The sequence below is a fragment of the Halomonas elongata genome, assembly GCF_029081005.1.
In the GTDB taxonomy this organism is placed as follows: Bacteria; Pseudomonadota; Gammaproteobacteria; order Pseudomonadales; family Halomonadaceae; genus Halomonas; species Halomonas elongata_B.
On record NZ_JAJQTQ010000007.1, the window covers coordinates 1 to 55,560 of the forward strand.

58 protein-coding genes and 1 other RNA gene (1 of these 59 only partly in view) are annotated in these 55,560 nt (G+C 64.7%); 19 read left to right on the plus strand and 40 right to left on the minus strand.

Features of this window, described 5'->3' with window-relative positions; genetic code table 11:
• Positions 1–166: 166 nt before the first annotated feature.
• Complete coding sequence (gene secA, locus LU493_RS06835; protein WP_275287043.1) at positions 167–2,890, minus strand: preprotein translocase subunit SecA; 2,724 nt, start codon at positions 2,888–2,890, stop codon at positions 167–169.
• Positions 2,891–2,950: 60 nt separating this feature from the next.
• Positions 2,951–3,313 carry a hypothetical protein gene (locus tag LU493_RS06840; protein ID WP_275287044.1) on the minus strand — a complete coding sequence of 121 codons (363 nt, stop codon included), beginning with the start codon at positions 3,311–3,313 and terminating at the stop codon, positions 2,951–2,953.
• Between the two features lie 151 nt (positions 3,314–3,464).
• Here LU493_RS06840 and LU493_RS06845 point away from each other — a divergent pair, with 151 nt between their 5' ends.
• Entirely contained in the window at positions 3,465–3,884 is a 420-nt protein-coding gene (locus tag LU493_RS06845) for a DUF721 domain-containing protein (RefSeq protein WP_275287045.1), read from the plus strand.
• Between the two features lie 86 nt (positions 3,885–3,970).
• On the opposite strand, the gene lpxC is transcribed toward LU493_RS06845, so the two are convergent.
• From lpxC to rsmI, 17 genes are all read right to left on the minus strand, one after another.
• Positions 3,971–4,882, minus strand: coding sequence for a UDP-3-O-acyl-N-acetylglucosamine deacetylase (lpxC, locus tag LU493_RS06850; RefSeq protein WP_275287046.1), 912 nt, complete (start codon positions 4,880–4,882; stop codon positions 3,971–3,973).
• Positions 4,883–4,994: 112 nt separating this feature from the next.
• The gene (gene ftsZ / locus LU493_RS06855) at positions 4,995–6,179 is read right to left on the minus strand and encodes a cell division protein FtsZ (RefSeq protein ID WP_275287047.1); all 1,185 of its coding nucleotides are present in this window, start codon (positions 6,177–6,179) and stop codon (positions 4,995–4,997) included.
• Positions 6,180–6,214: 35 nt separating this feature from the next.
• Positions 6,215–7,504, minus strand: coding sequence for a cell division protein FtsA (ftsA, locus tag LU493_RS06860; RefSeq protein ID WP_275287048.1), 1,290 nt, complete (start codon positions 7,502–7,504; stop codon positions 6,215–6,217).
• A gap of 198 nt (positions 7,505–7,702) precedes the next feature.
• Entirely contained in the window at positions 7,703–8,428 is a 726-nt protein-coding gene (locus LU493_RS06865) for a cell division protein FtsQ/DivIB (RefSeq protein WP_275287049.1), read from the minus strand.
• Position 8,429: 1 nt separating this feature from the next.
• The gene (locus LU493_RS06870) at positions 8,430–9,347 is read right to left on the minus strand and encodes a D-alanine--D-alanine ligase (protein WP_275287050.1); all 918 of its coding nucleotides are present in this window, start codon (positions 9,345–9,347) and stop codon (positions 8,430–8,432) included.
• Complete coding sequence (murC, locus tag LU493_RS06875) at positions 9,344–10,756, minus strand: UDP-N-acetylmuramate--L-alanine ligase (protein WP_275287051.1); 1,413 nt, start codon at positions 10,754–10,756, stop codon at positions 9,344–9,346. Before murC ends, LU493_RS06870 begins: the two co-directional genes overlap by 4 nt.
• A 61-nt stretch (positions 10,757–10,817) precedes the next feature.
• Complete coding sequence (murG, locus tag LU493_RS06880; RefSeq protein ID WP_275287052.1) at positions 10,818–11,903, minus strand: undecaprenyldiphospho-muramoylpentapeptide beta-N-acetylglucosaminyltransferase; 1,086 nt, start codon at positions 11,901–11,903, stop codon at positions 10,818–10,820.
• Entirely contained in the window at positions 11,900–13,090 is a 1,191-nt protein-coding gene (gene ftsW, locus LU493_RS06885; RefSeq protein ID WP_275287053.1) for a putative lipid II flippase FtsW, read from the minus strand. The genes murG and ftsW overlap by 4 nt, the downstream gene beginning before the upstream one ends.
• Positions 13,087–14,475: a UDP-N-acetylmuramoyl-L-alanine--D-glutamate ligase gene (murD, locus tag LU493_RS06890; protein WP_275287054.1), complete on the minus strand. Its 1,389-nt coding sequence runs from the start codon at positions 14,473–14,475 to the stop codon at positions 13,087–13,089. Before murD ends, ftsW begins: the two co-directional genes overlap by 4 nt.
• Before the next feature lie 43 nt (positions 14,476–14,518).
• Complete coding sequence (gene mraY, locus LU493_RS06895) at positions 14,519–15,601, minus strand: phospho-N-acetylmuramoyl-pentapeptide-transferase (RefSeq protein WP_275287055.1); 1,083 nt, start codon at positions 15,599–15,601, stop codon at positions 14,519–14,521.
• Positions 15,602–15,609: 8 nt separating this feature from the next.
• A complete protein-coding gene (locus LU493_RS06900) occupies positions 15,610–16,977 on the minus strand; it encodes a UDP-N-acetylmuramoyl-tripeptide--D-alanyl-D-alanine ligase (RefSeq protein ID WP_275287056.1) in 1,368 nt (455 codons plus the stop codon).
• A complete protein-coding gene (locus LU493_RS06905; RefSeq protein WP_275287057.1) occupies positions 16,974–18,497 on the minus strand; it encodes a UDP-N-acetylmuramoyl-L-alanyl-D-glutamate--2,6-diaminopimelate ligase in 1,524 nt (507 codons plus the stop codon). The genes LU493_RS06900 and LU493_RS06905 overlap by 4 nt, the downstream gene beginning before the upstream one ends.
• A 30-nt stretch (positions 18,498–18,527) precedes the next feature.
• Positions 18,528–20,249, minus strand: coding sequence for a peptidoglycan D,D-transpeptidase FtsI family protein (locus tag LU493_RS06910; RefSeq protein ID WP_275287058.1), 1,722 nt, complete (start codon positions 20,247–20,249; stop codon positions 18,528–18,530).
• Positions 20,246–20,584, minus strand: a complete 339-nt coding sequence (gene ftsL / locus LU493_RS06915) for a cell division protein FtsL (protein WP_275287059.1) — start codon at positions 20,582–20,584, stop codon at positions 20,246–20,248. The genes LU493_RS06910 and ftsL overlap by 4 nt, the downstream gene beginning before the upstream one ends.
• Before the next feature lie 10 nt (positions 20,585–20,594).
• Entirely contained in the window at positions 20,595–21,551 is a 957-nt protein-coding gene (gene rsmH, locus LU493_RS06920) for a 16S rRNA (cytosine(1402)-N(4))-methyltransferase RsmH (protein WP_275287060.1), read from the minus strand.
• A gap of 63 nt (positions 21,552–21,614) precedes the next feature.
• Positions 21,615–21,976, minus strand: an RNA gene (gene rnpB, locus LU493_RS06925) — RNase P RNA component class A.
• 33 nt (positions 21,977–22,009) lie between these two features.
• Positions 22,010–22,867, minus strand: coding sequence for a 16S rRNA (cytidine(1402)-2'-O)-methyltransferase (gene rsmI / locus LU493_RS06930; protein ID WP_275287061.1), 858 nt, complete (start codon positions 22,865–22,867; stop codon positions 22,010–22,012).
• Positions 22,868–22,915: 48 nt separating this feature from the next.
• On the opposite strand from rsmI, the gene LU493_RS06935 reads away from it, so the two are divergent.
• The 4 genes from LU493_RS06935 to LU493_RS06950 are packed head-to-tail and all read left to right on the plus strand — an operon-like array spanning position 22,916 to position 26,211.
• The gene (locus LU493_RS06935; protein ID WP_275287062.1) at positions 22,916–24,673 is read left to right on the plus strand and encodes a penicillin-binding protein activator; all 1,758 of its coding nucleotides are present in this window, start codon (positions 22,916–22,918) and stop codon (positions 24,671–24,673) included.
• Positions 24,660–25,025, plus strand: a complete 366-nt coding sequence (locus tag LU493_RS06940) for a YraN family protein (RefSeq protein WP_275287063.1) — start codon at positions 24,660–24,662, stop codon at positions 25,023–25,025. The genes LU493_RS06935 and LU493_RS06940 overlap by 14 nt, the downstream gene beginning before the upstream one ends.
• A 21-nt stretch (positions 25,026–25,046) precedes the next feature.
• Positions 25,047–25,640, plus strand: coding sequence for a phosphoheptose isomerase (locus LU493_RS06945; RefSeq protein ID WP_149322881.1), 594 nt, complete (start codon positions 25,047–25,049; stop codon positions 25,638–25,640).
• 4 nt (positions 25,641–25,644) lie between these two features.
• Positions 25,645–26,211 (plus strand): BON domain-containing protein, encoded by a 567-nt coding sequence (locus tag LU493_RS06950; protein ID WP_275287064.1) that lies wholly within the window; start codon positions 25,645–25,647, stop codon positions 26,209–26,211.
• A 102-nt stretch (positions 26,212–26,313) separates the two neighbouring features.
• On the opposite strand, the gene LU493_RS06955 is transcribed toward LU493_RS06950, so the two are convergent.
• The 8 genes from LU493_RS06955 to zapE form a co-directional block, all read right to left on the minus strand.
• Positions 26,314–26,796 carry a ClpXP protease specificity-enhancing factor gene (locus LU493_RS06955; protein WP_275287065.1) on the minus strand — a complete coding sequence of 161 codons (483 nt, stop codon included), beginning with the start codon at positions 26,794–26,796 and terminating at the stop codon, positions 26,314–26,316.
• A 43-nt stretch (positions 26,797–26,839) separates the two neighbouring features.
• Positions 26,840–27,466 carry a stringent starvation protein SspA gene (gene sspA, locus LU493_RS06960; RefSeq protein ID WP_275287066.1) on the minus strand — a complete coding sequence of 209 codons (627 nt, stop codon included), beginning with the start codon at positions 27,464–27,466 and terminating at the stop codon, positions 26,840–26,842.
• A gap of 94 nt (positions 27,467–27,560) precedes the next feature.
• On the minus strand, positions 27,561–28,298 hold the full coding sequence (locus tag LU493_RS06965) for a cytochrome c1 (RefSeq protein WP_275287067.1): 738 nt from the start codon (positions 28,296–28,298) through the stop codon (positions 27,561–27,563).
• The gene (locus tag LU493_RS06970) at positions 28,298–29,557 is read right to left on the minus strand and encodes a cytochrome b (protein WP_275287068.1); all 1,260 of its coding nucleotides are present in this window, start codon (positions 29,555–29,557) and stop codon (positions 28,298–28,300) included. The genes LU493_RS06965 and LU493_RS06970 overlap by 1 nt, the downstream gene beginning before the upstream one ends.
• Entirely contained in the window at positions 29,557–30,162 is a 606-nt protein-coding gene (gene petA / locus LU493_RS06975; protein ID WP_275287069.1) for a ubiquinol-cytochrome c reductase iron-sulfur subunit, read from the minus strand. Before petA ends, LU493_RS06970 begins: the two co-directional genes overlap by 1 nt.
• A 303-nt stretch (positions 30,163–30,465) precedes the next feature.
• Complete coding sequence (gene rpsI / locus LU493_RS06980; protein WP_275287070.1) at positions 30,466–30,855, minus strand: 30S ribosomal protein S9; 390 nt, start codon at positions 30,853–30,855, stop codon at positions 30,466–30,468.
• 13 nt (positions 30,856–30,868) lie between these two features.
• Positions 30,869–31,297: a 50S ribosomal protein L13 gene (rplM, locus tag LU493_RS06985; protein ID WP_275287071.1), complete on the minus strand. Its 429-nt coding sequence runs from the start codon at positions 31,295–31,297 to the stop codon at positions 30,869–30,871.
• A gap of 339 nt (positions 31,298–31,636) precedes the next feature.
• Positions 31,637–32,815: a cell division protein ZapE gene (gene zapE, locus LU493_RS06990; RefSeq protein WP_428994534.1), complete on the minus strand. Its 1,179-nt coding sequence runs from the start codon at positions 32,813–32,815 to the stop codon at positions 31,637–31,639.
• A gap of 186 nt (positions 32,816–33,001) precedes the next feature.
• On the opposite strand from zapE, the gene LU493_RS06995 reads away from it, so the two are divergent.
• Positions 33,002–33,430, plus strand: coding sequence for a YhcB family protein (locus tag LU493_RS06995; RefSeq protein ID WP_275287073.1), 429 nt, complete (start codon positions 33,002–33,004; stop codon positions 33,428–33,430).
• Between the two features lie 100 nt (positions 33,431–33,530).
• On the opposite strand, the gene LU493_RS07000 is transcribed toward LU493_RS06995, so the two are convergent.
• A complete protein-coding gene (locus LU493_RS07000; protein WP_275287074.1) occupies positions 33,531–34,292 on the minus strand; it encodes a Nif3-like dinuclear metal center hexameric protein in 762 nt (253 codons plus the stop codon).
• 96 nt (positions 34,293–34,388) lie between these two features.
• Here LU493_RS07000 and LU493_RS07005 point away from each other — a divergent pair, with 96 nt between their 5' ends.
• Complete coding sequence (locus LU493_RS07005) at positions 34,389–35,645, plus strand: Do family serine endopeptidase (protein ID WP_275287075.1); 1,257 nt, start codon at positions 34,389–34,391, stop codon at positions 35,643–35,645.
• A gap of 66 nt (positions 35,646–35,711) precedes the next feature.
• Here LU493_RS07005 and hisD read toward each other — a convergent pair whose 3' ends face one another.
• The 9 genes from hisD to LU493_RS07050 form a co-directional block, all read right to left on the minus strand.
• On the minus strand, positions 35,712–37,034 hold the full coding sequence (gene hisD / locus LU493_RS07010; RefSeq protein WP_275287076.1) for a histidinol dehydrogenase: 1,323 nt from the start codon (positions 37,032–37,034) through the stop codon (positions 35,712–35,714).
• Positions 37,035–37,075: 41 nt separating this feature from the next.
• Positions 37,076–37,729, minus strand: a complete 654-nt coding sequence (hisG, locus tag LU493_RS07015; protein ID WP_275287077.1) for an ATP phosphoribosyltransferase — start codon at positions 37,727–37,729, stop codon at positions 37,076–37,078.
• Between the two features lie 20 nt (positions 37,730–37,749).
• On the minus strand, positions 37,750–39,012 hold the full coding sequence (gene murA, locus LU493_RS07020; protein WP_275287078.1) for a UDP-N-acetylglucosamine 1-carboxyvinyltransferase: 1,263 nt from the start codon (positions 39,010–39,012) through the stop codon (positions 37,750–37,752).
• 36 nt (positions 39,013–39,048) lie between these two features.
• Positions 39,049–39,294, minus strand: coding sequence for a BolA family protein (locus tag LU493_RS07025; RefSeq protein ID WP_275287079.1), 246 nt, complete (start codon positions 39,292–39,294; stop codon positions 39,049–39,051).
• A gap of 127 nt (positions 39,295–39,421) precedes the next feature.
• Complete coding sequence (locus tag LU493_RS07030) at positions 39,422–39,766, minus strand: STAS domain-containing protein (RefSeq protein WP_275287080.1); 345 nt, start codon at positions 39,764–39,766, stop codon at positions 39,422–39,424.
• Positions 39,763–40,419 carry an MlaC/ttg2D family ABC transporter substrate-binding protein gene (locus tag LU493_RS07035; protein WP_275287081.1) on the minus strand — a complete coding sequence of 219 codons (657 nt, stop codon included), beginning with the start codon at positions 40,417–40,419 and terminating at the stop codon, positions 39,763–39,765. Before LU493_RS07035 ends, LU493_RS07030 begins: the two co-directional genes overlap by 4 nt.
• A gap of 2 nt (positions 40,420–40,421) precedes the next feature.
• On the minus strand, positions 40,422–40,886 hold the full coding sequence (gene mlaD, locus LU493_RS07040) for an outer membrane lipid asymmetry maintenance protein MlaD (RefSeq protein ID WP_275287082.1): 465 nt from the start codon (positions 40,884–40,886) through the stop codon (positions 40,422–40,424).
• Between the two features lie 16 nt (positions 40,887–40,902).
• Positions 40,903–41,685 (minus strand): lipid asymmetry maintenance ABC transporter permease subunit MlaE, encoded by a 783-nt coding sequence (gene mlaE, locus LU493_RS07045; protein WP_275287083.1) that lies wholly within the window; start codon positions 41,683–41,685, stop codon positions 40,903–40,905.
• Entirely contained in the window at positions 41,682–42,494 is an 813-nt protein-coding gene (locus LU493_RS07050; protein WP_275287084.1) for an ATP-binding cassette domain-containing protein, read from the minus strand. Before LU493_RS07050 ends, mlaE begins: the two co-directional genes overlap by 4 nt.
• A gap of 142 nt (positions 42,495–42,636) precedes the next feature.
• Here LU493_RS07050 and LU493_RS07055 point away from each other — a divergent pair, with 142 nt between their 5' ends.
• The 11 genes from LU493_RS07055 (at position 42,637) to LU493_RS07105 (ending at position 50,782) form a co-directional block, all read left to right on the plus strand.
• Positions 42,637–43,584 carry a calcium/sodium antiporter gene (locus LU493_RS07055; RefSeq protein ID WP_275287085.1) on the plus strand — a complete coding sequence of 316 codons (948 nt, stop codon included), beginning with the start codon at positions 42,637–42,639 and terminating at the stop codon, positions 43,582–43,584.
• Between the two features lie 39 nt (positions 43,585–43,623).
• Entirely contained in the window at positions 43,624–44,610 is a 987-nt protein-coding gene (locus tag LU493_RS07060) for a KpsF/GutQ family sugar-phosphate isomerase (RefSeq protein WP_275287086.1), read from the plus strand.
• 15 nt (positions 44,611–44,625) lie between these two features.
• A complete protein-coding gene (locus LU493_RS07065) occupies positions 44,626–45,186 on the plus strand; it encodes a KdsC family phosphatase (protein WP_275287087.1) in 561 nt (186 codons plus the stop codon).
• Positions 45,187–45,190: 4 nt separating this feature from the next.
• Positions 45,191–45,775, plus strand: coding sequence for an LPS export ABC transporter periplasmic protein LptC (lptC, locus tag LU493_RS07070; RefSeq protein WP_275287088.1), 585 nt, complete (start codon positions 45,191–45,193; stop codon positions 45,773–45,775).
• On the plus strand, positions 45,772–46,302 hold the full coding sequence (gene lptA / locus LU493_RS07075) for a lipopolysaccharide transport periplasmic protein LptA (RefSeq protein WP_275287089.1): 531 nt from the start codon (positions 45,772–45,774) through the stop codon (positions 46,300–46,302). Before lptC ends, lptA begins: the two co-directional genes overlap by 4 nt.
• On the plus strand, positions 46,299–47,024 hold the full coding sequence (lptB, locus tag LU493_RS07080; protein ID WP_275287090.1) for an LPS export ABC transporter ATP-binding protein: 726 nt from the start codon (positions 46,299–46,301) through the stop codon (positions 47,022–47,024). The genes lptA and lptB overlap by 4 nt, the downstream gene beginning before the upstream one ends.
• Positions 47,025–47,206: 182 nt before the next feature.
• Complete coding sequence (locus tag LU493_RS07085; protein ID WP_275287091.1) at positions 47,207–48,628, plus strand: RNA polymerase factor sigma-54; 1,422 nt, start codon at positions 47,207–47,209, stop codon at positions 48,626–48,628.
• A gap of 100 nt (positions 48,629–48,728) precedes the next feature.
• The gene (hpf, locus tag LU493_RS07090) at positions 48,729–49,040 is read left to right on the plus strand and encodes a ribosome hibernation-promoting factor, HPF/YfiA family (protein ID WP_013331678.1); all 312 of its coding nucleotides are present in this window, start codon (positions 48,729–48,731) and stop codon (positions 49,038–49,040) included.
• Between the two features lie 6 nt (positions 49,041–49,046).
• Positions 49,047–49,526 carry a PTS sugar transporter subunit IIA gene (locus LU493_RS07095; RefSeq protein WP_275287092.1) on the plus strand — a complete coding sequence of 160 codons (480 nt, stop codon included), beginning with the start codon at positions 49,047–49,049 and terminating at the stop codon, positions 49,524–49,526.
• 52 nt (positions 49,527–49,578) lie between these two features.
• Positions 49,579–50,508 (plus strand): RNase adapter RapZ, encoded by a 930-nt coding sequence (gene rapZ / locus LU493_RS07100; RefSeq protein WP_275287093.1) that lies wholly within the window; start codon positions 49,579–49,581, stop codon positions 50,506–50,508.
• 4 nt (positions 50,509–50,512) lie between these two features.
• Positions 50,513–50,782: an HPr family phosphocarrier protein gene (locus LU493_RS07105; protein WP_275287094.1), complete on the plus strand. Its 270-nt coding sequence runs from the start codon at positions 50,513–50,515 to the stop codon at positions 50,780–50,782.
• A 162-nt stretch (positions 50,783–50,944) separates the two neighbouring features.
• On the opposite strand, the gene pmbA is transcribed toward LU493_RS07105, so the two are convergent.
• Complete coding sequence (gene pmbA / locus LU493_RS07110; protein WP_275287095.1) at positions 50,945–52,285, minus strand: metalloprotease PmbA; 1,341 nt, start codon at positions 52,283–52,285, stop codon at positions 50,945–50,947.
• 123 nt (positions 52,286–52,408) lie between these two features.
• On the opposite strand from pmbA, the gene yjgA reads away from it, so the two are divergent.
• Entirely contained in the window at positions 52,409–52,915 is a 507-nt protein-coding gene (gene yjgA / locus LU493_RS07115; RefSeq protein WP_275287096.1) for a ribosome biogenesis factor YjgA, read from the plus strand.
• A 101-nt stretch (positions 52,916–53,016) separates the two neighbouring features.
• Here yjgA and tldD read toward each other — a convergent pair whose 3' ends face one another.
• On the minus strand, positions 53,017–54,471 hold the full coding sequence (gene tldD / locus LU493_RS07120; RefSeq protein ID WP_275287097.1) for a metalloprotease TldD: 1,455 nt from the start codon (positions 54,469–54,471) through the stop codon (positions 53,017–53,019).
• Positions 54,468–55,560: the final stretch of a YhdP family protein gene (locus LU493_RS07125; RefSeq protein WP_275287098.1), read on the minus strand. Its footprint extends 2,783 nt past the window's final position; only the last 1,093 of its 3,876 coding nucleotides appear in the window; its start codon lies off the right edge, out of view — the gene reads right to left on this strand; it ends in the stop codon at positions 54,468–54,470. Before LU493_RS07125 ends, tldD begins: the two co-directional genes overlap by 4 nt.

A 55,560-nucleotide genomic window follows, 5' to 3' on the forward strand; every position in this document is an offset into this window, starting at 1 on the left:
AGCTTCGAGCTTCGAGCTTCGAGCTTCGAGCTTCGAGCTTCGAGCTTCGAGCTTCGAGCTTCGAGCTTCGAGCTTCGGCAGGAGTATCAAAATCCCCCGAACCCAAAGCAAGGCTGTCGTGGCTCGGATCTCGTCGCTCGGGCCTCGTGACTCGTGGCCATTACCATTAACTAAGCTTGCCGCAGCACTGCTTGAATTTCTTCCCGGAACCGCAGGGGCAAGGATCGTTGCGTCCGACCTTGGGCCCTTCACGGCGTGCCGGACGGCCATCGCTACCAGGTGCCGGTTCCGACGATGCCTGCTCCTCGCCCTCGGCATCGTCACGACGATTGGCGGACGCCGCCTGCTCTCGCTCGAGAGATTCGCGACGCTGACGCTCCAGCTCTTCCACTTCCTCGGGACGACGCACCTTGACGTGGCTGAGAATGCGCGTGACATCGGCCTTGATGTTGGTGAGCAACAGCTGGAAAAGCTCGAAGGACTCGCGCTTGTATTCCTGCTTGGGATTCTTCTGTGCATAACCGCGCAGATGGATGCCCCGACGCAGGTGGTCCATGGACTGCAGGTGCTCCTTCCAGCGAGTATCCAGCACCTGCAGCATGACCTGCTTCTCGAAACGCCGCATCAATTCGGGGCCGGCGACCTCGACCTTCTCTGCGTAGGCTTCGCGGTGCATGGTCTGGAGACGTTCGCGCAATTGCTCTTCATGGAAGCGTTCGTCGTTCTCGGACCACTCCACCACTGGCGCATCGAGGTTGAACTCGCTCTTGAGATGCGCCTCGAGGCCCGCCAGGTCCCACTGCTCCGGCAGGCTCTGGGGCGGCACGAAACTGCTGACAGCCTCGTTCAGCACTTCTTCGCGGATACCCAGCACGTTCTCGGAGACGTCCTCGGCCCCGAGAATGTCATTGCGCTGCTCATAGATCACGCGACGCTGATCGTTGGCCACGTCGTCATATTCGAGCAGTTGTTTGCGGATATCGAAGTTGCGCCCCTCGACCTTTTTCTGAGCCCGCTCGACGGCATTGGATACCATCTTGTGTTCGATGGCCTCGCCCTTTTCCAGCCCCATCGCCTGCATCAATCGTTGCACGCGATCGGAACCGAACAGACGCATCAGGTTGTCTTCCAGGGACAGGAAGAAACGGGTCGAGCCCGGGTCGCCCTGACGACCGGAGCGGCCGCGCAGCTGATTGTCGATGCGTCGCGATTCATGTCGCTCGGAACCGATCACATGCAGGCCCCCGGCGGCCAGCACCGCCTCGTGGCGCGCCTGCCACTCACGCTTGAGGCGCTCGATCTGCACCTCGTCGGGCGACTCCAGCTTGGCGGCCTCGGCCTCCCAGTTGCCGCCCAGCACGATGTCGGTACCACGACCGGCCATGTTGGTGGCGATCGTGATCGCTCCCGGGCGACCGGCCTGAGCGATGATCTCGGCCTCGCTCTGGTGCTGCTTGGCATTGAGCACGTTGAAATCGAGCTGGGCCTTGCGCATCAGCTCGGCCAGATATTCGGAGGTCTCGATGGAGGCGGTACCCACCAGGACCGGCCGACCGTTCTCGGTCTGTTCCTTGACGTCCTCGATGATGGCGTCGAACTTTTCCTCGGCGCTCAGATAGACCAGATCGTTCTCGTCCTTGCGGATCAACGGACGATTGGTCGGGATCACCACCACATCGAGTCCATAGATCTGGCGGAATTCGAAGGCCTCGGTGTCGGCAGTACCGGTCATCCCGGACAGCTTGTCGTAGAGGCGGAAATAATTCTGGAAGGTCGTCGAGGCCAGCGTCTGGCTCTCGCGTTGAACGGTCACGCCTTCCTTGGCCTCTACGGCCTGGTGCAACCCTTCCGACCAGCGACGTCCCGGCATGCTGCGCCCGGTGTGCTCGTCGACGATCACCACCTGGCCTTCGTTGACGATGTAATCGACGTCGCGATGGTACAGGTGGCGGGCACGCAGGGCCGAATGCATATGCTGGAGCAGATTGAGGTTCTGGGCCGCGTAGAGCGAGTCCTCGGCACCGAGCAGGCCCTCGGTTCGCATCAATTCCTCGACCCGGTGGTGTCCGCCCTCGGTGAGTTCTACCTGCTTCTGCTTCTCGTCCAGCGTGAAATCACCGCTTTCCGGATCCTCTTCGTCGCTGCACGGGGTCAGGCCAGTGGCCAGTCGATCGACGACCCGATAGAGCTCGGTGTTCTCGTCCACGGCCCCGGAGATGATCAAGGGGGTCCGCGCCTCGTCGATCAGGATCGAGTCCACCTCGTCGACGATGGCGAAGTGCAGATCGCGCTGGACCTTGTCTTCCAGCGAGAAGGCCATGTTGTCGCGCAGGTAGTCGAAACCGAACTCGTTGTTGGTCCCGTAGGTGATGTCGCAGCCGTAAGCGCGACGCTTTTCCTCCGGGCTCTGGCCGGCATAGATGGTCCCCACCGTCAGGCCGAGACATTCATACAGGGGACGCATCCAGTCCGCATCCCGGCATGCCAGATAGTCGTTCACCGTCACCACGTGCACGCCCCTGGCGGGCAGCGCATTGAGATAGACCGCCAGGGTCGCCACCAGGGTCTTGCCTTCGCCGGTCTTCATCTCGGCGATGCGACCATTGTGCAGGGTGATGCCGCCAACCATCTGCACATCGAAATGACGCATGCCCATGACACGTTTGCTGGCCTCGCGAACCGTGGCGAAGGCCTCGGGCAGCAGGGCATCCAGTGTCTCGCCGTTGTTCAGGCGTTCGCGAAACACTCCGGTCCGCGACTTGAGGGTCTCGTCATCGAGGCCCTCGTACTCCGTCTCCAGCGCATTGACACGCGTCACCATACGGTTCATGCGCTTGACTTCGCGGTCGTTCTTGGAACCGACGACCTTGCGTAGCAGGTTGTTGATCATGAAGAGTCCTGTCACTACATATGGCATCCGGCCGGCACGCTGGCTCAGCCGCTTCGTCGCTCATCTCGATACGATGGATGGCGGGCCACGGCGGGTCAGGACATCATGGGCAGCGACGGCCTGCAGCGGCGCACGGCGGACCAGCGGGCGAGGCTGCCCGGCCGGACGATACGGCGCCACGCGAGTCGGCCAGTGGCGACGCGACCGGCGTTTCGCCTGGAGCTGTGAGCTGGCACGAATCAGGGCCGGTGCCAGGATGCACATCTGCACGACACGTTCGACGGGGCGCCACTCGGTCTGAGAGAGTCCCGCCGGCAACAGGCAGCTCACCAGCAATCCGGCCAGCCACCAACGCGCCGGCGCACCCCGAGGGCGTCGCGACGGCGCCGAAGGGGCGCGAATGTCCGCGGAGAGAGTGGCCATGCTGTCGAGAAACTCCCGTGCGTGCTAGGCTCTGGCTGTCGAACGGTCGCCGGCATCCGCATCCGGCACGACGACCAAGAATCACGTCAGGGGGATGACCCCGAGAATCAAGCTGATGAGTATAAAGGTTAAGCGGTTCCGAGCACAGCCCATGTCGAGGCTCCTCGAGGGGCAAGGCGAGCTGGGCTCATTGATGCGCACGGCACGGTTGATCGAGCGTGCCCAGGCGCACCTGCGCGCCCAGCTTCCCGCCGAGCTCGGCGAGCACCTTTACGTCGGCGGTTTCCGACAAGGTCGCCTGACCCTGATCACCGATCGCGCTACCTGGTTGACGAGACTCCGCTATGAGCAGCCGCGATTGCTGAAGCGCCTCCACGAACTTGCCGGCTTCGAGGCAGTAAGCGGCTTCGACCTCAAGGTCCGGCCGGTGCGCCCGCCGAAGGCACCGGTACGCCAGACACGCCACCTTCCCGCCCGTGCAGCCGACGAACTGTCCAGTTGCGCCGCCGACGTCGACGATCCGCGCCTGAAGCGTGCCCTGGAGCGCCTCGCCTCGCACGCGGAAAGCTGATCCCTGCGCCCATACGAAACCGCCGCCCTGCGAGGGCGGCGGTCAAGGACTGCACTGCAACGACGTACCCGGGGGGGGGGGCGGCGTCAGGCCATGGCGGGCGCCGCATAGGAGATCGGGGCCTTCTGGGCATCGTCCTCGAACGTGACGATTTCCCAGGCCTGGGGATTGGCAATCAGGGCGCGACACAACTGGTTGTTGAGCGCATGACCGGACTTCACGCCACGGAACTCGCCAATCAGGCTATGGCCCAGCTGGTAGAGATCACCGATGGCATCCAGCACCTTGTGCTTGACGAACTCGTCGTCATAGCGCAACCCACCCTCGTTCACGATCCGATAATCATCGACCACGATAGCGTTGTCGAGACTGCCGCCCAGCGCCAGATTGTTCGAACGCAGGTGCTCGAGGTCACGCATGAAACCGAAAGTACGGGCTCGGGACACTTCCTTGACGAAGGACGTCGTGGAGAAATCGACCGCGGCGGTCTGCTTCTGCTCCTCGAACACCGGGTGGTCGAAATCGATGGCGAAGGAAACCTTGAAGCCCTGATGGGGCAGGAAGATCGCTTCCTTGTCATCCTCGCGAACCACGACTTCACGCTTGATGCGGATGAACTGCTTCGGCGCGTCCTGTTCGGCGATACCCGCCGACTGGATGAGGAACACGAAGGGGCCGGCACTGCCATCCATGATCGGCACCTCGGGCGCGCTGACATCGACATAGGCATTGTCGATGCCCAGGCCAGCCAGGGCGGACATCAGGTGCTCGACGGTCGCCACCTTGACACCGTCCTGCGACAGGGCCGTGCACAGGGTCGTGTCGGTGACGTTCTCGGCACGGGCCGGAATCTGTACTTCAGGCTCCAGGTCGGTGCGCACGAAGACGATGCCAGTGTCGACGGGTGCAGGGCGCAAGGTCAGGTAGACCTTCTTGCCCGAATGCAGGCCGACGCCAGTGGCGCGAATGACATTCTTGAGCGTGCGTTGTCTAATCATGGGCGTTCGCCAGGCAGTCGTTGATTATCAAACACCGTTCACTATAACACCGAACGAACGTTTCAACAAAAATATCATCATCGACCACTGCCTATGCGAACAATGAACCGCGTCAATCGGCCTGGCGACGCAGGAAGGCCGGAATGTCCAGGTAGTCATCCAGCTCCTGGGACTTGCGCGTTTCCGACTGTGGCTGCGAACGCGGAGATTCCTGCGGTTCGGGCTTGGACGCGGCAGCAGAACGATTCTGATGGGCCCGGCTGGCAGCAGCCTGCTGGCGAACCGCGGCCGCATCGCTGCGACGTGTCGACTCACGGCTGGCCGACGGCGCCTGACGCTGGCCATCCAGGCCGGCCGCCACCACGGTGACGCGCAACTCGTCGCTCATTTCCATGTCGATGGACGTGCCGACGACGATGGTCGCATCCTGGGAAGCGAACTCCTGGACCGTGGCACCCACATCGTTGAACTCCCCGATGGAAAGGTCCGGACCGGCAGTGATGTTGACCAGGATCCCCCGGGCGCCGTGCAGGTCGATGTCCTCGAGCAAGGGGCTGCGAATGGCCTTCTCGGCAGCCTCTCGGGCACGGTTCTCGCCGGTGGCACCGCCCGTCCCCATCATCGCCATGCCCATCTCGGACATCACGGTACGCACGTCGGCAAAGTCGACGTTGATGATGCCGGGGCTGGTGATCAGCTCGGCGATGCCCTGAACGGCACCGAGCAGGACGTCATTGGCGGCACTGAAGGCGGTCAGCAGGGTCGCGCTCTTGCCCAACACCGACAGCAGTTTCTCGTTGGGGATGGTGATCAGCGAGTCGACATGCTCGGAAAGTTCCTTCATGCCCTCCTCGGCGGCCCGCATCCGCTTGGGCCCCTCGAAGGGGAAGGGGCGAGTCACCACCGCGACGGTGAGGATGCCGAGCTCCTTGGCAACCTGCGCCACCACGGGCGCACCACCGGTCCCGGTACCACCGCCCATGCCGGCGGTAATGAAGACCATGTCGGCACCGCCCAGCAACTCGGCGATGCGTTCGCGATCCTCCATGGCCGCCTGACGACCGACCTCGGGGCTGGCTCCCGCTCCCAGCCCCTTGGTGATCTCGCTGCCAAGCTGGAGAACGGTCTTTGCCGCCACGCTCTTCAGCGCCTGGGCATCGGTGTTGGCGCAGATGAATTCCACGCCCTCGATGCTGCTCTCGACCATGTGGTTGACGGCATTGCCACCGCCGCCACCGACACCGATCACCTTGATAACCGCACTGCTTGAAGGTGCGCTATCCACGAGTTCGAACATTAGCCCCGTCTCCTGGACCGCCTCGGGCGGCCCTGTCAGAAATTTCCTTTGAACCAGCTCTTGAGCCTTACCAGCGCCGGAGTCCCTTCCTCTGGTCCACGCCGGGAGACGTCACCGCGTCTCGGTTGCGCCGAGATGCCGCCATCGCGCTCCTGATGGCCGAGCCCCTGACGGGTCTCATTCAGAGCGTAATGTAGCAAACCGACCCCCGTCGAATAAATCGGATTACGCACCACATCGGCGAGCCCACGGACATTCTGCGGGCAAGCGATTCGTACCGGCATGTGGAAGATCTCTTCGGCCAGCTCGACGACGCCTTCCATGCGTGCCGTGCCGCCGGTCAGTACCACACCGGCCGCTACCAGGTCCTCATAGCCACTGCGCCGCAGTTCGTCACGTATGAGGGTGAAAAGTTCCTCGTAACGTGGTTCGACCACCTCGGCCAGCGACTGCCGCGACAGGTCTCGCGCCGCTCGATCACCGACGCTGGGGACCTTGATCATTTCGTCACTGGACGCCAGCTGCGTCAGCGCGCAGGCGTACTTGACCTTGATTTCCTCGGCATGCTGGGTCGGTGTGCGCAGCGCCATGGCGATGTCGTTGGTGACCTGGTCGCCGGCGATGGGAATCACCGCGGTGTGACGGATGGCCCCCTCGGTAAACACCGCGATATCGGTCGTGCCGCCACCGATATCCACCACGCACACACCGAGCTCTCGCTCATCCTCGGTGAGCACGGCATGGCTGGACGCCAGTTGCTCGAGGATGATGGCATCCACATCGAGCCCGCAACGACGCACGCACTTTTCGATGTTCTGCACCGCATTGAGTGCCGCGGTGACCAGATGCACTCGCGCCTCGAGACGCACGCCGGACATGCCCAGGGGTTCGCGAATGCCACCCTGGGTGTCGATGGCGAATTCCTGAGGCAACACATGCAGGACGCGCTGACCCTCGGAAATGGCCCGGGCACGGGCCGAATCGATGACGCGATCAATGTCGGTGGAGGCGACTTCACGCTCCTTGATCGCCACCACACCGTCGGAATTCATCGAGCTGATATGGCTCCCGGCGATTCCCACGTACACGGAATGAATATCGCAACCGGCCATGAGCTCGGCTTCTTCCACGGCACGCTGGATCGACTGCACCGTGGACTCGATATTGATCACCACCCCCTTCTTCATTCCTCGAGAGGGATGGGAGCCGATACCGGCAATTTCGATTCCGCCATCGTCAGTGGGCTGCCCCACGATCGCCACGACCTTGGATGTTCCGATATCCAGCCCGACTACCATATTGGACGCATTGGATGGACCTGCCATGAGCCGGGAATTCTCCTCGAGCCAGACCCGCTAGGGGAAATGCATGTTTGTCACGAAAAAATCTGGACTAATTATAGGAACAACTCGCGCCGTTCCACCAGCCCATAACCGAAAATTGGCCCTTCACGATACGGTTATTTTCGCATTAAAGGAATCCCCCCAGGTCACGCCGGGCGGACAATTCGCGAACTGGAGCCTTCAACCTTCCGCTTCGGAATCGCTTTCGACAGGCTCGGTTTCACCATGCCAGGCAACGGCGACACCATTGGGATAACGAAGATCGATGTAGCGGATGTGCGACGCCCATTCGCCCAGTTCTCGACGCCAGGCGGCCTCGAACCGTTCCAGACGCCCTGACCGATGATTTCGCCCCAGCATCACCCAGACATCATCATCCAGTTGAAAACGCCAGGCCCCTCTGGGCTCGAGTCGCAGCTGGCGTACATCGAGCCCCTGGTCGGCGAAACGCGACACCAGCCTATCATGATAGGCCAGCACCTCGGCGCCGCTGCCTTCGGGACCGGACAGGTCCGGCAGTCCCTCAGGCGGAGTCACCGGAGCGAAGGCAAAGGGTTCTCCCCGGGCATTCAGGAGTCGGTCATCATTCCAGCGTGCCACCGGCACCTGCTCCTCCAGCTCGAAGCGCAGGGCATTGGGCCACTCACGATGCAGGCTCACCTCACTCAACCAGCCGATCTCCCTGGCCCGGTCCCGCATGGCATCGATATCCACCGACAGCCAGGTCTGCCCCTGGACGAGTGGCGCCAACCGGTCCCGCAGATAGTCGGCGCTGACATGGTGCAGCTCGCCCCGGATCGACACGCGCTCGACGGGACGGTCCAGCCATAGCCACAGGGCGCGACTACCGGCTCCCAGCAAGAGCGCCAACAGCAGCAGACCGATGAGGGAGGAACGACGCACCATATCAGTCGTTCCGACCGGCGGTGGCAAGGATACGCAGCACCAGGGTGTCGAAGTCGACGCCGGCGTGGGCCGCCGCCTGGGGAACCAGGCTGTGATCCGTCATGCCCGGCACGGTATTGACCTCGAGCAACCAGAAACGTCCCCGGTCGTCGCGCATGACATCGACACGCCCCCAGCCTTGACAGCCGATGGCCTCGAAGGCCTCACGGCAAAGCTCGGCCAACGCCCGCTCTTCCGGCTCGGACAGCCCACATGGCACATGATAAAGCGTTTCATCGGACAGGTATTTGGCTTCGTAGTCATAGAAGCCGCCCGGCACTTCCACGCGAATCGCCGGCAGTGCCTCGTCGCCTAGCAGCGACACTGTATATTCCTCGCCACGAATGAAGCGTTCGGCCATGACGCGAGCATCGTAGCGAGCCGCATCCCGATAGGCCGCCGCCAGGGTCTCGGCACTATCGACAATGGTGATGCCCAGAGTCGAGCCCTCGTGTACCGGCTTGACGATCAGCGGCAGCCCGAGGCGTTCCACCACGGCATTCCAGTCGGCGTCGGCATCCAGCATCACGCATTCCGGGGTCGGCAGCCCCATGGCCTGCCAGACCAGCTTGGTACGCTGCTTGTCCATTCCCAGGGCGGATGCCAGCACACCGCTGCCGGTGTAGGGGATGCCCAGCAATTCCAGGGCCCCCTGCAGGGTCCCGTCCTCGCCACCCCGGCCATGCAGGGCGATGAACACACGATCCGGCGCCAGGGCCTCGAGGCCAGCCAGCCCCCCCTCGGCCGGGTCGAAGGCGATCGGTGCCACACCGCCGCGCTCGAGTGCCGCCAATACCGCCTCGCCGCTCTTCAGCGACACGTCCCGCTCGGCGGAATCCCCACCGTAAAGCACCACCACCCGTCCATGGTCGATCGTCATAGCTTCACCTCGTCAAGCACCAGCCGCGCATCGGACAGCCGCTGGGAGATACCTCCCACATCACCCGCTCCCTGTGTGATCAGGATATCACCGGGGCACAACACCTTGGCCAGCAGCTCCGGCAGCTCGCCCTTGTCCTGCACGAAGATCGGGTCGACCTCGCCACGCTGACGGATGGACCCCGCCAGGGTACGGCCATCGGCTCCCGGCAGCGGCGACTCGCCGGCACTGTAGACGTCCAGCAGCAGCAGCGTATCGACCCCCGCCAGCACGCGCACGAAATCCTCGAACAGGTCACGGGTGCGCGAATAACGATGCGGCTGATAGACCATGACCAGACGACGCTCGGGCCAGCCGTCGCGAACCGCCTTGATCACCATTTCCACTTCCCGGGGATGATGGCCATAGTCGTCCACCAGCATGATCTCGCCCTCGCCTCGTGGCGCGGCGAAATGACCATGTACCTGGAAGCGACGACCAACCCCGGCAAAGCTCGCCAGCCCCCGCAGGATGGCCGCATCATCCACTCCCGCGTCGCTGGCCACCGCGATGGCAGCCATGGCGTTCAAGGCATTGTGTTCGCCGGGCATGGCCAGTTGTACCGCGAGCGGGGCCAGGCCATCGGGACGACGCGCGGTGAAACGTGCCTCACCCCCATGCTGCACGAAATTCTCGAGCCGATAATCGGCATCTTCGCTGAATCCGTAGGTGACGAACTGGCGGTTGACCCGCTCGATCAGGCCGCGCACATTGGCGTCGTCGATGCACAGCACCGCCAGACCGTAGAATGGCAGGTTGTGCAGAAACTCGATGAAGGTGCCCTTGAGTCGCTCGAAGTCGCCACCGTAGGTCGCCATATGATCGGCATCGATGTTGGTGACGATGGCGACCATGGGCTGCAGGTGCAGGAAGGAGGCATCCGACTCATCGGCCTCGGCCACCAGGTAATCGCCCTCCCCCAGACGCGCATTGACGCCGGCACTGGTCAGTCGACCGCCGATCACGAAGGTCGGGTCGAGCCCACCTTCCCCGAGCAGGGTCGCCGTCAGGCTGGTCGTGGTCGTCTTGCCATGGGTGCCGGCCACGGCGATGCCATGGCGGAAACGCATCAACTCGGCGAGCATCTCGGCCCGGCGCACCACCGGTATCCGGTGCTCCTGCGCCCAGCGAATCTCGGGATTGGTCTCGTCGACGGCGGTCGAAACCACCACGACATCGGCGTCTCGAGCGTTTTCCTCGGCATGACCGATGGCCACGGCAATGCCGCATTCACGCAGGCGCATGACCACCGGCGAGAGCTTGAGATCACTGCCGCTGACCGCATACCCCTGGTTGGCCAGCACCTCGGCGATACCGCACATGCCGGCCCCTCCGATGCCGACGAAATGAATGCACCGGATACGGCGCATTCCCAACCCGCGCCCATGACGGGGCGGATGCGACTGACCGGGGACCGGCCCTAGACTGTCGTCACTCAAAACCTGTCTCCATGCAGCCGGCCGCCAGGCGTTCCATGGCATCGAGGCGTGCACAGCGCCGAGCCTGAGACGCCATGGCGGCCAATGTATCGGGATCCAGCAGCGTCGCCAGGCGCTCGGCCAACGCCGCTGCGGTCATTTCCTCCTGGGGCATCAGCGACGCCGCCCCCTCCTCCACCAGCGCCGCGGCGTTGGCGGTCTGATGGTCATCCACTGCGTGTGGATAGGGCACGAACAACGCCGGCTTCGCGGCCGCCGCGAGCTCCGCCACCGTCAGGGCACCGGCTCGGCACACGACCAGGTCGGCCCAATCGTAGGCCTCGGCCATGTCATCGATAAACGCCGGCACGCGCGCCTCGACGGCGTGTTCGTCATAGACTGCCCGGGTCGGCTCATCCTTGTCACGGCCCGCCTGGTGACAGATCTCGGGGCGGCGCTCCGCCGGGAGCGCCGCCAGCGCCTCGGGAAGCCGCTGATTCAGGGCCTGGGCCCCCAGCGACCCACCGATCACCAGCAGGCGCAGGGAACGCTCGCGCATCGTCGCCGCCTCGCGAGGATGCTCGCCGAGCTCGGCGATCTCGGTCCGCACCGGATTGCCGACCACCTCGCCGCGCCCCGGAAAGGCCTGGGGAAAGGCCGTGAAGGTGCGCCTGGCCAGCCGTGACAATACACGGTTGGTCAGGCCGGCCACGGCGTTCTGTTCGTGGATCACCAGGGGGCGACGGTCGAGCCAGGCCGCCAGCCCGCCCGGGCCGCTGGCAAACCCACCGAGGCCCACGACCAGTTGCGGATCGACATCATGCACCACCCGACGAGCCTGCCAGACCGCTCGCGCCAGTCGCCAGGGCGCGATCAGCCAGCCAATCACCCCCTTGCCGCGCAGGCCACTCACGGCGATGCGATGCAGGGGGATCCCGGCCTCCGGCACCAGGCGGTTCTCGATGCCTCTCGGGCTGCCCAACCACTGAACCTCGACGCCCCGTTCGGCCAGCGCACGAGCCAGCGACAGGGCCGGAATCACGTGCCCGCCGGTACCACCGGCCATGATCAATACGCGGCGTGTCTCGTCATCCTTCATGATCGGGCGTCTCCTGTCCTTGGCGCAGTGGGCTGCTCACGCCGCCTGGCCTGTCGTGTCTCGATGTCCGCCCGCAGCAGCATGCCGACCATGGCGGCACTGATCACCAGGCTCGAGCCACCGTAACTGAGCAACGGCAACGTCAGCCCCTTGGTGGGCAACATCCCGGTACTCACCGCAATGTTGATGAACGCCTGGGCGCCGATCACCAGGGCAATGCCGTAACAGAGATACGCCGCGAAGGGCCGCCTGGCCAGTTCGGCACGACGCCCCACCGCCATGGCACGCCATACCAGCAAGGCGAACAACCCGATCACGGCGATGGCGCCTACCATACCCAGTTCTTCGGCCAGCACGGCAAACACGAAGTCGGTATGCGCTTCGGGGAGATAGAACAGCTTCTGCACGCTGTTGCCGAGCCCGGTACCGAACCACTCCCCGCGCCCGAAGGCGATCAACGCCTGGGTCAGCTGATAGCCGCTGGCGAATTGATCGGCCCAGGGGTCGATGAAGCTGGTCAGTCGTGCCATCCGGTAGGGCTCGGCGACGGCCAGCACGGCGCCCAGCGCCGCCACCAGCCCCATCAACAGCAGGAAGCGCCCCCAGGGGGCTCCCGCCATCAGCAGCATGCCCATGACGCACCCCGTCATGACCACCACCGCGCCATAGTCCGGCTCGAAGATCAGCAACACCCCCATGACCGCCATCACCATCAGCGGCCTCAGGAAAGCCCCCCACTGGCGGCGCACCTGGGGCAGGAAGCGCTCGAGATAGCCCGCCAGATAGACGATCAGACACAGTTTGGCGATCTCCGAGGCCTGCAGATTCAGCGGAATGCCGGGAATCGATAGCCAGCGCCGACTGCCATTGACTTCGCGCCCCACCACCAGGACGAGAGCCAGCAGAGCCAGGCCGACGAGCAGCAACAAGGGGCCGTTGGCCTTCCACCAGGCCAGCGGGATGCGCAGGACCACCAGCGCGATCACCAGGGAGGTCAACACGAAGACCCCGTGGCGCACGCTGAAATACCAGGGGTTACCGGTAAGACTGGTGGCGACTTCCGTGGATGCGGAAGTGACCATGACCCAACCGATCAGCAACAGGGAGAGGGTGGCTACCAGCAACCAGCCATCACAGACGTGATCCCGGGTCGACAACTCTTCTCGCAAACGGGATAGACGATTCATGTGGCCTCCTTGCCAGAGCGTCGTTCGACGGCCTGCCGAAAGGCGTCGCCACGCGCCTGATAGTTCGGAAACTGGTCGAGACTGGCACAGGCCGGCGACAGCAGAACGCAATCGCCGGGCGAAGCGATGTCACCGGCCAGTTCCATGGCGGCCGTCAGGTCCTCGACCCGATGCAGGGGCAGGGCCTCCTCGAGAGCGGCTTCAAGCTTGTCCGCATCACGCCCGAAGAGAATCGCCTCGCGGCCATATCGTCGTAGAGGCGCCGCCAGTGGCGTGAAGTCGGCCCCTTTGCCGACGCCTCCCGCCAACAGGATCACGCGCCCCTGAAGGGTCGGCCCGATGCCGGCGATGGCGGCCAGGGTCGCCCCCACGTTGGTGCCCTTGGTGTCGTTGATCCAGCGCACACCATCGATATCGGCGATCCACTCACAGCGGTGCGGCAATCCGGCGAAACGTCCCAGTACCCGGGTCATGTCGGACATCGGCAACCCCAGGCGATGCCCCATGGCCAAGGCCGCCAGGGCATTGGCCTGATGGTGAAGTCCCTGAAGACGCAGGGAGTCGGCCGGCACCAGGGGCGTATCGCCATGCATCAGCCAGGCACGCCGTCCACTGGCATCGTCATGGGGCGCAATGCCCCATTCACCCGATTCGGGTATCCGGGAGGAAAAGCGATCGAGCGCCGGCAGCGAGCATGCCGGCCAGGTCTGCGGGTCCTCGGCATTGACCACGGCATGCTCGGCACCACGAAAGATACCGAGCTTGGCGGCACGATAGCCGGCCATGTCGCCATGGCGATCCAGATGATCCTCGGAAAGATTGAGAAAGGCGGCGGTCGCGGCACCGAGCCGAGGCGTCGTCTCGAGCTGGAAGCTCGACAGTTCCAGCACATAGAGTTCGGCATCGGGCGACTCGGCCAGCAGATCCAGGGCGGCGGTCCCCAGGTTGCCACCCACCGCCACGTGCCAGCCCGCCTCGGCCGCCATCTCGCCCAGCAGGGTGGTCACCGTGGACTTGGCATTGGCCCCGGTAACGGCGGCAATGGGCGCTCGACAGGCACGCGTGAACAAGGCCATTTCGCCCACCACCAGCGGGTCGCCGGAGTCGCCGACACGCCCTGCCAGCGCGGCCAGCTCGGGCAGATGAGGGTCCACGCCCGGACTGAGCACGACTTCATGCGCCTCGTGCATGTCGATACCGGCCAGCGAGCCGCAATGCACCTCGACCCCCGGATGCGCATCCCGAAAGGCATCTAGCCCCGGCGGCACCTCACGGGTATCGGCCACCATGAAGGGACGGCCCAGGCGCTCCAGGTGACGGCAGATGGCACGCCCCGAGATACCGAGCCCGACCACCAGCGTGACTCCCTTGGGCACCTTGACCATGAATGGCTCCTCGCGTGAACGGCTTGCAGCTCCGCACGGAGCCTCAACGAATCTTCAGTGTGGCCAGCCCCAGCAGCACCAGTACGACCGTGATGATCCAGAAACGCACGATGACCCGTGGTTCCGGCCATCCCTTGAGCTCGTAATGGTGATGCAGAGGCGCCATGCGGAAGATCCGCCGGCCGGTCAACTTGTAGGATCCGACCTGCAGGATCACCGACACGGTCTCCATGACGAAGATGCCACCCATGATGAACAGCACGATTTCCTGGCGCACGATGACGGCGACCACGCCAAGCGCCGCCCCCAGGGCCAGGGCGCCCACATCGCCCATGAAGACCTGGGCCGGATAGGTGTTGAACCACAGAAAGCCCAGCCCCGCGCCGGCAATGGTGGCACAGAATACCGCCAGTTCCCCGGCACCGGGAATCATCGGGATCTGAAGGTATTCGGCGAACACCACGTTACCGCTGGCATAGGCGAACACGGCCAGCCCCATGGCGACCAGCACGGTCGGCATGATGGCCAGGCCATCGAGCCCGTCGGTGAGGTTCACGGCATTGGAACTGCCGACGATCACCAGATAGCTGAGCAGGATGTAGAAGACGCCAAGGGACAGCACGAACTCCTTGAACAGCGGCACGATCAGGCTCGTTTCCACCGGCGATGCGGCGGTGACATAGAGAATGAGCGCCGCCGCCAGCCCGATCACCGACTGCCAGAAATACTTCCAGCGGGCCGGCAGGCCGCGCGGGTTCTTCTCCACGACCTTGCGGTAGTCGTCGACCCACCCGATGGCCCCGAAGCCCAGGGTGACCGCCAGCACGACCCAGACATAGTGATTGGCGAGATCCCCCCACAGCAGGGTACTGACGGCGATGGCCATGAGGATCATCGCCCCGCCCATGGTCGGCGTGCCGGCCTTGGACAGGTGCGACTGAGGGCCATCATCGCGCACGGCCTGGCCGATCTGGCGTTCCACCAGGCGTCGGATGACCACCGGCCCCAGCCAGAGACACAGGATCAGTGCCGTCAGGGTCCCCAGGATCATCCGCAGGGTCAGATAATTGAATACGTTGAAGGCGCTCTGGAATTGCGCCAGGAAGTCAGCCAGAAAAAGCAGCATGTAATGCGTTACCTTGATGCATCCGAGCGCAGCGCGGTCACCACGTGTTCCATTCCGGCACTGCGCGACCCCTTGACCAGCACGCTGGCACCCGGCGGCAGGTGGTGGAGAACATGGCGCGTCAGCGCCTCTCTGTCGTCGAAATGGTACCCTTCTTCGCCGAAGGCACGGCTGGCCGGCCGCGCCGCCTCGCCGAGAGTACCGAGAAAATCGATGCCCAATTCCCGCGCGTGACGCCCGACGTCGGCATGCCAGTGCGCGGAAGACTCGCCCAGTTCCCCCATGGCCCCCAACAGGCACCAACGGGGCGCCGGCAACATTGCCAGAGTCTCCAGCGCCGCCTTCACGGCACCGGGATTGGCATTGTAGGTGTCATCCAGCAAACGCGCGCCATTCCGCCCGGCGAACACGCCGAGCCGGCCGGGCACCGGCTCGACCTCTGCCAGGCCGGCCAGCACGTCGGCCGGATCGGTCTGCAGGGCCAGGGCCGCCGCCGCCGCCGCCAGGGCATTGGCGACGTTGTGCCGCCCCATCAGCGGCAACGATATCCGCCCCAGCTCGCGACCATCGAAAGACAGCGTGAAAGCATAGCGCCCGAACTCATCGCAGACTAGTGTCTCGGCACGCAGACGCCCTGCTCCCTCGAGCCCGAAATCGAGCACCTCCCGGGGCGACGCCTGACTCGCCCAGAGCCCGAAATAGTGGTCGTCACGATTGAGCACCGCCACGCCATCACGGGATAGCCCCCCCAGGATCTCGCCCTTGGCCTGGGCAATGCGTCCCATGCCACCGAACTCGCCGACATGGGCACCGGTCACGTTGGTGATCACTGCCACGTCGGGCATCGCCAGCGACGCCGTCCAGGCGATCTCGCCCAGATGATTGGCCCCCAGTTCCACCACCGCCTGGCGGTGCTCGTCAGCCAGCTCGAGCAGTGTCATGGGGGCGCCGAAATCGTTGTTGAGATTGCCCCGGGTCGCCAGAGTCTCGCCGGAGCGTGACAGGATGGTCGCCAGCATCTGCTTGACGGTCGTCTTGCCGCTATTGCCGGTCACGGCCACCAGCGGACCACCCCAGTCGCGACGTCGCGCCCTGCCCAGCAGACCGAGCGCCAGCCGGGTATCGGCAACCTCCAGTTGCGGCAGTGGATCATCCTGTCGCCGTTCGACCAACGCCGCCGCGGCACCGGCGTCCCGGGCCTGGGCAATGAAGTCATGGGCATCGAAGCGCTCACCGACGAGCGCCACGAAAAGCCCCCCCGGTCCCAGACGCCGCGTATCGGTGGTGATCGCCGTCAGCGCCACATCGGCATCCGGTGGTACCGCCCCCAGCACCCGGGCCACCGCTCCGAGAGAGGCCAGACCGGCACCGCTCATTGGAGAGCCTCTCCATGTCGCTCGGCCAGCGCGGCCCGAGCTTCATCGAGATCGGAAAAAGGATGACGCACGTCCTCGATCTCCTGGTAGGTCTCGTGTCCCTTGCCGGCGATCAGGATCACGTCCTCGGCGTCAGCCTCGACGATGGCCTCGTGAATGGCTGTCGCCCGACCGCCTCGAACCCGTGCCGACCGTCGTGCATCCTCGCTCAGGCCGGCGAACACCTGCTCGCGGATCCTGGCCGCCGACTCACCACGAGGATTGTCGTCGGTGATCACCGGCACGTCCGCGTAGCGCTCGGCGGCAGCGGCCATCAAGGGTCGCTTGCCCGCGTCCCGATCACCGCCACAGCCGAACAGGCACCACAGGCGCCCCTGATCCGGCAAGTGCGTCCTCAACCCCTGGAGGGCATTCTCCAGGGCGTCCGGCGTGTGCGCATAGTCGACCACCACCGTCGGTCCCCGGGTATCGGCCAGCACCTGCATGCGGCCCGGCACCGGCGTCAACTCGGCGGCAGCAGCGAACAGCGCCTCGAGGTCCTCGCCCAACCCGTACAGGGTCGCGATGGCCAACAGCACATTGGTCAGGTTGAAAACGCCCATGAGGCCGATTTCCAGCACCCGCTCGCCATCCGGCGTGGCGATGACGGCGCGCTGGCCCTGGGGCAACGGCTCGACTCCCACCACACGCAGCGTGACCGCCTCGTCATCGCCGACCGCCAGCACGCGCGCACGCTCTCCTTCATGGTCAGGCAGACCGGCCAGCATCAGCCGTGCCAGGGGATCGTCGCCGTTGACCACCGCCAGCCCCAGCTCGGGGCGCTGGAACAGCCGGGCCTTGGCGGCAGCATAAGCCGCCATGCTGCCGTGATAGTCGAGATGGTCGCGACTCAGGTTGGTGAAGACAGCGGCCGTCAGCCGACAGCCCGAGAGTCGATCCTGCTCCAGGGCATGAGACGACGCTTCCATGGCCACCCGCTCGACGCCTTCGGCGGCCAGTTCGCCCAGCGCCGACTGCAACGCCAGCGGCCCGGGCGTGGTCAGCCGCCCTTCCCGCAACGCGCCGGGACGTCCGTACCCCAGGGTCCCTATCATGCCGGCGTCACGTCCCAGGAGACGACTCAGCGCCGCGATATAGTGCGTCACCGAGCTCTTGCCGTTGGTGCCGGTGACCCCGATCAACTCCAGGGACTCCGGCACCTCGAACAACGACCGGCCGAATTCGCCGAGCCGCTCGACCAAGCCCTCCAGCGACATCACCCGGGAGGCCGTAGGCGACGACTCGCCCGGCTCGGCATGGGCCAGCACCGCGGAAGCGCCGGCCGCCAGGGCCTGATCGATGAAATCGCGGCCATCGACGCTCACGCCGGGCATCGCCAGGAAGACGTCACCCTCGGCCAGTTCCCGACTGTCCTGGCAAAGCATGACGTCGCCGGCCAGCCCGAGCCCTTCGAGGGCAGCGGACTGTTCCGGCCAATGGCGAGCCAGTGCTGCCACCAGTCGCGATGAATTCACATGCATGCCGGCCTCGCATCGGTCGAGTGGGAAAAATCAGTCATCGTCGTCTCGGCTCGGTCGATCGGGGGGAACATCCAGCATGCGCAGGGCACTGCCGGCCACGCGAGAAAAGACCGGCGCGGCGATGGCTCCGCCATAATAGGCGTCGCCACGCGGGTGGTCGATCATCACCACGGCGATGATACGCGGATCTGAGACCGGCGCGATGCCGACGAACAAGGCGCGATAGGTGCTCTGTTGATAGCCACTGGCCCCGGTCTTGCGTACCGTACCCGTCTTGCCCGCCACACGGTAGCCCGGGACCATGCCACGACGCGCCCCGGTCCCGGGCGCCACGACCTCATCCATCATGCCGAGCACGCGATCGGCGATCTCGGGGTCGACGACCGGCTCGCCTCGAGGCGTCTCGGCCAGGCGCAGCAAGGATGGCGGCAACCGTCGCCCGTGATTGGCAATGGCAGTATAGGCGCTGGCCAGTTGCAACGCCGATACCGACAGGCCATACCCGTAAGAGAGCGCCGCCCATTGGCTGCTGGACCAGCGCACCGGTGCCGGCACACTACCGCTGGCTTCTCCGGGAAAGCCGGTTCCCGGGGCACGATCAAAACCAAGCGCCCGATAACGCTGGGGTACCAGAGGCTCGTCGAGCTGCAGGGTCAGCTTGGACATGCCGATATTGGACGACTTGCGCAGGATGCCGGCCAGGGAAAGCTCGCCATTGTTGGAGACATCCCGGATGGTGTAATTGTCGATACGCATCCAGCCCGGCGAGGTATCGACGACGGTATCGGGCGGGAACTTGCCGGTTTCCAGCAATGCCGACATGGCCAGCGGCTTCATCACCGAACCGGGCTCGAAGACATCGACGATGGCCTGGTTGCGCAACCCCGCCGGGTCCAGACCAGCGCGGTTGTTGGGATTGTAGGACGGCTGGTTGGCCATGGCCAGCACTTCGCCGGTATCGGCATCGAGCATCACCAGGGTGCCGCCATCTGCCTCGTTCTCGTCGACCGCCGCCTTGAGTTCCCGGTAGGCCATGTACTGCAGGCTCTGGTCGATGGACAGCGTCAGATCGCCACCGGGCTGGGCTTCCTGGAGCACTTCCAGATCACGCACCAGTCGACCTCGACGGTCCTTGAGCACTCGACGCTTGCCAGGCACTCCGGCGAGATAGGGCTGATAGGCCAGTTCGAGGCCTTCCTGGCCTTGATCATCGATATTGGTCACGCCGAGCAGCTGGGCGGTCACCTCCCCGGCCGGGTAATAGCGCTTGTACTCGCGGCGCGCATGCACGCCGGGAACATGGAGGTCGAGCACTGCCTGGGCGGCGGCCGGCGTCATGCGGCGACGCAGGTACATGAATTCACGATCGGCATAGCGCTCGAGCCGCGCATCGAGTGCGTCGAGATCCAGATCGAGTGCCCGGGCCAGCCGCAGGCGCTGGATGCCGTCGTCGGGCAGGTCCTGGGGATTGGCCCACAGGGTCACCACGGGCGTCGAAATGGCCAGCGGATCGCCATGGCGATCGGTGATCATGCCGCGATGCGCGGGAATTTCGTCGACCCGCAGGGTACGCGCATCGCCCTGCCCCTGCAGAAAGGAATGATCGAACACATGGAGATCGACGATGCGCCCCGCCAGCAATCCCAGCCCGACGAGCACCAGTGTCATGATCACGATATAGCGTGCCCGCCCCATCGGGGCCATGGGAGGAGGACGACGCGGCGTGACGCCACTCGGCGCGTCTCTGCTCATGGCCGGATCACCTCCACCTCGTCGACATCGGGCATACGCATTTCCAGGCGTTGCGAAGCCAGTCGTTCGATTCGCGACGGTGAGGACCAGGCACTCTCTTCCAGCAGCAGTTGCCCCCATTCGGTCTGCAACTGCTGCTGCTCGCTCTCGAGCTGCTGGAGGCGCACGTAGCGCTCGCGAATCTCATGGCTGGTGGCAATCACCACCAGCGCCGATACCAGGCACAGCGCCAGGAGCACACCGTTGAGCAACAGCTTGAAGGTCGGGCGCGGCCGGGCGGCAGGCCAGCCGAAGCCCGACGTTCTGGTCGTGGAGGCATTGCGTCCCTGTGCCATGTCACTCCCTTCAATAGCGTTTACGCGCCGCGCGCATCACGGCGCTGCGGGCACGAGGGTTGTCCTCGATTTCTTCGCTGGTGGGACGGCGTGCCTTGCCGAGCGCCTCCAGGCGACGCTGGATCTGGTCATCACGCAGAGGGATCCCGCGTGGCAAGTGAGTATCCCCGCGAACGTGGTCGCGGATGAAGCGCTTGACACGGCGATCTTCCAACGAATGGAAACTGATCACCACCAGATGACCACCCGGCACCAATGCTTCCAGCGCCGCGCCCAGCGCGAGATCGAGCTGTTCGAGCTCGCCGTTGACCTGGATACGCAACGCCTGGAAGGCTCGCGTCGCCGGATGCTTGCCCTTCTCCCAGGCGGGGTGCGCGGCCTTGATCACCTCGGCGAGGTCCGCGGTGCGCGTGAAGGCTCGCTCACCACGTCGCGCCACGATGGCGCGCGCCAGGCGGCGCGCGAAACGCTCCTCGCCGTAGGTCTTGAATACCCGGGCAATCTCATCCTCGCCGGCACGCGCGATCCAGGCCGCCGCACTTTCGCCGTGCTCCGGATCCATCCGCATGTCCAGCGGACCATCGCGCAGGAAGCTGAAGCCGCGCTCGGGATCATCGAGCTGCGGCGAGGACACGCCGACATCCAGCAGGATACCATCGAGCTTGCCATGCAGATCACGCGCTTCGGCGAAGGCACCGAGGCGCGCGAAATCCCCGCGCTCGATGGCGAACCGTGAATCCTCGATGGCGGAGGCTTCCTGAATAGCCTGAGGGTCTCGATCGATGGCGAGAAGACGCCCCTGTGGCGAAAGGCGTTCCAGAATGGCGCGAGAGTGACCGCCGCGTCCGAAGGTGCCATCCAGATAGCAGCCCGACGGATCGTGAATCAGGGTCTCGACCGCGCCATCGAGCAACACGCTGGCATGGCGAAATCCGCGAGGGGTTTTTTCGGAAGCGGGTGACGACATGCGGCTCTCGTGTCGGACTGGGAGGGACCGTGCTCGACGGCATTCATGGACAATCGTAAATTCGGGGGGAGTCGGCCGATAAGCCGGGTTCTGTCTTGGACAGTCATTCGTCTAGGAACGTCGTCACCGCCGTTCTCAAGCAACCTACCCGAACCCAGCGCGGGCCACGCCATCGGGTTCCTATTTGGTCTTGCTCCGAGTGGGGTTTACCGTGCCACGCACTGTTGCCAGGCGCGCGGTGCGCTCTTACCGCACCCTTTCACCCTTACCGGCCCCCCGAAGGAGGCGTAGGCGGTCTACTCTCTGCTGCACTTTCCATCGGCTCGCGCCGCCCAGGCGTTACCTGGCACTCCGCCCTGTGGAGCCCGGACTTTCCTCCCCCGATCCCGAAAACGGGGATCGGCGGCGACTGTCTGGCCAACTCCCGAGGGCAAGCATACCAGTGCCGCGACACCCCCTCAATCCCCGTCCTTGAGCAGCTGTGCCCGGGCATACCAGGTTTTCTTGGCGCCACCCAGCAAGCGCGCGGCCGCACCGGCCGCCTGCTTGACGCCGACCCCCTCGGCCAGCAACGACGTCAGCAGGGTGTCGGCCTCGACCATGGCGGTTTCGCCGACCTCCCGGGGCGCAGCGCCCTCCACCATCACCACGAATTCCCCGCGTGCCTGATCGGGATCCGCCTCCAGCCGGGCGATCAACGCATCGGCGCTCCCATCGAGGAAGGTTTCGAAGGTCTTGGTCAACTCCCTCGCCAGGACCAGCCGGCGCTCGCCGAAGACCGCCGAGAGATCGGCAAGCGTGGCCCTGATGCGGTGCGGCGACTCATAGAACACCAGGCTCTCCTCACGCTCGACCAGGGCCTCCAGGCGGGCGCGACGTGCCCCTCCCTTGGCCGGCAGGAAACCGTTGAACAGGAAACGGTCGGTGGCCAGACCGGCTGCCGAGAGCGCTGTCACCAGCGCACAGGGTCCCGGCACGGGGACCACGCGACGCCCACGGGCCCTCAACTCACGCACCAGCACGAACCCCGGGTCACTGATCAGCGGCGTGCCGGCATCACTGACCAGGGCAACATCCTCGCCGGCGGCCAGGCGCGCATCGATATGCCCGACCCGCCCGGCTTCGTTATGTTCATGCAAGGACACCAGGGCCGGCGCGATACCCAGATGCCGCAACAGTCGTGACGTATGCCGGGTATCCTCGGCGGCCACCAGCCCCACCTCGCCCAGCAACCGAGCGGCACGCGGACTCAGATCCTCCAGATTCCCAATCGGCGTGGCGACCACGTACAATGAACCTGCAATCGCGTCTGACATTTCGGCCCTCTGGGATGCTTTCCGGAACAATGGGACAAGGAAGAATCGATGAAGATTTCGTCTCGCGGCCCCCTGGCCGCCGCGCTTCTAGCGCTACTCCTGGCCGGCTGCAGCATGCAGCCGAGCACGACCCAACGCCAACCGGCGAGTGACCCGGACCAACTGCTGCAGGAAGCCAACCAGCAAGCACCGGCCGCCGCCGCTCGCTCCCGACTGGAAGCCGCCGATATCCTAGCACGCCAGGGACGCGCCCCCCAGGCACTGGAGATCGCCGCGAACCTCGACGACGAGCAGTTGTCGGTCGAGGAGCGCCGTCGCTGGGCCCTGTTGCTCTCAGAACTGGGCGAGTCCCAGGGCAACCCGCGTGCCGTGGTGCAAGCCGGCCAATTGCTCAAGGACGACACCCCACCCCGCGAACAGGCCAGCCTGCTGCTTGAACGACTCGGCCGCGCCCTCGGCAAGCTCGACAAGCCCCTGCCCGCCGCCGCGGCCCTGCTGCGCCTCCAGGCCATCAATGACAGTGAAGACCTCAACGACGCGATCTGGGCACAACTTTCCCGCCTGCCCACCGGCGCCCTGGACCAGCTGCGAGGCAGCCAGGAGCCGGATACCCAGGCCTGGCTGGCGCTGACCGACCTGGTGCGCGACAACAGCGGCGACATCGAGCGCTTGTTCCAGCGACTCGACGACTGGCGCGACGAGCACCCGGAGCACCCGGCCTCCCGCCGCCTGCCGTCCAAGGTTCTGGCACTGCGAGACCTTCGCGGTCACGAGATCCGTCACATCGCGGTCTTTCTACCCGACGAAGGGCCTCTCGCTGGCGTGGCCAACGCCATCGAGCAAGGCATGCGCGCCCATCACCTCAACGACGTCAACGATGGCGCCAGCGGCACCCAGCTGAGCTTTATCGATTCCACCGAGGGCAATCTCGACGCACTCTACCGTGAAGCGCGCAACCAGGGCGCGCAGGCCGTGATCGGACCGCTCGACAAGGATCTGGTCAGTCGTCTCGAACAGCGCGATCAGGTCCCCCTGCCCACCCTGGCACTCAACTACGGCACGGCCGAGCACAACCAGGCCGAAGGCCTTTTCCAGTACGGGCTTTCCGCCGAGAACGAGGCCCGGCAAGTGGCCCGCCGGGGACGCCTGGACGGCTTGCGCACCGCCGCCGTGATGGTGCCCGGCAACGACTGGGGACGCCGGGTCGGCGAGGCCTTCCGGGACACCTGGCTGGCCAATGGTGGCGAGATCACCCGCACCGAGCGCTACAACCCCGGACAGCCGGCCACCGAAAGCACCCGACAGGCCGTCAGTTCCCCCCGGCCGGACATGCTCTTCCTGCTGGCACTGCCGGACTATGCTCGCCAGGTGCCGCCCACCCTCGACTATTATTCCGCCTCGGAGCTGCCGGTCTACGCGACGTCCCATCTCTACGAGGGGAGCCCCCAGCCGCGCCGGGACAAGGACCTCGACGGTGTCCGCTTCGTCGACATCCCCTGGCAGATTCCGGACGCCGCCGTGGGAGGCGAAGAGGCCCTGCCCTTCCTCGACAGCTATCATCAGCTCCGCGAGGAGTCCGACCCCTCGCTGTTCCGACTGATGGCCATGGGCGTGGATGCCTACGAACTGACACGACGCCTGCCCCAGTTCCAGGCCATCCCCGGCAGCGAACTGTTCGGCGCCACCGGCACCCTGAGGGTAGCCGAAGATGGTCGCATTCAGCGCCAACTGCCCTGGGCACGCTTCAGCGACGGTGTGCCCCAGCCGGTAATCGCTTCGGGACGTCTCGGCAATGCCCTGCCCTGATGCCCGCGCCCGAGGCGCCCATGTCGAACGTCTCGCCGCCGACTGGCTGGCGGCCCGAGGACTCGTCCTCGAGGCCACCAACCAGCACGCCAAGGGCGGCGAGCTCGATCTGGTCATGCGCGATGGCGACACCCTGGTGTTCGTGGAAGTCCGACACCGCACCGGCACCAGCCATGGCCACCCGCTGGAAACGATCACCGCCACCAAACGTCGCCGCCTGATCAAGGCGGCGCGTTTTTATCTCCAGCGCAACCGGCTATCATGTGCTTGCCGCTTCGATGTGCTGGCCGTGACCGGCACACCCCCCGAGCTCGAGTTCGAATGGGTGGCGGGGGCCTTCGAAGCGTTCTGACCCAAGGACCAGGAAGCCAAGATGGATTTCCAGACCCGCATTCTCGGACACTTCAACGCCAGCATCGACACCAAGACCTACGCCAGCGAGGTGTTGCCACCTTTCATCGAGGTGGCCAGCCAGATGATGGTTCAGGCTCTGGTCAACGAAGGGAAGATACTGGCCTGCGGCAACGGCGGCAGTGCCGGCGACAGCCAGCATTTCTCCTCGGAGCTGCTCAACCGCTTCGAGCGGGAGCGCCCCAGCCTGCCCGCCCTGGCCCTGACCACCGACACCTCGACCCTGACGTCCATCGCCAACGATTACAGCTACAATGACGTCTATTCCAAGCAGATACGTGCCCTGGGGCAGCCCGGCGATGTGCTGCTGGCCATCTCCACCAGCGGCAACTCAGGGAATGTCATCCAGGCCATTCAGGCCGCCCACGACCGCGAAATGACGGTCGTCGCCCTGACCGGTCGCGATGGTGGCAACATGGCCTCCTTGCTGGGCCAGGACGACTGCGAGATACGTGTCCCGGCCACATCCACCGCGCGCATCCAGGAGGTTCACCTGCTGGTGATCCACTGCCTGTGCGACCTGATCGATGAACAACTCTTCGGCGCAAGCGAGTGATCCCATGTCCTACAAGTCTCTGTGTACTGCCCTGACGCTCATCTGCCTGCTCGTTCTGTCTGGCTGTTCCACCATGACCTCGGGTCCCGTCAACGAGCACTACGGCCAGCGTACCGAAGGTACCAAGGTCGAAGACTCGAACATCGAGGACAAGATCTCCCGCAACCTCGGTGCCACCGATGCCCGGCTCGACGACGCCCGTATCAATGTCGACGCTTTCAACGGCGTGGTCCTGCTTACCGGCCAGGTTCCCAGCCAGGAACTCAAGGACATGGCCGTGAACGTCGCCGAACAGGTGCGCAATGTCCGCAAGGTTCACGATGAGCTCACCATTGCCGCCAACCTGCCTTCCAGCCAGCGACTCGCCGATACCTGGATCACCACCAAGGTGCGCACGGCCCTGGCCACCAACGAGGCCATCGACGCCAGTCGGTTACTCGTCGTCACCGAAAACGCCACCGTTTACCTGATGGGAATCGTCAGCCGCGCCGAGGCGGAACGCATCGTGTCGGTGGCCTCGAATACCGGCGGCATGCAACGCATCATCAAGGCCTTCGATTACCTCGACTGATCTGATCCTCCCGCGACCTTGTCGCATACGCGAACGGCAGGCCCTCAGGCCTGCCGTTCGCACTTCTTCGCTCGACCGCCGCCGGGAGCGGCGATCTGCGACCTACTTGATGACCCGCAGGGACGGACGCCCTTTCCTGGGGGCCTCGCCTTCCCGCTGATCCGACGTCGATGCCTCGTTGTCTTCAGGCTCGTCGACACTGGCCAACGTCGGCCCCGTCTTCTCATCCTGCACGGTCTCGGACTCATCCTCATCATGGCCGACATCGGGCATCTCGGGCTCGTGACCGAAGACCATGCCGACGCCGTTCTCGCGAGCATAGATGGCGATCAGTGCCTCCATGGGCACCATGAGCTGCGTCGGCTTGCCACCGAAACGCGCCGAGAAGGCAATCGCCTCATTCTCCATGGACAGGTCGCGAATCGCGGACACTCCCATGTTGAGCACGATCTGGCCATTCTGGACGAATTGCCTGGGAACCTCGACGCCCTCCTGCTCGGCATCGACCACGATATAGGGCGTCAACTCGTTGTCCAGCAACCACTGATACAGGGCCCGGGCAATATAGGGACGGCTTGAATGCATCGTTCGGCCCTCCTGGGTCGGTACCTCGAACGGGAAAGAAAATTCAGGAACGCATCTCGCGCTCGGCTTCGCTCAACGCCGCCTTGAAGCCTTCGCGATCGAAGACGCGCTCCATGTATCCCATCAACGGCTGAACCTGCTTTTCGGGCAATTCGATGCCCAGCGACGGCAGGCGCCACAGGATCGGTGCCAGGCAACAATCGACGAGGGTAAATTCCTCGCTCATGAAGAACGGCATGTCTTCGAAGATCGGCGAGATCCCGACCAGGCTTTCGCGCAGTTCCTTGCGCGCCTTGTCGGCTTCCTTCTTCGAGCCGTTCCGAACCTGTTCGACCAGCGGGCACCACTCGCGCTCGATGCGGTGCATCCACAACCGGCTCTGGGCACGGGCCACCGGATAGACCGGCAATAACGGCGGATGCGGGAAACGTTCGTCCAGATACTCCATCATCACCTTGGACTCGTAGAGCACCAGATCGCGGTCGAGCAGTGTGGGGACACTATTGTACGGATTGAGATCGGCAAGTTCCTCGGGATGGTTATCCTCGGTTACCTCGACGATATCAACGGCCACACCCTTCTCGGCGAGCACGATACGCACGCGATGACTGTAATGGTCATCGCCCCCGGAATAGAAGATCATCGATGACCGCTTGGTCACTACACCCATGAAACAATCCTCGCATCAGTTCGTGCCGGAATGATAACACGACGCACCCCGGACGGGGGCGCCGTGAAATGTCTCATCGACGAATCGGGACGACTCAGTGGACGTCGCGCCAGTACTCGCGCTTGAGCAGATAGGCCACGACGGCGAAGACGAAGAGGAAGATCAGGACCTTGGGGGCCAAGGCCTGGGCCTGCAGCCGGGATGGCTCGCCGACATAGGCCAGGAAGTTGGTCAGATCGAACATGGCGCGTTCGAATTCATCGGGCGACATGATCCCTTCCTGCACGAGTTCGAGGTGGCAGCCGGCACCGCCTTCTTCATGCCCCCCATCACCACACACCTGCTGCTGCACCCCCTGAAGCGGTTCCAGCACATTGGGCATGGCCACCAGCGGAAAAACGGTATTGTTCACGCCGGTTGGCCGCTGCGGATCACGATAGAACCCGAGCAGATAAGAGTAGACCCAGTCGGTTCCCCGCAACCGGGTCACGAGCGTCAGATCCGGCGGTGCGGCACCGAACCAGGCCTCCCCCTGCTCAGGCTCCATGGCGTTGCCCATCTGGTCATTGAAGGCCTGAGCATCGGCAAAGATCAGGTTCTCCTCGACCAACTCTCGGGGGATCTCCAGGTCGTCGGCAGCCCGCGCGAAGCGTTGATGCTCCAGAGAATGACACCCCATGCAGTAGTTGACGAAAAGCTGCATGCCATTCTGCAGCGAGGCCTTGTCATGCAGGTCCGGCGTCATGTCACGTAGTTGGGCGTCACCGCCACCGGCGGCAAGACCGGTCACCGGCAGCAAGGCGAGGCACAGTGCAAACAGTGATTTTCTCATCAGTCGGTCACCCTTTCCGGCACGGGCCTGGTCTTTTCCAGACGAGTGTAGAACGGCATCAGCAGGAAGTAGGCGAAGTACCCCAGGGTGCATATCTGGGCGATGGTCGTGCGCGTTTCCGTGGACGGCAGCACGCCGAGCACACCGAGCACGGTGAAACAGACCACGAACAGCCCCAGCATCCCCCGGGAGATCCACCCCTTGTAGCGCATGGAACGCACCGGGCTGCGATCCAGCCAGGGCAGCACGAACAACAGGCCGATCGCCAATCCCATGCAGACGACACCGAGAAACTTGGCCTCCAGCCCGAACACCGAGAAGGTGACGCCACGCAGGATTGCGTAGAAGGGCGTGAAGTACCACACCGGCGCGATATGATCCGGGGTCTGCAAGGGATCGGCCGGCTCGAAATTGGGCTTCTCGATGAAATAACCGCCCCCTTCGGGGAAGTAGAAGACCACCACGCAGAACACGAACAGGAACACGGCCACGCCGACCAGGTCCTTGACCGTGTAATAGGGATGGAAAGGGATACCATCCAGAGGCTTGCCATTGCTGTCGGTCTTGTCCTTGATCTCGATGCCATCGGGATTGTTGGAACCGACCTCGTGCAACGCCACGATATGCAGCACCACCAGCGCCAGTATCACGATCGGCAAGGCCACGACATGCAGGGCGAAGAAGCGATTCAGGGTGATGCCCGTGACCAGATAGTCGCCGCGAATCCACTCGGCCAGCCCCGGGCCAATAGCCGGGATAGCCGAGAACAGCGAAGTGATCACCTGAGCCCCCCAGTAGGACATCTGCCCCCAGGGCAACAGGTAACCCATGAAAGCCTCGGCCATGAGCGCCAGGTAGATGGCCATGCCGAAGACCCAGACCAGCTCCCTGGGCGCCTTGTAGGAGCCATACAGCAGGCCGCGAAACATGTGCAGATAGATCACCACGAAGAACGCCGATGCACCGGTGGTATGCAGGTAACGAATCAACCACCCCCACTCCACGTCACGCATGATGTACTCGACGGAAGCGAAGGCCTCCTCCGCCGTCGGCGTAAAGCTCATGGTCAACCAGATCCCGGTGAGGATCTGGTTGACGAGCACCAGCAGCGCCAGTGATCCGAAGAAGTACCAGAAATTGAAGTTCCTGGGCGCGTAATAACGGGACAGGTGGTCCTGCCACAACTGCGTGGCCGGGAAGCGCTCGTCGACCCAACGCATCACGCCACGCTGCGCCTTGGGCTTGTCGGGATTTCCCATCAGGCAGCCTCCTCGTCTTCACCGATACCGACAACGATTACCGCGTCGCTCTCGAAGTGATAGGGGGGGACCTCGAGGTTGAGTGGAGCGGGTACGTTGCGAAACACCCGGCCTGCCAGGTCAAAGCGCGAACCGTGACACGGGCAGAAGAAACCGCCGGGCCAGTCATCGACCCCGACGCCTTCGGCATTGGGTTCCGGTCTGAACAGCGGCGAGCACCCCAGATGGGTGCAGATACCGACGAAAACGCCGATCTCGGGCCGAAGGGAGCGTAACGGCCCCTGAACATACTCGGGCTGCTGCGGCTCGCTGGAATCGGGATCGGCCAGGCGATCCTCGCCCAGCGCCTCGGTGCGCTGAATCATTTCCGAGGAACGATCGAGAATCCAGACCGGTCGGCCACGCCACTCGACCACCATCCGCTGGCCGGGTTCGAGCTTGGAAATATCCGCCTTGACCGGCGCCCCCGCTGCCCTCGCCCTGGCACTGGGCTGCCAGGAAGACAAGAAGGGAACCGCCACACCGACTGCCCCTGCCGCCCCGATGACAGTCGTCGCAGCCACCAGGAAACGGCGTCGTCCCTTGTTCACGCCATCGTCTGCCATGTACTGGTTTCTCCGTCGGCTTGTCCGTCCCGAGAACACTGACGAGCGACGACACGGCTGGGTCAAAGGCTTGCGCACTGAATATCATGCGCCTCGAGCGATGCCGTACGCCGAAAGGATCAGCGTCTCCTTGTTGTTGTCATTCGTCGCGCCTGGACGCCACGCGATAACGGATCTCGCAGATAGCTAACATAGCAAGAAAAACGGCTACCTCACACGATAATGCTTTCCACGCGACCAAAGGCCCATAAAAAAACGCCCGGGTCGCATGACCCGGGCGTCGATATCGGCGAGCGTTGAAACTTAACGCTTGGAGAACTGCGGGCGACGACGCGCCTTGCGCAGACCGATCTTCTTGCGCTCGACTTCGCGGGCGTCACGCGTCACGTAACCCGCGTCGCGCAGCGGCCGGCGGAAGTCCTCGTTGTACTCCATCAGGGCACGGGTAATGCCGTGGCGGATAGCGCCGGCCTGAGCCGAACCACCGCCGCCCTTGACAGTGACGTAGACGTCGAACTGATCGAGGGTCTCGGTCAGCTCGAGGGGCTGACGCACGACCATGTGACCGGTAACACGACCGAAGTAATCGTTCAGTTCACGATTGTTGACGGTGATCTTGCCGGTACCTGCTTTCAGGAACACGCGGGCGGTAGAGGTCTTGCGGCGACCGGTGCCGTAATACTGCTGTGTCATGGCGAAGACTCCCTCAGATGTTCAGTTCTTGCGGCTGCTGGGCGGCGTGGGGGTGCTCGGTGCCGGCATAAACCTTGAGCTTGGCGTGCATGGCACGACCCAGCGGACCTTTCGGGAGCATGCCCTTGACCGCGAACTCGATGACCCGCTCCGGAGCGTAATCGATCATCTGCTCGAAATTCATGGAACGCAGACCACCCGGGTAGCCGGTGTGGCGATAGTAGTTCTTGGCAGTGGTCTTGTTGCCGGTGACCTTCACCTTCTCGGCATTGATCACGACGATGTAATCGCCGGTATCGACATGCGGGGTGTATTCCGGCTTGTGCTTGCCGCGCAGACGGCGAGCAATTTCAGTGGCCAGGCGACCAAGCGTCTTGTCCGCGGCGTCGACGACGTACCAGTCGCGTTCGACGGACTGCGGTTTGGCAGTGAACGTCTTCATGGGTGAATCACCAAATTGATGCGTTGGGCCCTACCGGCACGCCGGTGGAGGACCATCCCTATTTTTCTTGGTTGTCGCCTGCCCCATCGAGCCGAACGACAACTTTCGAGCGAGCGCGCATTCTACACGACACGCCACCGGCATGGCAACGCCGATGCGGAAGCCGGAAGCCGGAAGCCGGAAGCCGGAAGCCGGAAGCCGGGAGCTGGAAGCTGGAAGCTGGAAGCTGGAAGCTGGAAGCTGGAAGCTGGAAGCTGGAAGGCAGCATGCCCCCTACGGCCTGGGGTCAAGGTTTTCACTTCCCGCTTCAAGCTCCCGGCCCGGCTCCGCCGGGCCGGGTCAGGGCTTGTGCGGCAGTGCCAGGTAATCGTGGGACTGCATTTCCTGGAGCCGCGACAAGGTACGCTGAAACTCGAATTCCAGCTTGCCGTTGCCATACAACTGCTCCGCCGGCGCCTCGGCGGACATCAGCAGCTTGACGCCACGGTCATAGAACTCATCGACCATGTTGATGAAGCGCCGCGCCAGGTCATCGGTGGCGCCATCCATGCAGGTGACGTTGGACACCAGCACGCTGTGGTACTCGCGCGCCAGCTCGATGTAATCGTTCTGACTGCGCGGGCCATCGCACAGCTCGGCGAACTCGAACCACACCACGTCCTCGTGCAGCCGGCGCGTCTGCAGCATTCGATGATTGACCTCGACGGCGACATCCTGCTCGCCCTCGCCACCGACCAGCGACCGGAAGCTACGTTCCAGTTCGGTCTCGGCCTGCTCGTCCAGCGGCGAGTGGAATATCTCAGCCTGCTCCAGGGCACGTAGCCGATAATCGACGCCCGAATCCACATTGACGACCTCGCAGTGGCGCTCCAGCAGGTCGATCGCCGGCAGGAAACGGGCACGCTGCAGGCCGTCCTTGTAGAGGTCGGCAGGCACGATATTGGACGTTGCCACCAGCACCACATCCCGGGCGAACAAGGCCTCGAGCAGGTTGGCCAGGATCATGGCGTCGGTGATGTCCTTGACGAAGAACTCGTCGAAGCAGATGACCCGTGCCTCGTCGGCGAACTTGTCGGCCACCAGCGTCAAGGGATTGCGCTGCCCCTTGTAATGCTCGAGCTCATTGTGCACTCGCTGCATGAAGCGGTGGAAATGGGTGCGAATCTTCTCGGGAAAGGGCAGGGATTCGAAGAAGGCATCCACCAGATAGGTCTTGCCGCGCCCCACGCCGCCCCAGAAGTAGAGACCGGAGATCGTCGGCATGTCGGGCTCTTCCGGCATATCGCGCTTGCCGAACCAGCCCGACATGCGCGCCTTCAGGCCCTTGGCAGCGGACGCCGGGGCGCTGGAGCGGGCACGAGGCGTCGTCAGCAGTTCATCGAAGAGGCGTTGCAGATGCTCGACGGCCTGCTCCTGGGCCGGGTCGTACTGAAAGTCATCGCGCTCGAGATCGGCGCGATAGCGCGCCAGCGGCGAACCCGCTCGCGGCGCTTCAAGCGTTCTGTCGCTATCGCTCATGGGCATTCCTGGCGATCCACCCTGGCATGACATCGAAAGATCGGCATTATACGCGTCGTGGACGAGCTTGGCACCGTCGCCGAGGGTCGTTGACCCCGGCGCTGGCCCAGGCTCTATAATGGAGCGCCGTGCGGCTTCACCGCGAGAAGCCGCCGTCAGGCCGTACGACAGCTCAGGGAGAAGGAAGTGGAACAAGGCAATATCAATTGGGTGCTGGCCATCGCTTGCGTGCTGGCCGGCGTAGGCATTGGCGCCCTGGGCTATCACCTGCTCAATGGCGGCGCCAGAAGTGCACAGAAACTGCGACAGCGACTCGCCGAGCGCGATCGAGAGCTCAGCGAGCTGCGTACAGGACTGGGCGAACATTTCGACCGCGCGAACGGATTGCTCGATGCCCTCCTCGCCAATGGGCAGAGCCTGCAACGAGAAATGCAGGACAGCGCTGCCCAGCTCGACTCACCACAGCCACGCCAGCCCGACTTCGGCCAGGCCGACGAGACGCATGGCGACGTCAACGCCCCCCGCGACTATGCCGATGGCAACCGTGGCACCCTCTCCGAGGACTTCGGCCTGAAGGCCGGTGACGAGGCTCCCGCCCAGCCGCCACGCTACTGACATGACGACGAGCTCGCCCCGTCCGGGCCGGGGCGAGCGCCAGGCGTCCTCTGAAAACCACCTGCGCTCGCCGGCCTCCTGGGCAGCCCCTCATATCGCATCAGGCCGGATTATCGATATCCACGAAACGATGATCGACGCCGAAGCGCTCGACCAGCCACTCGCCGAGTGCCTGGACGCCGTAACGCTCGGTGGCATGGTGCCCCGCCGCCAGATAGTGAATGCCCATCTCGCGCGCCAGATGGGTGGTCCGCTCGGAGATTTCACCGGAAATGAAGGCGTCGGCACCGGCCTCGGCGGCCTGGACGATCATGTCCTGGGCCCCACCGGTGCACCAGGCAACGCGGCGCACCTCACCGCCCTCCGCTGACTCGACCAGCAGCGGGGAACGCGCCAGACGCTCGCCGACATGCTCGGCCAGATGACGCGGTGTCATCGGCTCGGACGGCGTACCATGCCATATCAACCCTTCGCCAAGCGCCCCGTCGACGCATCCCGCGACACCAAAGCCCAGGCGCTCGGCCAGGGCCGCGTTGTTGCCCAGGGTGGCATGGGCGTCCAGGGGCAGGTGATAGGCAAGCAGGTTGATATCGTGACGCATCAGGGTGGCCAGGCGTCGCCGCTTCATGCCGACGATATTGACCGGCTCGTTCTTCCAGAAATAGCCATGATGCACCAGCACCAGATCGGCCTCCCAGGCGACCGCCTCGTCGAGCAATGCCTGGCAGGCCGTGACCCCGCTCATGACTCGGCAGACCCGCTCCCGGCCGCTCACCTGCAGGCCGTTGACGGTATAATCCTTGAAACGTGCGGGGGCCAGTTGCTGATCGCAGGCCGCCACCAGCTCATCGCATGTCGTCATGAACCCTCCGGGCGTGGTACGGGATGAAATGTTACAATCGGCACATTGTAACCACCGCTCATTCCCCCCGCGACCACGCAGAAGGAACCTCGCCGCATGCGACGCGCCCTCCCCTATCTCTGGCCTGCCCTGATCGGTGTGCTGGCGGCCATCGTACTGCTCAATGCCTTTCCGCAACTACTGGGGCGCCAGGATAGCGATGACGGGTCCGGCACGGTCCTCCAGACTCGTCAGGATGAAAACACCACGGCCAGCGCCGATCGCCCGGCCCCGGAGATTCGCCAGGCGGCTCCGATGTCCCGCGACACAGGGCCGGTGAGCTATGCCGAGGCGGTCGAGCGAGCCGCTCCCGCGGTGGTCAACATCTACTCGTCGCGGGTGGTCGAACGCGATTCCCACCCCTTGATGTCGGACCCCTTCTTCCGCCAATTCTTCGGCGACGATGCCCCCAGCCGCCAACGCATGCTCTCGAGCCTGGGCTCCGGCGTCATCGTCAGTGAAGCGGGGTATGTACTCACCAATCACCACGTGATCAACGGCGCCGACCAGATCCAGGTGGCCCTGCGCGACGGTCGCGAGACCCTGGCCGACGTCGTGGGTACCGACCCCGAAAGTGACCTGGCGGTACTGCGTATCGACCTCGAAGACCCACCGGTGATCGAGCTCACCGACTCCCAGGACGTCGCCGTGGGCGACGTGTCACTGGCGATCGGCAACCCGTTCGGGGTCGGACAGACCGTCACCATGGGCATCATCAGTGCAACCGGTCGCAGCCATCTGGGACTCAGCGCCTACGAAGACTTCATCCAGACCGACGCGGCCATCAATCCCGGCAATTCCGGGGGCGCCCTGATCAACCCGGAAGGCGCTCTGGTCGGCATCAACACCGCCATTTTCTCGCGCTCGGGCGGCTCCCAGGGCATCGGCTTCGCCATCCCCGCCAACCTGGCGCGCAACATTCTCGAGGAACTGGTCACCAAGGGGCGCGTGGTACGCGGCTGGCTGGGTATCGAAGCTCAGGAACTCGACGCCGAGCTGGCGGCTTCCTTCGGTCTCGAGGCCCCCAGCGGCGTGGTCATCGCCGGTGTCGTACCGAACGGCCCGGCGGCCCAGGCCGGACTGCAGCCCGGCGACGTGCTGCTCGAGGTCGATGGCGAGCCGATTCTCGATCCACGCCAGACCATGAGCGACATCGCCGCTGTGGCACCGGGTACCGAACTGCCAGTGACGATCGTGCGCGGCGGCGAGACCCGGCAGGTTACCCTCGAAGTCGCCGAGCGACCCACACCGAGCCGCCCTTTTCCCTCCGAGCCTCAGGATTCCCCCAGCTCTCGGTCACCAGACGACCAATGACAGACGCCCCGCGGCGCGGGGCGTCAAAGGGGGCGGGCAGCTACTGCTCTCGTGCCGGACCCGACATCAATCCCGAATGCGGTACTCGGCACTACGCGCATGGGCGGTCAACGACTCGCCCCGCGCCAGCACCGAGGCGGTCGGGCCCAGGCTGGAGGCGCCTTTCGCCGAGCACTGAATCAGGGACGAGCGCTTCTGAAAGTCGTAGACCCCCAGTGGTGACGAGAACCGCGCCGTACCGGACGTCGGCAGCACATGGTTGGGGCCGGCGCAGTAATCTCCGAGGGCCTCGGCGGTATGCCGGCCCATGAAGATGGCGCCGGCATGCCGCACCTCGGGCAACCAGGCCTCGGGCGTCGCCACCGAGAGTTCCAGGTGCTCGGGAGCAATGCGATTGATCAGGGCCAGCGCCTCGTCGCGATCCCGGCACTGGATCAAGGCACCACGCGCACCCAGCGAAGCACGCACGATCTCCTCGCGTTCCAGGGTCGGCAACTGACGCGCCATGGACGCGGCCACCGTGTCCAGATGCGCCGCATCCCAGCTCACCAGGATGGCCTGGGCATCCTCGTCGTGCTCAGCCTGGGAGAAGAGGTCCATGGCCAGCCAGTCGGGATCGGTCTCCCCGTCGGAGACCACCATGATCTCCGACGGACCGGCGATCATGTCGATGCCGACCCGCCCGAACACCGCCCGCTTGGCGGTGGCCACATAGATGTTGCCGGGCCCGACGATCTTGTCCACCCGCGGCACGGTCTCGGTACCGTAGGCCAGCGCCGCCACCGCCTGAGCGCCACCGATGGTGAACACATGATCGACCCCGGCCAGATGGGCGGCGGCCAGCACCAGATCGTTGAGCACGCCATCCGGTGTCGGCACCACCATGACGATCTCACCGACCCCGGCGACATGGGCCGGGAGGGCGTTCATCAGCACCGAGGAGGGATAGGCCGCCTTCCCGCCGGGCACGTAGATGCCGGCACGATCCAGCGGTGTCACCTGCTGACCCAGCACGGTGCCATCTTCCTCGGTGTACTGCCAGGACTCCGGCTTCTGGCGCTCGTGGTAACGGCGGACGCGCTCGGCGGCATCGGCCAGCGCCTGACGCTGTATCGAGGGCAGATTGTCGTAGGCCTGACGCAGCCGCTCGGGCCCCAGCGTCAATTCCGTCATGTCCTCGACAGACAATCGGTCGAAGCGGTTGCTGTATTCTACCAGGGCGGCATCGCCACGCTGTTTCACCGCCGCCAGGATGTCATCGACGCGTTGTTGAACCTCGGCGTCGGAGACGCCCTCCCAGGCCAGCAGGGCATCGAGGCGCGCCTCGAAATCGGCATCCGTGGTGGTCAGACGGGCAATGTCCAGACCACCGGCAGGGGATTCGCTCATGACGGTTCCGTCCTCTCGCAACGGTTGACAGGTGGGAGGGCTCAGGCGGACGCCTGTTCACGGCGATGCGCGACCGCCTCCTGCAGACGTTGTATCAGTGGCTTGAGCCGCTCGTGCTTCATGGTCATGGCCGCCTTGTTGACCACCAGACGCGTGCTGATCGACGCGATCAATTCGCGCGGCTCCATGCCGTTGGCGCGCAGGGTATTGCCGGTATCGACGATATCGACGATCTCGTCGGCCAGGTTCATCAACGGCGCCAGTTCCATGGCACCGTATAGCTTGATGACCTCGGCCTGGATCCCCTGCTCCGCGTAATAGCGACGGGCCACCTCGATGAACTTGGTCGCCACACGGCGCCGGGCCTGTGCCGGCTCTGCGCCGGTGACGCCAGCCGTCATCAGCTTGCAGCGGGCGATTTCCAGATCCAGCGGCTCATAGAGCCCTTCGGCGCCATGTTCCAGCAGTACATCCTTGCCGGCCACGCCGACATCGGCCGCACCGAGCTGCACATAGGTCGGCACATCGGTGGCACGGATCACCACTATCTTGACGTCCGGCAGATTGGTGTCGAACAGCAGCTTGCGACTGGCCGACAGATCCTCGGCCGGCGTGATGCCGGCATCGGCCAGCAGCGGCAGCGTCTCGTCGAGAATGCGGCCCTTGGAAAGGGCCAGAATCAATTGCTTGCTCATGGTATTGCCCGTTGTCGGCTTCAGCCCGGCACGCGTCGAATCTTCGCACCCAGCAGTTGCAGCTTCTCCTCGATGCACTCGTAGCCGCGATCGATATGATAGATACGGTCCACCAGGGTCTCGCCGACCGCCATCATCGCCGCCACCACCAGCGAAGCCGAGGCACGCAGATCCGTGGCCATCACTGGCGCACCGGACAGGCTCTCGACCCCCGTGATCACGGCAGTATTGCCCTCCAGCGCAATGTCGGCGCCCATCCGATTGAGCTCCTGGACATGCATGAAGCGGTTCTCGAAGATCGTCTCGACGACCCGCGCGGTCCCCTCGGCCACCGCGTTCAGCGCCACGAACTGAGCCTGCATGTCGGTGGGAAAGGCCGGATAGGGAGCGGTACGCACACTGACCGCCCTGGGACGCTGGCCATGCATGTCCAGCGCGATCCAGTCATCACCGGCGGTTACCGTGGCACCGGCCTCTTCCAGCTTGGCCAGGACCGCCTCGAGAAGATCGGCACGGGTGTTGCGCACCCGAACCCGTCCACGCGACAGCGCCGCCGCGACCAGGAAGGTGCCCGTCTCGATACGGTCGGGCATGACATCGTGGGCCGCTCCATGCAGACGCTCGACCCCCTCGATGACGATGGTATCGGAGCCATGCCCGCGAATGTCGGCCCCCATCTTGATCAGGCACTCGGCCAGATCGACCACCTCGGGCTCGCGAGCGGCGTTCTCGAGCACCGTGGTGCCCTCGGCCAGGGTCGCGGCCATCAGCAGGTTCTCGGTGCCGGTAACCGTCACGGTGTCGAAGAAGATGGTCGCCCCCTTCAGGCGTCCATCGACCCGGGCCCGAATGTAGCCGCTCTCGACCCGGATGTCGGCCCCCATGGCCTCGAGTCCCCGAATATGCAGGTCGACGGGGCGCGACCCGATGGCACAGCCACCGGGCAGCGACACATCGGCCTGGCCGAAATGCGACAGCAGGGGCCCCAGCACCAGGATGGAAGCGCGCATCTTCTTGACCAGCTCATAGGGCGCATGACAGTCATGTACCTGGGAACCGTCGAGCTGGATACTCATGCGCTCGCCCATTACCGGTTGCACGCCCATGTGGCCGAGGAGCTCCAGGGTCGTGGTGATATCCTGCAGGTGCGGCAGGTTTCCGATGGTCACCGGCTCCTCGGCCAACAGCGTCGCGCAGAGTATCGGCAAGGCAGCGTTCTTGGCGCCACTCGCCCAGACCTCGCCATCGACGGGGCCGTTACCGGTAATGATCAGCTTGTCCATGTGGGTCGACCGTCAGGCCCCTTTTCTTGGGCGGCATCAGTTCTCGGCGGCATCTTGCCACTGTGCCGGTGTATAGGTACGGATGGTGATCGCGTGCAGCGCACCGGAGGCGATTTCCTCCGACAGGGCGCCATAGATCAGTTGCTGACGCTTGACTCGCGACAGCCCCTCGAAGACCTCGCCCACGGCGACCACCTGAAAGTCACAGCCCTCGCCCTGGATATGAAATTCGCAATCGTCGAGTCGGCTCTCGAGCAGCGCCTTGACCTCACTGGGATGCATCGGACCCTCACTTGTCTGTTAGTTCGACATCGAACCGTTCGTGCTGAACGACTCGATGATCAGCAGCAGGCAGAGTCGACATGGTAAAGAAAAGCGTGGCGCTTGGCGATGGCGGTCGAGGCCAGGCTCAGCGACCGGCCTCGACCGGCGCGACGATGGGCAGCAGGCTGTTCAGATCGGCGACCTCGGTCAATCGCGCCAGAGGGGCCGAAAGCCGTACGTCGCCGACGTCGAGCCCCGTCCGATGTGCCTGGCGCAACCATTCGAGCAGCACGCTGACAGCCGCGCTGCTGACACGATCGACGCCTTTCAGGTCGAAGGCCACCCGCCCCCCTCGACTACGGCCCTCGAGCCAGTGACGGCCGGCCTCGGCCAGGGCCGCGGCCCCGTCGAAATCGACGCTGCCGACCACCGTCAGGACGTCGTCGCCGGCCTCGAGGCGATTGGCCCCATCCTCGAGCAGGACACTCACTCACCCTCCTCCAGGTGCTCCACGTCCAACTCCGGCGCCCAGCCATCGATCACCGCATCATAGTCGCGATTCTGCGCGCGCATGGCCTGGTCGAACTGGTTGCGGAAGGTCAGGCCGAGATTGATGCCATTGACGATCACGTTGACGACCTTCCACTGGCCGTCATCGAGACGCATCGTGTAGCTGACCGGGAAGACGGTGCCATCGACCCCGACGACTTCCATGGACACGTTGGCCTGATCGTCGTAGCGCGATGCCTGCTGCGACTGCGGCACGCGGATCTCGCGATAATCGAAGGTGACCAGGCCCTTGGCGTAGGTATCGATCAGGGTCTGGCGAAAGGTCTCGACGAAGCGCGAACGCTGCTGGGGCGTCGCATTGCCAAAATAGCGCCCCATCACGCTGGCACCGATATAGCGAAAATCGGCCACATCGGCAAGATTGTCCTCGACGACCGCCTCGAGTTCGTCGGTGTGTCGGGAGAAATAGTCCCTGCGCCCCTCGATCTGGGACATCAGTGCCTCGACGCTGTCGCGTATCAGTGCTTCGGGATGCTCGACATCCTGAGCCTGAGCCGGCAGCGCCGCCGTCAGCATGATGAGAAGCAGCAGGCCGGCGTTCAGCCGGGCCAACGGGGAAGTTGAAATCATCATCGTCACTCCTTGGCCATGTTGGACACGAACTGCTGGATGAGCTCCTCCAGCACCAGGGCGGACTGGGTGTCGCGAATGCGATCGCCCTCGCCCAGGGTCTCGGGGGCACCGCCCACCGAGAGTCCGATGTATTGCTCACCCAGAAGCCCTGACGTCAGGATCGCGGCCGTGCTGTCCTCGGGGAGCGTATCCTCGAGACTGCCATCGAGCTCCATGATCACATGGGCATCGTACCAATCGGTATCCAGCTCGATGCTTTGCACTCGGCCCACGGTGACACCGGCCATGGTGATTCGAGCACGCGGCTTCAGACCACCGATATTGGCGAAATTGGCTTCCAGCTCGAAGCTGCTTTCGGGGCGCTCGAGGCTGAGACCGCTGACTCTCAGGCCGAGAAATACCAACCCGAGAATACCGGCCAGCATGAACAGCCCGACTCCCAGCTCCATCGTCTTGCTACGCTTCATTGCGTGTCTCCGAACATCAGGACAGCCCTCCGAACATTACCGCGGTCAGCACGAAATCCAGCCCCAGCACCGCCAGGGACGCATACACCACGGTGCGCGTCGTGGCCCGAGAAATCCCCTCCGAGGTCGGCACCAGGGCATACCCCTGATACACCGCGATCCAGGTCACCACCAGGGCGAAGACCAGACTCTTGAGCAGGCCATTGCCCACATCCGCGATGAAATCGACGCTGGCCTGCATGTTGCCCCAGTAGGATCCCTCGAAGACGCCGAGCCACTGTACCCCTACCAGCTGGCCACCCCAGACGCCGACCACACCAAACCCGATGGTCAGCAGCGGCAACGCCACGAACCCGGCCCAGAGACGCGGCGCCACCACGCGGCGCAACGGATCGACACCGATCATCTCCATGCTGGTGAGCTGCTCGGTGGCCTTCATCAGGCCGATCTCGGCGGTCAATGCCGAGCCCGCACGACCGGCGAACAGCAAGGCCGCGACCACCGGCGCCAGCTCGCGCAGCAACGACAGGGCCACCATCTGCCCCAGGGCGTCCTCGGCACCGAAATCGACCAGGATGGTATAGCCCTGGAGCGCCAGCACCATGCCAATGAACAACCCCGAGACCAGCACGATGGCCAGCGACATCACGCCGACGAAATGCACTTGCCTCAACCACAGACGAAAGCCTTCGGCGGAGGGGACGCCGAACATCGACTGGACGAGGAAAATACCGGCATCCCCGAGACTCTCCAGGGTCTCGCATCCCCAGCGCCCCAGTCGCACGATGCGTTCGATCATCGCGGTCCTCCCGCGCCCAGCAGGTCGGCATGGAAATCGCGAGCCGGGTAATGAAACGGCACCGGCCCGTCGGCTTCGCCATGGACGAACTGTCTCACCCGAGGGTCACGATCCACATCGAGTTCGTCCGGCGCCCCCCTGGCCATGACCCGGCCATCGGCGATCACATAGACATAATCGGCGATCGACAGTGTCTCCTTGATATCGTGGGAGACCACCACGGCGGTCAGCCCAAGAGCCTCATTGAGCCGGCGGATCAACTGCACCAGCACCCCCATGGAAATCGGATCCTGACCGACGAAGGGCTCGTCATAGAGGACCAGTTCAGGGTCCAGGGCAATGGCTCGCGCCAGGGCCACTCGGCGCGCCATGCCACCGGACAGCTCGGCGGGCGTCAGTTCGCGGGCGCCGCGCAACCCGACGGCCTGCAGTTTCAGCAAGACCAGATCACGAATCATCGACTCGGGAAGATCGGTATGCACGCGCAGCGGGAAAGCCACATTTTCGTACACGTCGAGATCAGAGAACAGGGCACCGCTCTGGAACAACATGCCCATGCGCCGACGCAACTTGAACAGCGCCTTGCGCGACAGCGCATGCACGTCCTCGCCGGCGATACGCACACGCCCGGCATCCGGCACGAGCTGACCCCCGATCAGTTTGAGCAGGGTCGTCTTGCCGGTACCACTAGGGCCCATGATGGCGGTGATCCGCCCACGCGGTATCGCCATGTCGACGCCGCGGAAGATCGCCGTCTCGCCGCGGGAATAATGCAGGCCCTCCACTTCAACGAAAGGGGAGTCGGTCATCCGTTCGCTTTCCCAACCAGAATTATCGAACATCGTATCCTAACCAGGTCTCGGCGCGCCAGCACAGCAGCCACCAGCTTGCGCCAGCATGATGCAGCATGTTCAATAGGCCACCTTTTCCGCCACGGATAGCTTGCCAGTGATGCTGATTCCCGTCCTCCTCGTGATTCTCGGCCTCGGCGGCCTGCTATGGAGCGCCGACCGTTTCGTCGGCGCTGCCGCCGCCACCGCCTGCCGCGCCGGCATGAGCACCATGCTGGTCGGCATGACCATCGTCTCGATCGGCACCTCGGCGCCCGAGATCGTCGTCTCGGTCATGGCCTCACTGGATGACGCGCCCAACCTGGCCATCGGCAACGCCCTGGGCTCGAACATCGCCAACATCGGCCTGGTACTGGGTATCACCGCCCTGGTCGTGCCTGTCCCCGTACGCTTCTCCATCGTACGCAAGGAACTGCCGCTGCTGCTCGGCGCCACGGGGCTGGCCGGCTATGCTCTGGCCAACGGCCAGCTCGATCGCCTCGATGGCCTGCTGCTGGTACTCCTGCTGATCTTCAGCCTGTGGTGGCTGTTTCGCGCCGATACACCGGGGGCAGCGGATACCGACGCCGAGATCCCCGACATGTCCCTGCTGCACGCCCTGGCCTGGCTCGCCCTGACCCTGATCGTGATGGTGGCGAGTTCTCGCGCCCTGGTCTGGGGGGCCAGTGAACTGGCCCGCGCCTTCGGTATCAGCGAGCTCGTGATCGGCCTGACCATCGTCGCCATCGGCACCAGCCTGCCCGAGCTCGCCGCCTGCGTGGCCAGTGCCCTGAAGCGCCATCACGACCTGGCCATCGGCAATGTCATCGGCTCGAACCTGTTCAACATGCTCGCCGTGCTTCCCCTGCCCGCATTGATGCGCCCGGGCGCCACCGATCCCGCGGCGGCTGGACGCGACTACCCGGTGATGCTGCTGCTGACCCTGGCACTGGGCATGCTGCTACTATGGCAGCGTCACGGACACATCAAGCGCCTGCCGGGCGCCCTGCTGGCGCTGGTCTATCTCGCCTACCTGATCTGGCTGGGCAGCAACCAGGCCATCACCTGACCCTTGAGTGAAACCCAATGACGGGCAACAATCTCTGCCATGACTGACGCTACCTCTCCCTCCGCCCTGCTGCGTGCCAGCGCCACCCGCACCCTGACGCTGGAACAGCAGGCCATCGGCGCCTTGATCGAGCATCTCGACGATGACTTCGAGCGTGCCTGCGAGCTCATTCTGGCCTGCCCGGGTCGGGTCGTGGTCACCGGCATGGGAAAGTCCGGCCACATCGGCGGCAAGATCGCCGCCACCCTGGCCAGCACCGGCACGCCGGCCTTCTTCGTCCATCCCGGCGAAGCCAGCCACGGCGATCTCGGCATGATCACGCCGGGCGATGTGGTCCTGGCGCTGTCGCACTCGGGAGAGACCGCCGAAGTCACTGCCCTGCTGCCGCTGCTCAAGCGACTGGGAACGCCGTTGATCAGCATGACGGGGCGCCCCGGCTCCACTCTGGGGCGTCATGCCGAGGCCCACCTCTACGCCGGCGTCGAGCGTGAAGCCTGCCCGCTCGACCTGGCCCCCACCTCCTCGACCACCGCCGCGCTCGCACTCGGCGACGCCCTGGCCGTGGCCCTGCTCGAGACGCGGGGGTTCACCGCCGAGGATTTCGCCCTTTCACATCCCGGCGGCAGCCTTGGCAAGCGATTGCTGCTGCGGGTCTCGGACCTCATGCACCAGGGCTCCCGACTGCCCAGGGTGGCCTCCGGCAGCCCGCTGCGCGATGCCTTGCTGGAGATCACCCGCCAGGGACTGGGCTTCACCTGTGTCGTCGACCCCGACGACGTCCTGGTCGGCGTCTACACCGATGGCGACCTGCGGCGTACCCTCGACCAGCATGCCGATCTGACCGACCTCAAGGTCGATGACGTCATGACCGCACCGGGCAAGCGCATCTCGCCCGACATCCTGGCCGCCGAAGCCGTGCGCATCATGGAAGACAATCGCATCACCGCACTGGCCGTCGTGGACACCGACGGCCATCCGGTCGGCGCCCTGCACATGCACGACCTGCTGGCCAGCGGCGTGATCTGAACCCAAGGAGTTGCCATGCGCCACGATGATGCCCCCTCGTCCCTCCCTCAGTTGCTTGACCGCCTGCAGCAGGTACGCCTGCTGGCACTGGATGTAGACGGCGTGCTCACCGACGGACGACTCTACTTCCAGGCCGACGGCGACGAGATCAAGACCTTTCACACCCTGGACGGCCACGGCATCAAGCTGGTGCAAGGCGCCGGCATCGAGGTGGCGCTGATCACGGGCCGCGACTCGCCGATGGTCAGCCGCCGCGCCGCTGCGCTCGGCATCTCCCATCTCCATCAGGGCATCTCGCGCAAGCTTCCCGTGCTGCAACAACTCTGCGCGCGACTCGAGATCGAGCTCGACCAGGTCGCCTACTGCGGCGACGACATGCCCGACCTGGCGGCCATCCACCAGGCCGGCGTCGGCATCAGCGTGCCCGGCGCACCATGCTATATCCGCCGGCACGCCGACTGGGTCACCGATCGGGCCGGCGGGCACGGCGCGGTTCGCGAGATCTGCGACGCCCTGCTGCAGGCCCAGGGGCAATGGGACGCCGTGCTCGACACCTATCTGAACGATCGGGCCTGATCCCATGCGTCTAGCGCGCCCCGGTTTTCGCACCTGGCTGCTGTTGCTCCTACTGATTCTGGGCGGCGGCCTGGCCCTGCTCGATTCGCGCGAAACCGATGCCCCCGGTCCGGTGCCGCAGGATGCCGCCGGCGAACCGGACTACTATCTGGAAGATGTCGAGGCGACACGTTTCGATGCCGAGGGCCGCCCCCATCAGCACCTCGTCACGCCTCGCCTGGTGCACACGCCCATCGACGACGTCACGCGCCTGGAACGTCCCGTTGTCAGACTCCGCGACGATGATGGCCGGCGCTGGTTCGCCCGAGCCGAACAGGGCCGCCTGGAAACCGGCGGCAACCCCCTGGTGCTCAACGATGACGTTCACCTCGAAGCGCCCGAGGAGCGCTGGCACCTGACCACTCGGACACTGCACTACGATGCCGACACCGGCCATGCCTGGAGCGAGACGCCGGCCACCCTCAGCCAGCCCCCTCAATCGTTGCGAGGCGACCACTTCGACGCCTGGCTTCATGACAATCGCGCTCGACTGACCGACAATGTCCGCGGCCATCATCCGCCGGCAACCGACGAGGACCCCGAGCCATGACGCGACAGTCCCTCGCCCCCCTGCTGGGCCTGACACTGACCATGCTGACGCTTGCTGCCCCCCCGGCACTGGCGCTGGAAGGCGACGCCAGCGCGCCGATTCAGGTCGAAGCCGACCGACTGGATCTCGACGACCGTGCCGGCACCGCCGTCTATCAGGGCGACGTCAGCATCCAGCAAGGCAGCATGCGCCTGACCGGTGCACGGGTGGAAATCCGCCGCAACGACGACGGCCAGTTGAGCCAGGCCATCGCCACCGGCGAGCGTGCCTACATCGAACAGAAACCCGCCCCCGACGAACCGCTGGTGCGCGGCTGGGGGCAACGCATCGTCTACCATGTGGCCGAGCGTCGCATGGAGCTCGTCGATCAAGCCGAACTCCACCAGGGTGGTGACACCTTCGACGGGGGCTATCTGGAGTATTTCCTCGACCGTCGCGTGGTCCAGGCGCGCTCCTCCGCCGAGGGCGTCGAGGGCAATCAGCGGGTACGCATGACCCTGGAACCCGAGCAGCAGGACTCTCAATGAAGACGCTCCATGCCCGTCATCTGGCCAAGAGCTACAAGCGCCGCCGCGTGGTCCACGACATCAGCCTGGAGATCGGCCAGGGACATATCATCGGCCTGCTTGGCCCCAATGGGGCCGGCAAGACCACCTCCTTCTACATGATCGTGGGCCTGGTCCGCGCCGATGCAGGACAGGTCGCCATCGACGATCGAGACCTGTCCGACGCCGCCATGCACGAGCGCGCCCACGCCGGCATCGGCTACCTGCCCCAGGAAGCCTCGATCTTTCGCAAGTTGAGCGTGGCCGACAACATCATGGCCATCCTCGAGACGCGCAAGGACCTCGATCGTGCCGGCCGCCGAGCCCGTCTCGAATCGCTGCTGGAAGACTTCCACGTCACCCACATCCGTGACAACGCCGGCATGACCCTGTCCGGTGGCGAACGACGTCGAGTGGAAATCGCACGCGCCCTGGCGACCGAGCCCGACTTCATCCTGCTGGACGAACCCTTCGCGGGCGTGGACCCGATTTCGGTCGGCGAGATCAAGGACATCATCCGCCAGCTCAAGGCGCGCGGGATCGGCGTACTGATCACCGATCACAACGTCCGCGAGACGCTCGACATCTGCGACGGCGCCTACATCGTCGGCGACGGCCAGATCATCGCCGAGGGCAACGCCGAGGCAATCCTCGCCAACCAGCGGGTACGCGACGTCTATCTGGGCCAGGACTTCCGGCTCTGAGCCGCTTCCTGTCGAGACAGGAAACTCCCCCGGGAATCACAACAAGCTGATATAAGAGTTACTTTATCGACAAGGCATGAAAATTGCCAATGGCATGATAATTGCTTGAAACAAGGCTTGCATGCGTGGATTCAGCGGACTAGGGTGGGGTTTTCTCGCACGTTGAGCGGATCTCTTTTCCTATGGCCATGAAGGCTTCCCTGCAACTGCGGCTCGGCACCCAGCTGACCATGACGCCTCAACTGCAGCAGGCCATCGCCCTGTTGCAGCTTTCCACCCTCGATCTTCGTCAGGAAGTCCAGCAGGCCCTGGAATCCAATCCCATGCTGGAGCTCGACGATGACTTCGGCGAACAGGCGGTCGGCGACGCTCCCGAGGATGACTGGGCCAGCGAGATTCCCGATGAATTGACCGTCGACAGCGACTGGTCGGATACCTATCAGGATGCCGGACTGGGAAGCCTGGGAGGCACCGGTAGCGGCGAAGCCCCCGACTTCGAGCGCCAGGCGGCCGGCCAGAGCCTACAGGGACACCTGGCCTGGCAACTGGCCATGAGCGGCCTGGATGAGCGTGCCTCGCGTATCGCCGAAAGCCTGATCGACGCGGTGAACGACGATGGCTACCTGGACCAGCCCCTGGACGAGATTCGCGATGGCCTGCGTGCCCAGGGCCTGGACGGGCTATCCAGTCGCGAGGTCGAAACCGTGCTGCTGCGGGTACAGCAATTCGATCCCACCGGCGTCTTCGCGCGCGACCTGCGGGAATGCCTGATGCTACAGCTCGCGACCCTGCCCCAGGACACTCCCCGGCTCCCGCAGGCTCGGCGCCTGGCCCGCCAATTCCTCGAAGCCCTGGCCGGCGATGACCGACGCCTGCTGAAGCGACGCCTCGGCCTCGACGATGAGGCCCTCGACGAGGCGATCGCCTTGATCCGGGGGCTCGACCCCCGCCCAGGCAGCGCCTTCGCCCGCGAAAGCGACGACTATGTCATTCCCGACCTGGTCGCCCGACGCACCGAAGACGGCTGGCAGGTCGAGCTCAATCCCGAGGCCATGCCACGCCTGCGCATTCAGCCCGACTATGCCGCCTTGATCCGACGCGCCGACAAGAGCCAGGACAACCAGTTTCTCAAGGACAACCTGCAGGAAGCACGCTGGCTGCTCAAGAGCCTTGCCAGCCGCAACGACACCCTGCTCAGGGTCGGCCGCGAGATCATGGTCCGCCAGCTGGATTTCCTGGAGCACGGCGAGGAAGCCATGAAACCGCTCATCCTGGCCGACGTTGCCCAGGCCGTGGAGATGCACGAATCGACCATTTCACGGGTGACCACCCAGAAATACATCCACACACCGCGCGGCGTGTTCGAGCTCAAGTATTTCTTCTCCAGTCATGTCGGCGGTGGCGATGATGCGCACTCCAGCACCGCCATCCGCGCCCGGATCCGCAAGCTCATCCAGGAGGAATCGGCACGCAAGCCGCTCTCCGACAACAAGCTCGTCAGCCTGCTCGCCGAGGAAGGGATCGACGTGGCGCGGCGGACAGTGGCCAAGTATCGCGAATCGATGAGCATCCCCTCCTCGAGCCAACGCAAGCGCCTTCGCTGAGCGTTTACGCCGGGGCCCCACGACGGCGTCGCACAGGGGGTTTGCTCGACTCCAAAAAGGGTTACAATCGAGGCACAACCCAAGGAGCAAGGAGCGTGTCATGCAAGTCAACCTCACCGGCCATCATGTGGAATTGACCGACGCCCTGCGTGACTATGTCCAAGAGAAGCTCGCGCGCCTCGAACGTCATTACGACAACATCACTACCGTGCAAGTCACGCTCTCCGTGGAGAAAGAACGTCAACAGGCTGCCTGTACCCTGCATGCTGCCGGTGCCGACCTGCATGCCGAAGCGATGGACGGCGACATGTACGCTGCCATCGATGCCCTCGCCGACAAGCTCGATCGCCAGTTGGTGAAACACAAGGAAAAATCCCAGGCGCGCGCCCAGGGCGCCGCCGGCGCACGCTGACCCGTCATGACTCTGGAAACTATCCTTCCCCCCGAGCGCACCCTTTTCGATGTTCCCGGGGGGAGCAAAAAGCGCGTACTGGAATTCTTCAGCACCTTCATCGCTCAGAACACACCCAGCCTCGACAGTCAGGAGGTCTTCAGCCGCCTGATCGGTCGCGAGCGTCTGGGCAGCACGGGCATCGGGCACGGGGTAGCCATCCCCCACTCCCGTAACCCGCACTGCAAGGCCCCCATCGCCGGCTTTCTGAAGCTCGCCGACCCGATCGACTTCGATGCGGTCGACGGCGACCCCGTCGATCTGGTGTTCGTGCTGCTGGTTCCCGAGCAGGCCGACGACGCCCACCTGGCTCTACTGGGCCAGGTCGCCGCCGTGATGAATGACGCCGACACACGCAATGCCCTGCGTCGCGCCGATAGCCAGCATGCCCTGCACGAGCGACTCATCGAGGCAATACGCCGACAGGCGCCGGCCGAGCACGACTGACGGAACCAATACCCGGGGCCTTCCGGCCAGCTACTCGACCAGGAGATCCGCCATGCAGATCGTGATCATCAGCGGCCGTTCGGGCTCGGGGAAGTCGATCGCCCTGCAGGCGCTGGAGGATCTCGGCTTCTACGCCATCGACAACCTGCCGGCCATGCTGCTCGGCTCACTGGTGGATGAGCTGCACGATGCCCAAGCACACAGTTCCATCGCCGTCAGCATCGATGCCCGCAACCTGCCGCATGCCCTGCAACGCTTCCCGACGCTACTCCATGAGCTGCGCGACCGGAAAGTCCAGTGCCAGGTGGTCTATCTCACCACCGACGCACGCATCCTGCTCGAGCGCTACTCGGCCACTCGACGCCGCCATCCACTGACCCGCAACAACCGGATGACGCTGGCCGAGGCCATCGACCAGGAGGAGGCCTCCCTGGCGGAAATCCGCGATCTCGCCGACCTGGTGATCGATACCTCCCGTCTCTCGGTGCATGATCTACGGGGCCGCATCGCCGACCAGGTGGCCGAGCGCGGACAGGAAGCCCTGGCCCTGACCATCGAATCCTTCGGCTTCAAGCGCGGCGTTCCGCTCGACGCCGACATCGTCTTCGACGCACGCTGCCTGCCGAATCCTTATTGGGACCCTTCACTGCGCGATGCCACCGGGCGTGACTCGAGCGTCATCGCGTTTCTCGACGGCTATCCGATGGTCGACGAGATGCGTCGGGACATCCTCGCCTGGGTAGAGCGCTGGCTACCCCGCTACCTGGCCAGCCAGCGCAGTTACCTCACCGTGGCCATCGGTTGCACCGGTGGCCAGCATCGTTCGGTCTACCTGGCCGAACGCCTGGCCCACGACCTTGCCGTTCAGCAACCCAGCGTTCGCCTGCGTCATCGTGAACTGGGCATTCATCTCAGCCGCCTCCCCTCGGAAACGACGTCCTCAACCGAACAAGACGATCACGACCACGAAAAGGAACCCTGAGTCCGTGCCGAGTCGAAAGCTCACCCTGACCAACAAGCGCGGCCTGCACGCCCGCGCCGCCACCCGCCTGGTCCAGTGCTGTCAGCCCTATAACGCCACCGTCACCGTCACCCACGGCGGCCAGACGGCCGACGCCGGCAACATCATGTCGCTGCTGATGCTCGCCGCCCCCTGCGGCACCGAATTGCTCGTGGAAGCCGAAGGCGATGACGGCGACACCGTCCTGGATGCGCTGGAGGAACTGTTCGAAGCCAGGTTCGACGAAGAAGCCTGACAGCTGGAAGCTGGAAGCTGGAAGCTGGAAGCTGGAAGCTGGAAGACACCATGAACCCCGAAGTCGTGGTGTCAAGGTTTTTCTTACAGCTTCCAGGCGCGAAGCGCCGCTCTTCCAGCTTCAAGCTTAAGCCCGGCGAAGCCGGGCCGGGCGAAGCCCGGCTCAGCCGCCCGCGACGGTCATCTCGTCGATCAGCCAACTGCCGGTATGAATGCTGCCTCGGGTATCGATGTCGTCGCCGATGCCCACCAGCCCCTGGAACATCGTCTCGAGGTTGCCGGCGATGGTGAACTCTTCCACCGGGTGCTGGATCCTGCCGTTCTCGACCCAGAAGCCGGCGGCACCACGGGAGTAATCCCCGGTCACGCCATTGACGCCCTGGCCCATCAGCTCGGTCACCAGCACGCCACGATCCATGCGTGCCAGGAGCGTCTCGAGTGATTCCAGCGGCGCCGCGATACGCAGGTTACGGGCGCCACCGGCGTTGCCGGTGGTCGACATGCCCAGGCGTCGCGCGCTGTAGGCGGAAAGCAGATAGCTGGCCAGCCGCCCCTGGTCGATGAAGACATTGTCACGGGTCTGGACCCCATCCGCATCGAAGGGGCTGCTGGCCATCGCGCCGACTTCCATGGGACGCTCGCTCAGCGAGAACCACGCCGGGAATAGCATGGTATCCAGGCGCTCGCACAGGAAGGAGGACTGGCGATACAGGGCGCCGCCGGCAATGGCACCCAGCAAGTGTCCGACCAGCCCGGAAGCGAGCGAAGGATCGAACAGCACCGGCATGCGACCGGTGGCCGGACGCCCGGCGCCCAGACGCTGCAGGGTACGCTGCGCCGCGCTCTCCCCCACGGCAGCGGGATCCCGCAGCGCACGCGGATCACGTGCCGTGGTGTAATCGTAGTCCCGCTGCATGCCCGAGGCATCCTCGGCGATCAGCAGACATGACAGCGAGTGCCGGCTGCCCCGCTGCCCCCCCAGGAAACCATGGCTGTTGGCATAGACGTTGACGCCCTCGCCGCTGGACAGGCTGGCCCCCTCGGAACTGCGGATGCCCTCGACGCCACGCCCGGCATTCTCGCAGGCGAGGGCCAGCTCGATGGCCTCCTCGGTGGAGAGGGGCCAGGGATGGTGCACATCCAGATCCGGGAAACGGGTCGCCATCAATTGGGCATCCGCCAGACCGGCGGCGGAATCCTCTCCGGTATAGCGCGCGATGGCCAACGCCTTCTCGACCACATCGCGAACCGACGCCTCGCTGGCATCGGACGATGACGCACTTCCCTTGCACTGCCCCACGTAGACGGTCACCGCGATGCCCTGATCCCGCGACAATTCCACGGTTTCCACATCGCCCTCGCGCACGCTGACGCCGATGCCCTGATCGACGCTGGCTCCCACCTCGCAGGCATCGGCCCCCAACCGGCGCGCCAGCGCCAGGGCCTCTTCGGCACGGGTTTCCAACAGGGCCTGCTGCTCGGCGGCATCAAAAGCCTGTGTCATCGATCTGTCTCCTCACTCGGCCGGCTCTCGGGGCCGGCACTTCACAATATCGCGATTATCCAGCCCATGACGACGGGCTGGTATACTGGGCCGACTTCACGTTCCCTAACCCCAGGACACGGCATGACCCAGGATGATTCCTTCCCGACCGACGAGCGGCCCAGCAAGTCCCAGCTCAAGCGCGAGATGCACGCCCTCCAGTCTCTCGGAGAGCGGCTCATCGCCATGAACGAAGCCGAGCGGGCCCGCTTCCCCCTCTCCGACGAACTCCTGGCCGCCATCGACGAAACCGGCCGCATCCGTGCCCGGGAAGCCCGTCGGCGTCACATGCAATACGTCGGCAAGCTGATGCGCCGCGAAGACCTCGACGGTATTCGGGCAGTGTTCGACGAACTCGACCGCGAACAGCTACAACGCGACCATGCCTTCCATCGCCTCGAGAAATGGCGGGACCGCCTGATCGACGAGGGCGACAACGCCGTCGCCGCCTTCATCGACGCCTTTCCCGACACCGACCGCCAGGCCCTGCGCCAGTTGATCCGCAACGCCCGCCGCGAACGCGACCAGGGGAAGCCCCCCACCAACGCCCGCCGACTGTTCAAGCTGATCCGCGAGACGGCCGGCCTCTAAAGCCAGAAGCTTGAAGCCTGAAGCTGGAAGTTACCCCTGTCAGGCCATGGGTTTCTCTTCCAGCTTCCAGCCGCGAAGCGGCGCTCTTCCCGCTTCGAGCTTCATGACTGAGTCCCGCCCACGGTCAGCTCATCCAGCTTCAAGGTGGGCTGGCCCACCCCGACCGGTACGCCCTGGCCTTCCTTGCCGCAGACTCCAATGCCGGTGTCCAGCTCCAGGTCATGGCCGATCATCGACACCCGGCCCATGGCTTCCGGGCCATTGCCGATCAGGGTCGCGCCCTTCACCGGCGCGGTGATGCGACCGCCTTCGATCAGATAGGCTTCGCTTGCCGAGAACACGAACTTGCCGGAGGTGATATCCACCTGGCCGCCGCCGAAACTCACCGCATAGATGCCGCGATCGACACTGCCGATGATGTCGGCGGGATCATCCTGGCCGGCCTGCATGTAGGTATTGGTCATGCGTGGCATCGGCAGGTGGGCAAAGGACTCCCGGCGGGCATTGCCGGTCGGTGACATGCCCATCAGGCGAGCATTGAGCTTGTCCTGCATGTAGCCGGTGAGGATGCCGTCCTCGATCAAGGTCGTGCACTGCCCAGGCGTGCCCTCGTCGTCCACGCTCATGGAGCCGCGACGGTCGGCCAGGGTCGCATCATCGACCACGGTGACACCGGGGGCGGCCACACGCTCGCCCATGCGACCGGCGAAGGCGGAGCTGCCCTTGCGATTGAAATCGCCTTCGAGTCCATGCCCCACCGCCTCGTGAAGCAGAATGCCCGGCCAACCGGCGCCCAGCACCACTGGCATCTGGCCGGCCGGCGCGTCGATCGCTTCCAGGTTGACCAGGGCCTGCCGCACGGCTTCCCTGGCGAACCGCTCGGCGACATTGTCGTCGCGCAGACGAGCCATGGAGTAACGCCCGCCACCGCCGGCACTGCCACGCTCGCGACGTCCATTTCGGACCACGATGACGCTGACGTTGAAACGCACCAGGGGACGGATATCCACCGCCTGGGTACCGTCGCTGGCTCGCACCAGGACCACCTCGTAGACACCGGTCAGCGAGGCGCTGACCTGCTCCACGGCAGGATCCGCCGCACGGGCCACACGATCGGCCAGCTTGAGCATGGCGATCTTGTCCTCGGCGGACAGGCCGGCCAGCGGATCGACACCGGCATAACGCGCCTCGGTCCCCACCTGAATGCACGGCGCCGTCGCCAGGCGGTCACCGCTTCTGACGATGCCGGACGCGGTGCGACCGGTCTCTGCCAGGGCATCGGCGGTGATCTGGTTGGAATAGGCAAAGCCGGTCTTCTCCCCGGCCATGGCACGTACGCCGACGCCACCATCGATGTTGTAGCTGGCGTCCTTGACCTCGCCATCCTCGAGCGACCAGCCCTCATGCCAGCTGCGCTGGAAATAGAGGTCGGCATAATCGATGCCGGGGCCCAGGGCATGCCCCAGCCCGGCATCGAGGGTATCGAGGTCGAGGCCACCGGGCGCGAGCAATACCTCGCCGACCCGATCGAGCATGGAAGACGTCTGTGATGTCATTCGGCACTTTCCAGAGAGATGCGCGGCGAGGTCCATGGGCCCCGCACGCGATAGTGAATTCGGGTCACGCGGTCGATGACATCGCCGAATATCTTGTCGGCGACGAACAGCGCGCCACCTACCACCGGGGCACCGGCGATCACCGCCGCCAGGGGCAGGTTATTGCTCACGGGCACTGTGACGCCGAGCCGCTGATCGAGTTCCCGGCGCACCAGGTCGACACTGCCCTCCAGCGTGAAGTGGGTGGCGGCACCATCGATCGTCACCGGACCGCGCGTTTCCAGCACTCCACCATACAGGGTTGCATCGCCGCTGACACTGTCGAAGGCGGTGCCACGACCGGTGACATCCGAGAAATCCAGCCGCAGCCGGCGTAGCAGGTTGTCCACGTTCAGAAGGCCGACCAGCCGGGCCGAGGGTGACTCGAGATTGGCGAAACGTCCGTCGCGCAATTCGATACCCAGATTGCCCCGGGACCGTGCCAGAGCGAACTGCCAGGGTGCTCCGGGCCAGGCCAGCTGGCTATCGACCCGGGTTTCGGCACTGCTCACCGCCACCGGCTGGTCCAGGGCGTGTAGCGCCGTGCCGATATCGCCGCCCTCCAGGGAAAGCCGTGAGCGGGTCAGGCTGGCCCCGGGGCCGGAGGCCTCCCAGGTCAAGTTGCCCCGGGCATCGATCTCGCCGAGGCTGAGTGCCACGGGATCCAGGACCAGTTGGTCAGGGGTGGTCCGCCAACTGGCGTTGAAAGCGCCGAGAGAGCGCGATCGCCAGCGCAACGACTCGACGCTGAGCTGCCCGGCCGGTACCTCCCCGATCCCGTCCGGCATCGCTACCGGAGTCGGTGGTACATCGAGCTCCTGGAACAGCGTCCCCGAGCCTTGCCCGGCTGCATCGTCGGCGCCATCCGGCACCAGGTCGTCCAGGCGCAGGCGATTCAGCGTGATATCCAGGGGCGCAGAGCGGCGCGGCCGGTACTCGAGCCGCCCCGACAGCAGACTGCCATCCAGGTCCAGTCGCCAGCCATCGCCGAGGGGCGCGCCGTCGACGATCATCGAGCCCAGGCAACGCTCGTCGATGCTCAGGCACTCG

Excerpts from the sequence above, each read along its gene's own strand:
- LU493_RS06940 (WP_275287063.1), top strand. The coding sequence starts at position 24,660 with ATGCCCTGCCCTGATGCCCGCGCCCGAGGCGCCCATGTCGAACGTCTC.
- petA (WP_275287069.1), bottom strand. The coding sequence starts at position 30,162 with ATGGCAGACGATGGCGTGAACAAGGGACGACGCCGTTTCCTGGTGGCT.
- pmbA (WP_275287095.1), bottom strand. The coding sequence starts at position 52,285 with ATGACACAGGCTTTTGATGCCGCCGAGCAGCAGGCCCTGTTGGAAACC.
- LU493_RS06840 (WP_275287044.1), bottom strand. The coding sequence starts at position 3,313 with ATGGCCACTCTCTCCGCGGACATTCGCGCCCCTTCGGCGCCGTCGCGA.
- LU493_RS07025 (WP_275287079.1), bottom strand. The coding sequence starts at position 39,294 with ATGCATCCCAGTGAGGTCAAGGCGCTGCTCGAGAGCCGACTCGACGAT.
- LU493_RS06900 (WP_275287056.1), bottom strand. The coding sequence starts at position 16,977 with ATGAGCGGTGCCGGTCTGGCCTCTCTCGGAGCGGTGGCCCGGGTGCTG.
- LU493_RS06965 (WP_275287067.1), bottom strand. The coding sequence starts at position 28,298 with ATGAGAAAATCACTGTTTGCACTGTGCCTCGCCTTGCTGCCGGTGACC.
- LU493_RS07005 (WP_275287075.1), top strand. The coding sequence starts at position 34,389 with ATGCGACGCGCCCTCCCCTATCTCTGGCCTGCCCTGATCGGTGTGCTG.
- LU493_RS06865 (WP_275287049.1), bottom strand. The coding sequence starts at position 8,428 with ATGGTGCGTCGTTCCTCCCTCATCGGTCTGCTGCTGTTGGCGCTCTTG.
- murG (WP_275287052.1), bottom strand. The coding sequence starts at position 11,903 with ATGAAGGATGACGAGACACGCCGCGTATTGATCATGGCCGGTGGTACC.
- hpf (WP_013331678.1), top strand. The coding sequence starts at position 48,729 with ATGCAAGTCAACCTCACCGGCCATCATGTGGAATTGACCGACGCCCTG.
- mraY (WP_275287055.1), bottom strand. The coding sequence starts at position 15,601 with ATGCTGCTTTTTCTGGCTGACTTCCTGGCGCAATTCCAGAGCGCCTTC.
- LU493_RS07065 (WP_275287087.1), top strand. The coding sequence starts at position 44,626 with ATGCGCCACGATGATGCCCCCTCGTCCCTCCCTCAGTTGCTTGACCGC.
- LU493_RS07050 (WP_275287084.1), bottom strand. The coding sequence starts at position 42,494 with ATGACCGACTCCCCTTTCGTTGAAGTGGAGGGCCTGCATTATTCCCGC.
- murD (WP_275287054.1), bottom strand. The coding sequence starts at position 14,475 with ATGGTCAAGGTGCCCAAGGGAGTCACGCTGGTGGTCGGGCTCGGTATC.
- lpxC (WP_275287046.1), bottom strand. The coding sequence starts at position 4,882 with ATGATTAGACAACGCACGCTCAAGAATGTCATTCGCGCCACTGGCGTC.
- secA (WP_275287043.1), bottom strand. The coding sequence starts at position 2,890 with ATGATCAACAACCTGCTACGCAAGGTCGTCGGTTCCAAGAACGACCGC.
- LU493_RS06935 (WP_275287062.1), top strand. The coding sequence starts at position 22,916 with ATGAAGATTTCGTCTCGCGGCCCCCTGGCCGCCGCGCTTCTAGCGCTA.
- LU493_RS07055 (WP_275287085.1), top strand. The coding sequence starts at position 42,637 with ATGCTGATTCCCGTCCTCCTCGTGATTCTCGGCCTCGGCGGCCTGCTA.
- rplM (WP_275287071.1), bottom strand. The coding sequence starts at position 31,297 with ATGAAGACGTTCACTGCCAAACCGCAGTCCGTCGAACGCGACTGGTAC.
- LU493_RS06870 (WP_275287050.1), bottom strand. The coding sequence starts at position 9,347 with ATGACGATCGACCATGGACGGGTGGTGGTGCTTTACGGTGGGGATTCC.
- ftsW (WP_275287053.1), bottom strand. The coding sequence starts at position 13,090 with ATGAATCGTCTATCCCGTTTGCGAGAAGAGTTGTCGACCCGGGATCAC.
- LU493_RS06950 (WP_275287064.1), top strand. The coding sequence starts at position 25,645 with ATGTCCTACAAGTCTCTGTGTACTGCCCTGACGCTCATCTGCCTGCTC.
- rpsI (WP_275287070.1), bottom strand. The coding sequence starts at position 30,855 with ATGACACAGCAGTATTACGGCACCGGTCGCCGCAAGACCTCTACCGCC.
- ftsZ (WP_275287047.1), bottom strand. The coding sequence starts at position 6,179 with ATGTTCGAACTCGTGGATAGCGCACCTTCAAGCAGTGCGGTTATCAAG.
- rsmI (WP_275287061.1), bottom strand. The coding sequence starts at position 22,867 with ATGTCAGACGCGATTGCAGGTTCATTGTACGTGGTCGCCACGCCGATT.
- murA (WP_275287078.1), bottom strand. The coding sequence starts at position 39,012 with ATGGACAAGCTGATCATTACCGGTAACGGCCCCGTCGATGGCGAGGTC.
- lptB (WP_275287090.1), top strand. The coding sequence starts at position 46,299 with ATGAAGACGCTCCATGCCCGTCATCTGGCCAAGAGCTACAAGCGCCGC.
- LU493_RS06905 (WP_275287057.1), bottom strand. The coding sequence starts at position 18,497 with ATGCATGTGAATTCATCGCGACTGGTGGCAGCACTGGCTCGCCATTGG.
- hisG (WP_275287077.1), bottom strand. The coding sequence starts at position 37,729 with ATGAGCAAGCAATTGATTCTGGCCCTTTCCAAGGGCCGCATTCTCGAC.
- LU493_RS07035 (WP_275287081.1), bottom strand. The coding sequence starts at position 40,419 with ATGATGATTTCAACTTCCCCGTTGGCCCGGCTGAACGCCGGCCTGCTG.
- sspA (WP_275287066.1), bottom strand. The coding sequence starts at position 27,466 with ATGGGTGTAGTGACCAAGCGGTCATCGATGATCTTCTATTCCGGGGGC.
- ftsL (WP_275287059.1), bottom strand. The coding sequence starts at position 20,584 with ATGGCACAGGGACGCAATGCCTCCACGACCAGAACGTCGGGCTTCGGC.
- LU493_RS07095 (WP_275287092.1), top strand. The coding sequence starts at position 49,047 with ATGACTCTGGAAACTATCCTTCCCCCCGAGCGCACCCTTTTCGATGTT.
- LU493_RS06845 (WP_275287045.1), top strand. The coding sequence starts at position 3,465 with ATGTCGAGGCTCCTCGAGGGGCAAGGCGAGCTGGGCTCATTGATGCGC.
- LU493_RS07000 (WP_275287074.1), bottom strand. The coding sequence starts at position 34,292 with ATGACGACATGCGATGAGCTGGTGGCGGCCTGCGATCAGCAACTGGCC.
- mlaD (WP_275287082.1), bottom strand. The coding sequence starts at position 40,886 with ATGAAGCGTAGCAAGACGATGGAGCTGGGAGTCGGGCTGTTCATGCTG.
- mlaE (WP_275287083.1), bottom strand. The coding sequence starts at position 41,685 with ATGATCGAACGCATCGTGCGACTGGGGCGCTGGGGATGCGAGACCCTG.
- hisD (WP_275287076.1), bottom strand. The coding sequence starts at position 37,034 with ATGAGCGAATCCCCTGCCGGTGGTCTGGACATTGCCCGTCTGACCACC.
- murC (WP_275287051.1), bottom strand. The coding sequence starts at position 10,756 with ATGCGCCGTATCCGGTGCATTCATTTCGTCGGCATCGGAGGGGCCGGC.
- rsmH (WP_275287060.1), bottom strand. The coding sequence starts at position 21,551 with ATGTCGTCACCCGCTTCCGAAAAAACCCCTCGCGGATTTCGCCATGCC.
- lptA (WP_275287089.1), top strand. The coding sequence starts at position 45,772 with ATGACGCGACAGTCCCTCGCCCCCCTGCTGGGCCTGACACTGACCATG.
- LU493_RS07085 (WP_275287091.1), top strand. The coding sequence starts at position 47,207 with ATGGCCATGAAGGCTTCCCTGCAACTGCGGCTCGGCACCCAGCTGACC.
- LU493_RS06970 (WP_275287068.1), bottom strand. The coding sequence starts at position 29,557 with ATGGGAAATCCCGACAAGCCCAAGGCGCAGCGTGGCGTGATGCGTTGG.
- zapE (WP_428994534.1), bottom strand. The coding sequence starts at position 32,815 with ATGAGCGATAGCGACAGAACGCTTGAAGCGCCGCGAGCGGGTTCGCCG.
- LU493_RS06955 (WP_275287065.1), bottom strand. The coding sequence starts at position 26,796 with ATGCATTCAAGCCGTCCCTATATTGCCCGGGCCCTGTATCAGTGGTTG.
- lptC (WP_275287088.1), top strand. The coding sequence starts at position 45,191 with ATGCGTCTAGCGCGCCCCGGTTTTCGCACCTGGCTGCTGTTGCTCCTA.
- tldD (WP_275287097.1), bottom strand. The coding sequence starts at position 54,471 with ATGACATCACAGACGTCTTCCATGCTCGATCGGGTCGGCGAGGTATTG.
- LU493_RS06910 (WP_275287058.1), bottom strand. The coding sequence starts at position 20,249 with ATGAGCAGAGACGCGCCGAGTGGCGTCACGCCGCGTCGTCCTCCTCCC.
- LU493_RS07060 (WP_275287086.1), top strand. The coding sequence starts at position 43,624 with ATGACTGACGCTACCTCTCCCTCCGCCCTGCTGCGTGCCAGCGCCACC.
- LU493_RS06945 (WP_149322881.1), top strand. The coding sequence starts at position 25,047 with ATGGATTTCCAGACCCGCATTCTCGGACACTTCAACGCCAGCATCGAC.
- rapZ (WP_275287093.1), top strand. The coding sequence starts at position 49,579 with ATGCAGATCGTGATCATCAGCGGCCGTTCGGGCTCGGGGAAGTCGATC.
- yjgA (WP_275287096.1), top strand. The coding sequence starts at position 52,409 with ATGACCCAGGATGATTCCTTCCCGACCGACGAGCGGCCCAGCAAGTCC.
- ftsA (WP_275287048.1), bottom strand. The coding sequence starts at position 7,504 with ATGGCAGGTCCATCCAATGCGTCCAATATGGTAGTCGGGCTGGATATC.